Origin of the sequence: Epibacterium ulvae (genome assembly GCF_900102795.1) — a bacterium.
Lineage (GTDB): Bacteria > Pseudomonadota > Alphaproteobacteria > Rhodobacterales > Rhodobacteraceae > Epibacterium > Epibacterium ulvae.
Map to the genome: position 1 here is coordinate 1 of NZ_FMWG01000016.1, position 55,271 is coordinate 55,271.

At 53.8% G+C, this 55,271-nt stretch carries 49 protein-coding genes, 1 tRNA gene and 5 pseudogenes; 27 read left to right on the forward strand and 28 right to left on the reverse strand.

All coding sequences use genetic code 11. From position 1 onward, the window contains the following. The first annotated feature begins 64 nt into the window (after positions 1–64). A pseudogene (locus BLP79_RS17615) lies at positions 65–1,073 on the forward strand (IS3 family transposase). A 48-nt stretch (positions 1,074–1,121) separates the two neighbouring features. On the opposite strand, the pseudogene BLP79_RS17620 reads toward BLP79_RS17615, so the two are convergent. The 3 genes and pseudogenes from BLP79_RS17620 to BLP79_RS17630 form a co-directional block, all read right to left on the reverse strand. After that, positions 1,122–2,008 (reverse strand): annotated as a pseudogene (locus BLP79_RS17620) (IS3 family transposase); the annotation flags it as partial. Positions 2,009–2,313: 305 nt separating this feature from the next. After that, positions 2,314–3,729, reverse strand: a complete 1,416-nt coding sequence (locus BLP79_RS17625; RefSeq protein ID WP_090221012.1) for an RtcB family protein — start codon at positions 3,727–3,729, stop codon at positions 2,314–2,316. A gap of 3 nt (positions 3,730–3,732) precedes the next feature. After that, a complete protein-coding gene (locus BLP79_RS17630) occupies positions 3,733–4,716 on the reverse strand; it encodes a hypothetical protein (RefSeq protein ID WP_090221013.1) in 984 nt (327 codons plus the stop codon). Positions 4,717–5,000: 284 nt separating this feature from the next. Between BLP79_RS17630 and rtcR the strand changes: the two genes are divergently transcribed. After that, on the forward strand, positions 5,001–6,566 hold the full coding sequence (rtcR, locus tag BLP79_RS17635) for an RNA repair transcriptional activator RtcR (protein WP_090221014.1): 1,566 nt from the start codon (positions 5,001–5,003) through the stop codon (positions 6,564–6,566). A 302-nt stretch (positions 6,567–6,868) separates the two neighbouring features. Next, positions 6,869–7,299: pseudogene (locus BLP79_RS20070) on the forward strand (transposase); the annotation flags it as partial. 65 nt (positions 7,300–7,364) lie between these two features. Here BLP79_RS20070 and BLP79_RS17640 read toward each other — a convergent pair. The 6 genes from BLP79_RS17640 to BLP79_RS17665 form a co-directional block, all read right to left on the reverse strand. Then, entirely contained in the window at positions 7,365–7,706 is a 342-nt protein-coding gene (locus tag BLP79_RS17640) for a DOPA 4,5-dioxygenase family protein (protein ID WP_090221015.1), read from the reverse strand. 18 nt (positions 7,707–7,724) lie between these two features. Continuing rightward, positions 7,725–8,183 carry an SRPBCC family protein gene (locus tag BLP79_RS17645; RefSeq protein ID WP_090221016.1) on the reverse strand — a complete coding sequence of 153 codons (459 nt, stop codon included), beginning with the start codon at positions 8,181–8,183 and terminating at the stop codon, positions 7,725–7,727. 33 nt (positions 8,184–8,216) lie between these two features. Then, on the reverse strand, positions 8,217–8,840 hold the full coding sequence (locus tag BLP79_RS17650; protein ID WP_157844009.1) for a DJ-1/PfpI family protein: 624 nt from the start codon (positions 8,838–8,840) through the stop codon (positions 8,217–8,219). 220 nt (positions 8,841–9,060) lie between these two features. Beyond that, the gene (locus BLP79_RS17655) at positions 9,061–9,666 is read right to left on the reverse strand and encodes an FMN-dependent NADH-azoreductase (RefSeq protein ID WP_090221018.1); all 606 of its coding nucleotides are present in this window, start codon (positions 9,664–9,666) and stop codon (positions 9,061–9,063) included. Between the two features lie 48 nt (positions 9,667–9,714). Further along, on the reverse strand, positions 9,715–10,299 hold the full coding sequence (locus BLP79_RS17660; protein WP_090221019.1) for a YceI family protein: 585 nt from the start codon (positions 10,297–10,299) through the stop codon (positions 9,715–9,717). 29 nt (positions 10,300–10,328) lie between these two features. Beyond that, positions 10,329–11,153 (reverse strand): hypothetical protein, encoded by an 825-nt coding sequence (locus BLP79_RS17665; protein WP_090221020.1) that lies wholly within the window; start codon positions 11,151–11,153, stop codon positions 10,329–10,331. 80 nt (positions 11,154–11,233) lie between these two features. On the opposite strand from BLP79_RS17665, the gene BLP79_RS17670 reads away from it, so the two are divergent. Next, positions 11,234–12,151, forward strand: coding sequence for a LysR family transcriptional regulator (locus tag BLP79_RS17670; RefSeq protein WP_090221021.1), 918 nt, complete (start codon positions 11,234–11,236; stop codon positions 12,149–12,151). Between the two features lie 296 nt (positions 12,152–12,447). After that, positions 12,448–13,076, forward strand: a pseudogene (locus BLP79_RS17675) (IS5 family transposase); the annotation flags it as partial. A 206-nt stretch (positions 13,077–13,282) separates the two neighbouring features. Here the strand turns inward: BLP79_RS17675 and rpoH are convergent. Both rpoH and BLP79_RS17685 read right to left on the reverse strand, forming a co-directional pair. Then, complete coding sequence (rpoH, locus tag BLP79_RS17680) at positions 13,283–14,179, reverse strand: RNA polymerase sigma factor RpoH (protein WP_090221022.1); 897 nt, start codon at positions 14,177–14,179, stop codon at positions 13,283–13,285. A 213-nt stretch (positions 14,180–14,392) separates the two neighbouring features. Beyond that, positions 14,393–15,418 carry an RluA family pseudouridine synthase gene (locus BLP79_RS17685; RefSeq protein ID WP_090221023.1) on the reverse strand — a complete coding sequence of 342 codons (1,026 nt, stop codon included), beginning with the start codon at positions 15,416–15,418 and terminating at the stop codon, positions 14,393–14,395. Between BLP79_RS17685 and BLP79_RS17690 the strand changes: the two genes are divergently transcribed. After that, positions 15,417–15,728: a DUF6476 family protein gene (locus tag BLP79_RS17690; protein WP_090221024.1), complete on the forward strand. Its 312-nt coding sequence runs from the start codon at positions 15,417–15,419 to the stop codon at positions 15,726–15,728. The two genes, BLP79_RS17685 and BLP79_RS17690, sit on opposite strands and share 2 nt — an antisense overlap. A 145-nt stretch (positions 15,729–15,873) precedes the next feature. On the opposite strand, the gene BLP79_RS17695 is transcribed toward BLP79_RS17690, so the two are convergent. The 4 genes from BLP79_RS17695 to BLP79_RS17710 form a co-directional block, all read right to left on the reverse strand. Next, entirely contained in the window at positions 15,874–17,856 is a 1,983-nt protein-coding gene (locus tag BLP79_RS17695) for an ATP-binding protein (RefSeq protein ID WP_090221025.1), read from the reverse strand. Next, complete coding sequence (locus BLP79_RS17700) at positions 17,841–18,701, reverse strand: phosphate/phosphite/phosphonate ABC transporter substrate-binding protein (RefSeq protein ID WP_090221026.1); 861 nt, start codon at positions 18,699–18,701, stop codon at positions 17,841–17,843. Before BLP79_RS17700 ends, BLP79_RS17695 begins: the two co-directional genes overlap by 16 nt. Then, positions 18,698–19,219 carry a response regulator gene (locus BLP79_RS17705; protein WP_090221027.1) on the reverse strand — a complete coding sequence of 174 codons (522 nt, stop codon included), beginning with the start codon at positions 19,217–19,219 and terminating at the stop codon, positions 18,698–18,700. The genes BLP79_RS17700 and BLP79_RS17705 overlap by 4 nt, the downstream gene beginning before the upstream one ends. 163 nt (positions 19,220–19,382) lie before the next feature. Then, positions 19,383–19,736 carry a response regulator gene (locus BLP79_RS17710; RefSeq protein ID WP_090221028.1) on the reverse strand — a complete coding sequence of 118 codons (354 nt, stop codon included), beginning with the start codon at positions 19,734–19,736 and terminating at the stop codon, positions 19,383–19,385. Positions 19,737–19,982: 246 nt separating this feature from the next. On the opposite strand from BLP79_RS17710, the gene BLP79_RS17715 reads away from it, so the two are divergent. The 4 genes from BLP79_RS17715 (at position 19,983) to BLP79_RS17730 (ending at position 22,832) form a co-directional block, all read left to right on the forward strand. Further along, a complete protein-coding gene (locus tag BLP79_RS17715) occupies positions 19,983–20,867 on the forward strand; it encodes a LysR family transcriptional regulator (protein WP_090221029.1) in 885 nt (294 codons plus the stop codon). Positions 20,868–21,005: 138 nt separating this feature from the next. After that, the gene (locus BLP79_RS17720) at positions 21,006–22,085 is read left to right on the forward strand and encodes an L-dopachrome tautomerase-related protein (RefSeq protein ID WP_090221030.1); all 1,080 of its coding nucleotides are present in this window, start codon (positions 21,006–21,008) and stop codon (positions 22,083–22,085) included. A 5-nt stretch (positions 22,086–22,090) separates the two neighbouring features. Next, complete coding sequence (locus BLP79_RS17725) at positions 22,091–22,405, forward strand: muconolactone Delta-isomerase family protein (protein ID WP_090221031.1); 315 nt, start codon at positions 22,091–22,093, stop codon at positions 22,403–22,405. A gap of 13 nt (positions 22,406–22,418) precedes the next feature. Continuing rightward, positions 22,419–22,832: a VOC family protein gene (locus tag BLP79_RS17730; protein ID WP_090221032.1), complete on the forward strand. Its 414-nt coding sequence runs from the start codon at positions 22,419–22,421 to the stop codon at positions 22,830–22,832. 674 nt (positions 22,833–23,506) lie between these two features. Here the strand turns inward: BLP79_RS17730 and BLP79_RS17735 are convergent. Next, positions 23,507–23,596: transfer RNA gene (locus BLP79_RS17735), tRNA-Ser, on the reverse strand. 257 nt (positions 23,597–23,853) lie between these two features. Between BLP79_RS17735 and BLP79_RS17740 the strand changes: the two genes are divergently transcribed. From BLP79_RS17740 to BLP79_RS17770, 7 genes are all read left to right on the forward strand, one after another. Next, the gene (locus BLP79_RS17740; protein WP_090221033.1) at positions 23,854–24,753 is read left to right on the forward strand and encodes an SPOR domain-containing protein; all 900 of its coding nucleotides are present in this window, start codon (positions 23,854–23,856) and stop codon (positions 24,751–24,753) included. Between the two features lie 73 nt (positions 24,754–24,826). Next, complete coding sequence (locus BLP79_RS17745) at positions 24,827–25,954, forward strand: D-alanyl-D-alanine carboxypeptidase family protein (protein WP_170830516.1); 1,128 nt, start codon at positions 24,827–24,829, stop codon at positions 25,952–25,954. A 21-nt stretch (positions 25,955–25,975) separates the two neighbouring features. Further along, on the forward strand, positions 25,976–26,626 hold the full coding sequence (tmk, locus tag BLP79_RS17750) for a dTMP kinase (protein ID WP_090221035.1): 651 nt from the start codon (positions 25,976–25,978) through the stop codon (positions 26,624–26,626). Next, the gene (locus BLP79_RS17755) at positions 26,623–27,741 is read left to right on the forward strand and encodes a DNA polymerase III subunit delta' (RefSeq protein WP_090221036.1); all 1,119 of its coding nucleotides are present in this window, start codon (positions 26,623–26,625) and stop codon (positions 27,739–27,741) included. The genes tmk and BLP79_RS17755 overlap by 4 nt, the downstream gene beginning before the upstream one ends. Positions 27,742–27,771: 30 nt before the next feature. Next, a complete protein-coding gene (locus BLP79_RS17760; RefSeq protein WP_090221037.1) occupies positions 27,772–28,581 on the forward strand; it encodes a TatD family hydrolase in 810 nt (269 codons plus the stop codon). Beyond that, positions 28,581–29,378 (forward strand): MBL fold metallo-hydrolase, encoded by a 798-nt coding sequence (locus BLP79_RS17765; protein ID WP_090221038.1) that lies wholly within the window; start codon positions 28,581–28,583, stop codon positions 29,376–29,378. The genes BLP79_RS17760 and BLP79_RS17765 overlap by 1 nt, the downstream gene beginning before the upstream one ends. Positions 29,379–29,423: 45 nt before the next feature. Then, positions 29,424–30,359 (forward strand): AEC family transporter, encoded by a 936-nt coding sequence (locus BLP79_RS17770; protein ID WP_090221039.1) that lies wholly within the window; start codon positions 29,424–29,426, stop codon positions 30,357–30,359. A gap of 13 nt (positions 30,360–30,372) precedes the next feature. On the opposite strand, the gene BLP79_RS17775 is transcribed toward BLP79_RS17770, so the two are convergent. From BLP79_RS17775 to BLP79_RS17795, 5 genes are all read right to left on the reverse strand, one after another. Next, entirely contained in the window at positions 30,373–31,461 is a 1,089-nt protein-coding gene (locus tag BLP79_RS17775; RefSeq protein WP_090221040.1) for an ABC transporter ATP-binding protein, read from the reverse strand. A gap of 3 nt (positions 31,462–31,464) precedes the next feature. Then, positions 31,465–33,126 carry an alpha-glucosidase gene (locus tag BLP79_RS17780; protein WP_232716625.1) on the reverse strand — a complete coding sequence of 554 codons (1,662 nt, stop codon included), beginning with the start codon at positions 33,124–33,126 and terminating at the stop codon, positions 31,465–31,467. A 26-nt stretch (positions 33,127–33,152) separates the two neighbouring features. Next, positions 33,153–34,301, reverse strand: a complete 1,149-nt coding sequence (locus BLP79_RS17785) for a carbohydrate ABC transporter permease (RefSeq protein WP_090221041.1) — start codon at positions 34,299–34,301, stop codon at positions 33,153–33,155. Between the two features lie 10 nt (positions 34,302–34,311). Then, positions 34,312–35,319: a carbohydrate ABC transporter permease gene (locus BLP79_RS17790; RefSeq protein ID WP_090221059.1), complete on the reverse strand. Its 1,008-nt coding sequence runs from the start codon at positions 35,317–35,319 to the stop codon at positions 34,312–34,314. Positions 35,320–35,399: 80 nt separating this feature from the next. Further along, complete coding sequence (locus BLP79_RS17795; protein ID WP_090221042.1) at positions 35,400–36,752, reverse strand: ABC transporter substrate-binding protein; 1,353 nt, start codon at positions 36,750–36,752, stop codon at positions 35,400–35,402. A gap of 223 nt (positions 36,753–36,975) precedes the next feature. Between BLP79_RS17795 and BLP79_RS17800 the strand changes: the two genes are divergently transcribed. From BLP79_RS17800 to BLP79_RS17810, 3 genes are all read left to right on the forward strand, one after another. Further along, positions 36,976–38,007 (forward strand): LacI family DNA-binding transcriptional regulator, encoded by a 1,032-nt coding sequence (locus BLP79_RS17800; RefSeq protein WP_090221060.1) that lies wholly within the window; start codon positions 36,976–36,978, stop codon positions 38,005–38,007. Further along, entirely contained in the window at positions 38,007–39,332 is a 1,326-nt protein-coding gene (locus BLP79_RS17805; RefSeq protein ID WP_090221043.1) for a GH1 family beta-glucosidase, read from the forward strand. The genes BLP79_RS17800 and BLP79_RS17805 overlap by 1 nt, the downstream gene beginning before the upstream one ends. A gap of 183 nt (positions 39,333–39,515) precedes the next feature. Further along, positions 39,516–40,352, forward strand: a complete 837-nt coding sequence (locus BLP79_RS17810; RefSeq protein WP_139163234.1) for a hypothetical protein — start codon at positions 39,516–39,518, stop codon at positions 40,350–40,352. Positions 40,353–40,405: 53 nt separating this feature from the next. Here BLP79_RS17810 and BLP79_RS17815 read toward each other — a convergent pair whose 3' ends face one another. The 3 genes from BLP79_RS17815 to BLP79_RS17825 form a co-directional block, all read right to left on the reverse strand. Continuing rightward, positions 40,406–41,185, reverse strand: a complete 780-nt coding sequence (locus tag BLP79_RS17815) for an ATP-binding cassette domain-containing protein (RefSeq protein ID WP_090221045.1) — start codon at positions 41,183–41,185, stop codon at positions 40,406–40,408. Position 41,186: 1 nt separating this feature from the next. Then, positions 41,187–42,311 (reverse strand): ABC transporter permease, encoded by a 1,125-nt coding sequence (locus BLP79_RS17820; protein ID WP_090221046.1) that lies wholly within the window; start codon positions 42,309–42,311, stop codon positions 41,187–41,189. 89 nt (positions 42,312–42,400) lie between these two features. Further along, positions 42,401–43,351 carry a sugar ABC transporter substrate-binding protein gene (locus BLP79_RS17825; RefSeq protein ID WP_090221047.1) on the reverse strand — a complete coding sequence of 317 codons (951 nt, stop codon included), beginning with the start codon at positions 43,349–43,351 and terminating at the stop codon, positions 42,401–42,403. Between the two features lie 187 nt (positions 43,352–43,538). Here BLP79_RS17825 and BLP79_RS17830 point away from each other — a divergent pair, with 187 nt between their 5' ends. Next, positions 43,539–44,537, forward strand: a complete 999-nt coding sequence (locus BLP79_RS17830; RefSeq protein ID WP_090221048.1) for a LacI family DNA-binding transcriptional regulator — start codon at positions 43,539–43,541, stop codon at positions 44,535–44,537. A gap of 58 nt (positions 44,538–44,595) precedes the next feature. Here BLP79_RS17830 and BLP79_RS17835 read toward each other — a convergent pair whose 3' ends face one another. From BLP79_RS17835 to BLP79_RS17845, 3 genes are all read right to left on the reverse strand, one after another. Beyond that, positions 44,596–45,729: a Gfo/Idh/MocA family protein gene (locus BLP79_RS17835; RefSeq protein ID WP_090221049.1), complete on the reverse strand. Its 1,134-nt coding sequence runs from the start codon at positions 45,727–45,729 to the stop codon at positions 44,596–44,598. Positions 45,730–45,825: 96 nt separating this feature from the next. Next, a complete protein-coding gene (locus tag BLP79_RS17840) occupies positions 45,826–46,716 on the reverse strand; it encodes a TIM barrel protein (RefSeq protein WP_090221050.1) in 891 nt (296 codons plus the stop codon). A gap of 19 nt (positions 46,717–46,735) precedes the next feature. Then, complete coding sequence (locus tag BLP79_RS17845) at positions 46,736–47,851, reverse strand: Gfo/Idh/MocA family protein (protein ID WP_090221051.1); 1,116 nt, start codon at positions 47,849–47,851, stop codon at positions 46,736–46,738. Between the two features lie 157 nt (positions 47,852–48,008). Between BLP79_RS17845 and iolD the strand changes: the two genes are divergently transcribed. The 4 genes from iolD to BLP79_RS17865 are packed head-to-tail and all read left to right on the forward strand — an operon-like array spanning position 48,009 to position 52,541. Further along, a complete protein-coding gene (gene iolD / locus BLP79_RS17850) occupies positions 48,009–49,877 on the forward strand; it encodes a 3D-(3,5/4)-trihydroxycyclohexane-1,2-dione acylhydrolase (decyclizing) (protein WP_090221052.1) in 1,869 nt (622 codons plus the stop codon). Continuing rightward, a complete protein-coding gene (gene iolC / locus BLP79_RS17855) occupies positions 49,877–50,857 on the forward strand; it encodes a 5-dehydro-2-deoxygluconokinase (protein ID WP_090221053.1) in 981 nt (326 codons plus the stop codon). Before iolD ends, iolC begins: the two co-directional genes overlap by 1 nt. Before the next feature lie 14 nt (positions 50,858–50,871). Then, positions 50,872–51,714 (forward strand): 5-deoxy-glucuronate isomerase, encoded by an 843-nt coding sequence (locus BLP79_RS17860; RefSeq protein ID WP_090221054.1) that lies wholly within the window; start codon positions 50,872–50,874, stop codon positions 51,712–51,714. Continuing rightward, positions 51,711–52,541 carry a class II fructose-bisphosphate aldolase gene (locus tag BLP79_RS17865; RefSeq protein WP_090221055.1) on the forward strand — a complete coding sequence of 277 codons (831 nt, stop codon included), beginning with the start codon at positions 51,711–51,713 and terminating at the stop codon, positions 52,539–52,541. The genes BLP79_RS17860 and BLP79_RS17865 overlap by 4 nt, the downstream gene beginning before the upstream one ends. A gap of 60 nt (positions 52,542–52,601) precedes the next feature. Here the strand turns inward: BLP79_RS17865 and BLP79_RS17870 are convergent, their stop codons facing one another. Further along, positions 52,602–53,534 (reverse strand): MYG1 family protein, encoded by a 933-nt coding sequence (locus BLP79_RS17870; RefSeq protein WP_090221056.1) that lies wholly within the window; start codon positions 53,532–53,534, stop codon positions 52,602–52,604. A gap of 1,163 nt (positions 53,535–54,697) precedes the next feature. On the opposite strand from BLP79_RS17870, the pseudogene BLP79_RS19565 reads away from it, so the two are divergent. Both BLP79_RS19565 and BLP79_RS20305 read left to right on the forward strand, forming a co-directional pair. After that, positions 54,698–54,826, forward strand: a pseudogene (locus tag BLP79_RS19565) (IS3 family transposase); the annotation flags it as partial. Positions 54,827–55,128: 302 nt separating this feature from the next. After that, positions 55,129–55,271 (forward strand): hypothetical protein (locus tag BLP79_RS20305; protein ID WP_211477636.1); only part of this gene is annotated, 143 nt, incomplete at its 3' end.

Sequence of the window (55,271 nt, forward strand, 5' to 3'; positions counted from 1 at the left end):
CTGGACCTGTCGCGGTTTGATGCCGCTCCTTTGATAGCATTTATTGCAGCAAAGGAGACGAACTATGGGAACGAAACGGACGGACGAATTCCGCGCTGATGCGGTGCGGATTGCACTGACCAGCGGTCTGACACGCAAGCAAGTTGCATCGGATTTGGGTGTAGGCTTATCGACGCTGAACAAATGGGTTACGGCTCATCGCCATACGGATGTGGTTTCGGACAAGGACCTTGTCCTTGCCCGTGAGAATGAACGGCTTCGTCGTGAGAACCGTATTCGCAAGGAGGAGAGGGACATCCTAAAAAAGGCCACAGCCTTCTTCGCGCGCCAAAGACAGCGGGCCGACATGGTTGTTCTAGCCCACATCAAGGAGCAATCCCGGCTCAGCTTGGGCAGCTATGGCCGTCCCAGAATGACCGAAGAGCTGAAGGAGCTTGGCCTGAACGTCGGCCACCGTCGGGCGGGGCGTTTGATGCGGGAAAATGGAATACGGGTTGAGAGATCGAAGAAATACAAGGTAACGACCGACAGCAACCACGCCTTCAACATCGCGCCGAGCCTGTTGAACCAGGACTTCCGTTCGGATCAGCCGAACCAGAAGTGGGCCGGTGACATAAGCTATGTGTGGACCCGAGAAGGATGGCTCTACCTTGCCGTGATCCTTGACCTGCATTCCGCGGCGGGTGATCGGCTGGGCCGTGAGCAATCGCATGAAACGCGACCTGGCGATCCGTGCGTTGAAGATGGCGGTCGCGTTGCGACAGCCGCCCAAGGGCTGCATCCATCATACGGATCGTGGAAGCCAATACTGCTCCCATGATTATCTCAAACTCCTGCGCCAGCACGGCTTCAGGGTATCGATGCGCGGCAAGGGAAATTGTTATGACAACTCTGCCGTCGAGACGTTCTTCAAAACGATCAAGGCCGAACTGATCTGGAGGCAGTCCTGGCCAACGCGACGGGCAGCGGAGATGGCAATCTTCAACTACATAAACGGGTTCTAAAATCCACGCCGGCACCACTCAGCATTGGGATGGAGAAGCCCAGTCGCTTTCGAGAAGAAAGTCGCCTAAACGAGCACTTGGGGCGACACTAAAACGCAACAGGTCCAGCCTCGTTACCGGCTCAATGTAGGCGGTCTTAGCGCCGACCGCTGCAATCCAATCGCGGACGGCCTGAGCAATGAAGCCAGCTTGTGCGCCATTGGTCCGAGCGACAATAGCGAGCGGGCCGTTGTCCGACCGACTGAAAGCAGGAACGCCGCGCAAGATAAACAAGTCCGTCAGCGCATCGATAACCTCTGTCGAGTTCAGCTGCCGTTTCACCCGGATCGACCCGTTGCCCGGCAGGCGATTTGGCAAAGCCAAATCTGCCGAGAGAGGGGCATTCCCGGCTGTGTTCATCCAAGATATTGAGCGTTCGGAACGCTTTCCCGTCATCGGTTCGATGATGCATCGAGCCATTGATAGCGCCGTTGGCTCGAGCGACAATGGCGAGGGTCACACGACCATACATGGTTGCGGTACTCCGGTCGCAAACGAACACACGAGCCATCGTTGAGCCAGAGCCTCCCTTTCTTCGGCTGCTTCATTGGCACTTTGAGCCCTTCACGCCGCCACAGACGTTCGACACGCTTGTCGTTCACAAGCCATCCGGCGTCTCTGAGCAAAGCTGGCATACGGCGGTAGCCATACCGACCATACTGGCGAGCCAGTTCGATCATATCAGCCACTAGACGCCCCTCGTCAGCACGGCCAACCGGCACGACGTTATGTGGACCGGTGCTGTCCCAGAACACGACAGGCTCGCCGCTCCGATACCCTGAACTGGCTACAAACATGCTCGATACAGGCACGACGACGCGAAGGGCTCAGTCGTTTTCCCGTGCAGCTTCCGAAAGAATGAGCTTGTCCAGCGTCAGGTCCGACACGGCTCGACGCAGCCGATCATTCTCTTTCTGAAGCCCCTTTAGTTCCTTCAGTTGCTTGGTTCCCATAAAATGGGATTGCCCATCGTTCATCTTTCCATAGCAATAGAAGCGACCAAAAGCGACCTCGGAAGGATCAGCACAATGATGAAAAGCCCCGAGAGGGGGTCAGCGCCGTGTCAGATCCTGCGGAAGAGAAGTGGTGATGGATACAGTCATGTCTTACCCTCCTGTCTGTTGCGGATGAAAAGGTGGGGTCTGCTCAGCGGTCAGTGTCCTATTCGGAAAGCCGCTGCGTGAGCAAGCACTTGAAGTGATGCAATTGCGCGACAGCGTGGCCGCCATACAAAATGGCAGGAGAGGAAGTTTTCCTCTCCCACCTGATCTTATCTGCGCCCTTTTTTGCGATTCAGCCAGAAAGGTGGCACATCGCCTGCCATAACGCAGCCGTAAGGATCAATGTAGTCGTCGATCTCAGCGAGCCCGTAGTCCTTGATCTGCTGGACCACTGAGGCCGCGCTTTTGTAGCTTGAGGGCAATTCGGAGGCATCGATCCCGCCTGCGTGGAAACGCACGTCCAGCCCTTTGGTCTCGGTCTTCAGCTGTTCTTCGGGGGGTATATCCCCCATGCGGCGGCGATGCTCAGAACGCGAGAAGTTGCGCCCCGCGCCATGCGGGCTAAAGCCCAGAGCGTGACCGGCATCCGTTCCGCGTACGACCAAGACAGGCTCGGACATATTGAGCGGGATGAGCGTGCGTCCCGAGGCATCGGCTGCATAGTGATCCCAAGCTGGCGTCGCCCCCTTGCCATGGAAATAAAGATCTCCTCGTTTGAAGACGAAGTTATGCTCGTTCCAGATCCGCTCACCGACATCGCCCAGGCGTGCCATTTCGACGGTCGCCTGATGGATCGCGTTATGGTTGGCTTTGGTCCATTTGCGGATCAATTGCAGTGCCTCCCAATAGGCGATCCCTTCTTCGCTATCAGCGGGAATCCAAGCGTTTTGCTTTAGCGTTTGGGGCGAGTGCCGCTTGCGAAACTTTTGCGCCACGTCCATGCCAAGCTTGTAAAGTACCGCACCGGGACCACGCGATCCGTGGTGCGTCACCATCGCCACGCGGCCTGAGTTGCGCGAGCGTCCGACAAACAAGAAGTGGTTGCCGTCCCCTTGCGTCCCCATATGCTCCTGCGCCATCCGAATGATCTTTGGATTGTTCAGGAACCAGTTCTCGCGAAAGGCATCCAGCAGCTTGAGCGAGGTCGTGAAACGCGCCCCGTTGCGTCGCCCACCGGGGCCGAAATGCGTCACCGCCTGCGCGGCATCCAACACCGCTTTGGGATCAGCGTCGCCCAGATCGGTCATCATCACCGAACAACAGATGTCCGCAGAGTGCATCCCCGGGTGGATCGCATTCTTGGTCGCCACGACACCGCCCACAGGGATTGTTCCTGTAGGGCCCGCAGGGCAAGCATCGGGCATCACCGCACCGCTCACCACAGTCGGAGTGCGCATCACCGCCGTCATGGTCTCACGCACTTTGGCGATATTGTCTTCCTCATCGGGAGAAGCCGTGCGGATGTTCTCATGAAACGGAATCGCGCCTGCCGCATGGAGTGGGGTTTTCGGCACCTTTTGGGGTTTCTCAACCTCAAGCGCCGCGCGAATTTCCTGTACACTCGCCCCTTCGGCCAGCTTTAAAGCAGCGCGCTCCAAAAGCGCTGGGAATTGTGCACCGGGTATATGCCCCCATGCGATCAGGTCTTCGCCCGTGATCGTCGTCAATGTCACGTCATCAGTCATATTTTATCCAGTCATCAAAGTTTCTTTGTTGACCCATTTGCGGGTCATAAATTCCATCCGGCGGCGCACCGAGGGGATGCGGTCATCCTGTAATGTTGTGGCGAGCTCTGGCGCGATCTGTGGCCCGAGCCGGATGAAGGTGTCAGCCGCCAACTTTCGTAGTGACGTCGTGCCTCGCCCAGCAGTGAGCAACACCCTCAGAGCAACCTCAGGCGTGACCCCATAAGGCCGTGTTTCGACGACCGGCTCCCAGCGGTAAAAATTTTCACCTTTACTGATCCATCGCTTGCGCCACCCGACCAGCCATTTCACCTCCCCGTTTAACAGCACTGCGGTTGCCACTGCGCGAACCTGTGTCGAATGCGCCTGTGTGGCTAACTTGAACAGGTAAGGGTCGAGCGTCTCGAACTGCATTTCTGCACGCATCATTCGGGACAGAGGACCTCGATCCGCCTCTAGAAAAAACGTGTAAATGGTTTCGGCCCAATCCGGGTGCTGTCGCAGTGCTTTGATGGCGGATCCCGCGCCCCGTTGCCAGCTTTGCATTCGCAACAGGACGAATGGCAGCAGACGACGCAGCTGCACCACGTTGAGTTGTGGCAAGAGTACGACAAGCCGATCCATCGCTATCTGACGGACCTGCGGAACCCAGTCATTGCTGCGGACCAGCAAGAACACCACCGTCACAAGGTCGTCGGGCTTGGTCGTCATGGCGCGCAGAGCTTTTTCACGAAAATATCCATCACCAGAGCAGGACACCAGAAGCGGCGACCGTTTGACCGCCCTATCGGTCAGCCCCCAAAGGCACCGCTTCGATGCTTCACTGCGCATCGTAGTGGCGCAGTCACTCTCCGCTTGAACCAGCTCGTCAGGCGAGAGTTGCGCTAGCTTCGCTTCGAGCGCAGCGATCTCGCGTCCCCGTGAGACTCGGTATAGCTGCGTGACGGCACGCTTAGCCTGTTCCACAATAGTAAATGTTTTGGTCATCTCGGGCGCCTCTTCGGGTGGCAAAATCTATAATCTCTGTCTCAAATCGGTGCCGGGGGCTTTGGGAATGGGCCCAAGGCCCCCGGCGGTTCAACGGACACGGATTTGCCCGTTCTTCTCTACTCACTCTTTCGGTTCCCTTTTGTGGCAGGGAACTGGATCGGCTCTGAGTAGAAAGTGGAGACATGGCAAGTAGCTGAAAATAATGTGAAAATATCACATTTGCCAAATGGATTGAATTAAAATACGATATAAAAATATCGTGACTTATAAAAATTGATATCATGCGCAACGTCATCATCGGATTTCTTGGCACTAAACTCGACATGGGCAGGAAACGGCGCTGGAAACCCACGCCGTCGCTGGTCACGCATGACGGTTTTTCGGTGGATCGGCTTGAACTGCTCTATGACAATAATCACAACCGCCTCGCCCACTCCGTCAAACATGAAATTGAAGCAAACAGCCCAGAGACTGAAGTGGTGCTCAACCGTCTCGATCTGGATGATCCGTGGGATTTTGAAGAGGTCTACTCCAAGCTCTTTGACTTTGCGCGCAGCTATGGGTTTGACGAGGATCGCGAGCGGTATCACATCCACCTGACAACAGGAACGCACGTCGCTCAGATCTGCTGGTTCCTTCTCGCCGAGAGCCGCCACATCCCCGCACATCTGTTGCAAACTGGGCCACCTAGCGCGGATGCCGGTCACGCCAAGCTCGACATTATCGATTTGGATCTGCGCCGCTACAATGCTTTGCAACACCGGTTTGACCTGATCTCCCAAGAGTATAGCGATCTACTGAAAGGTGGGATCGAGACCTGCAATGAGGCCTACAACAGTCTGATTTCCCAGATCGAACACGTGGCTGGGGCAACCCGCGCACCGATCCTTCTGCTCGGAGAGACCGGGACTGGAAAGACCCGGCTGGCCGAACGCATTCACACCCTCAAGCTTGACCGCCGTATAATCAAAGGCCGCATGGTCCATGTGAACTGTGCCACGCTCAATGGATCGGATGGGATCGCGATGCTCTTTGGCCAGCGGCGCGGCTATACGGGGCAGGCAGGATCTGAGCGCAACGGGTTACTTCGCGAGGCTGATGGCGGTATGCTGTTCCTCGACGAGATTGACGAATTGGGCCTGCGCGAACAGGCCGTGATTTTGCATGCGATCGAGACGGGGCGCTATTACCCGCTCGGCGCCGACTACGAGGTCACCAGCCAGTTTCAGGTGATCGCTGGCGCCAACCGCGACCTGCGCAGATTAGCCGCCGAGGGGCAGTTTCGTCAGGACCTCCTGAGCCGCCTTACGGCTTGGACGTTTGAGATTCCGCCGCTACGGCAGCGGCGCGAGGATATCGAGCCGAACCTTATCCATGAACTCACGCGGGCGGAGAAAGAGCTCGGCGTTCAATACGGTTTCAACCTTGATGCCCGCACGCGTTACCTGAAATTCTGCCGCGATCCCGCAACGCTGTGGCCCGGCAACTTCCGCGACTTCGGTGCCTCAGTGCGGCGCATGTGCGTTCTGGCCGCGCGGGGTCGGATCACCCGTTCGATGGTAGAGGATGAAATTCGCCGCCTGCGCGATCTCTGGTCTACCTCCCACAGCGACGGAGACGCCAGACTGCTTTCGAAGGTGATGGGGCGGGAGTCGGCGGAGATTGACCTCTTCGACCGCGCCCAACTGGCCCAAGTTGTCCGTATTTGCCAAAGCAGCGCATCCCTGAGTGAAGCAGGCCGCACCCTCTTTGCCCATTCGCGCGAGCGCCGAAAATCTACCAACGACGCGGACCGCCTGCGCAAATACCTCGCTAAATACGGGCTGGATTGGGAACAGTTCAGATAAGAGCACTCTGGAAATTATCGCATCGCATCAGCAAATTCTACCATGAGTGGCCCCGGTCAACGAGACGTAAGCAATGTGCTGGTGGCCTGCCGTCACTGGTCCCTCTGTCATAATAAGGGGCTGTGGGTTTGAAAGGTCGAAGAAATACAAGGTGGCGACCGACAGCACCGCTGCTTTCAACATCGCGCCTAACCTCTTGAACCGGGACTTCCGCGCTGCCCCCAGAACCAGAAATAGGTGGGCGATATCAGCGTTCGCCAGTGTGCTCGAACCAATGGCGCATCAATTGCTCACTTTGGATTCACGAAGCCTGGCTCTACCTGGCCATCATTCGTGACCTGCATTCCCGGCGGCTGACTGGCTGGCTGGGCCGTCTTGAACCGCATGACACACAATCTTGCGATAAGGGCTCTAGAGATGGCCGTGGCACTCCGCCAGCCCTACAAGGGCTGCACCCATTATACCGATCGTGACAACCAAGACTGCTCGCACAACTACAGAAGACACTGTGCCAGCATGGGTTCAAAGTGTCGATGTCAGGCAAGGGCAATTGCTACGGCAGCTCCGCTGTCGAGACCTTCTTCAAGAAGATCAAGGCTGATCTGGGGTAGGTCGTGGCAGAGACGCGGAACTGGCGATCTTCTAATGCATAAACAGACCCTACAATCCGCGACGGCGGCACACAGCCTGGAGCTGGAAAAGCCCGGTCATATTCGAAAAGAAAGTCGCCTAAACGAGCACTCGGAGCGGCACAAAAACGTCACACGTACAATCTAAGATGCTCGCAATCCGTTCCACTTACCTGAACATTTCTAGGTTGAGCGATTGTACCTCTCCAAGCCAAAAGATGTTACGCGTGTGATCGGTGAGATGATCACCGCTTTGTGCATGGCAGAACACGATCAAATCACCACGGTTCTCCAGCAACCAGGGCAGCAGTTCCCCGAATTTCTGTGGGCTGCAATCCAGCTGACAGGATGGCATCGGGTGTGGTCCGACAGGTCGCGCATGAAGCTGCCCCATGGCGACGCCAAACCGCTCGGCCGCTTGCTCACACAGAGTACGTGCCGCCTCGGTGGACGATTGCTCAAAGTAAATGTGGGCATGAAACCCGGTGATAGTGGATTGCGTCGTCGACATTTCAATGCCCTTTTCTGTTCAAGCACCCGTTTGGGTGGCACCTCTTGTCAAGATCCGGAGACGGGGAGCGTGCCGCTTACGGTACATAAACTGAGCCCATGCAGCAAAAACCCATGTCATCACTCCGGCGTCTATCTCGATCTGCTCTTCGATACGGCAGCTACCTTCATCTTGTGGAAGTACAACCAAAGAATGGCGCCAGGATTTGACGCCCGCCCCACTTTCATTGGAGCGGAACGCCATCTTGTCCTTATCACATTCAAGGACGGTCATTTCGTATGGCTGATACGGCAGCTTTCCAAACAGTGAGACCTGCACTTTGAGGTGCTGCCCTTGATGAATTGCGCCTGATGGCAAGTCGCGAAAAGCTAGTAGACCTGCGGTGACAGTACTGAGATGATCCAGATCTGTAGCCACATCCCATACCTGTCTCGCCGTATATGGGTAGAAATGTGTCAGATTTACAATTTTCGTCATTGTCTGATCCTCCGCCGCGTAACCAGACGGGCGTCAGCTATTGGAAAGGCCGTGACGCTCTAGCAAGCGGGTAAAGTAGATTGTGTCTGCAGCTTCTTGAGATTGCTCGGGCCCTACGATGTTCTTCAGAAGCTCTATTGCAGCTGCATAGCTGACCAAAGATCCGTTGCTGGTCACAACGTTTTGATCCACCACAACGGTGGCGTCAATGTCGATCCGCACCCGAGGATGATTTAGCTTCAACCAGACTTCACCTCCGGGATAGGTGGTGACGTTGACACCGTTCAATAGGCCTGTCGCAGCTAGGACATAAGCGCCAGAACAATTGCTTGCGATCCAGTCGGCCTGTGCCGCCTGCTTCGTCACAAATGCCATGAAATCCTGATCGTCAAGTACCGGGTCCATATCATATCGGCTTCCGACGATAATAACATCCAGATCAGGGGCATCTTCGATTCCGAAATCCGCCTGTAAAGTTAACCCTTCATGCGTCGTGACCAAACCAGCCTCGGGGGCGATAGTGATAATCTCATAGCCTTCGATGATCTCATTTTCAATGGCCACGCCGAAGACCTCCAAGGGCGCCACAACATCGCTGGTGAGAACGCCGTCAAACAGCATCACACCGATACGCTGAGGCGTATCTTCATTGGCCAACGCGGGATGTCCCCCCACAACAATGGCGGTGAGAGTCGCGAAGCAAAGGGCGAGCACTCTAGCATGTTCAAAAAGAGAAGTGTGCAAACCAGAACGGAGAAGAAAGCGCGACGGGCTTGTGTGGCAGTATCGAGATATCATGATAAAACCTTAGTTATCAAAGTTAGCGTTGTGATTGAGATGCGCCGCGCAGAAGCTTCGGCGCATCTGGTTATCTGAGCTAAAGCTGCGCTCGCGCGGCTTCGAATTGTGCCGCTGGATCGGCGGTCAACATGGATGGTTGGTAGCGGATGAACTTAGCGTCTTTCACACCAATTTTGTGCAGCCACCACTCCAGATACCCGGAGTGGAAGTCCCGACCAAAGCGAGCATCGACGCCCGGTGCCCAGACCGCACTTGAAACGATCACCGTTGCTGTCTTGCCAGACAGAAGGCCATAATATCCGGTCTCGGGTGCGAACCCATATAAAAAGCCAGGTTGCGTAATAATGTCGATGTATTGTTTCAAACGATAAGGAACACCACTGTTCCACATCGGGACATTGAACACATAGTGATCCGCCGCGGTAAACCGATTGGTGATTTCGGTCAGGTGTGTCCAGTTCGCTTGCATTTCATCCGTCATCTCTCCCTCTCCAAAGAGAGCCATCTTGGCGGCTGCCCAATCACCATCGAACTGCGGTAAAACCTCATCCCAAAGATCGATCGTATCGACTTGCAGGGTTGGATCGTTGGCGATGCGGTTTTCTATATGAGCCAAAGCCAGCGCACGCGATTTTGACTTTTCACCACGCGGCGAAGCGGAAATATGGAGGAGTTTCGTCATTCTAAGTCTGCTCCTTTGATGGGGGGTATGATCAGAGGCACACCGGTGTCACTGACGTAGTGCTTCCAGATCAATCTCGACATCGATTTTCGGGCCAAGACCAAAAGCCACCAGTTGGTTCATCCCAAAATTCGTACCATCGATCGTCGCGGTGGCTGAAAAACCGGTTTTGATCGTGGACGCATCCCAAGGCAGAGGCATTTCATTGTTCCAAACAACATCAAGCGCAACCTCTCGACTCACTCCAATCATGGTCAGAGCGCCATAAACAATCGCGGTGCGCTCACCGGTCTGTTCAATACGAGTGCTTTCAAAAGTAATTTCAGGGAACTCCGAGATGTTCAGAAAGTCTGCGCCGCCCATGTCGCGGTCACGTTGTTCGGAATTCGTATCTAAACTGCTTGACGCGATCACAACTGAAACAGAGCTGTTGGTGACGTTCTCTTGGTCAAACATAATGTCACCGGAAACGTTACGAAAAATGCCACGCGCATTGGCCCATCCAGCGTGATTTATGCTGAAGGTGACCCAGGTGTGATCTTCATGGACAGTATAGTGCTCGGCCGCCTGAACGATTGGAGCCGTCAAGGCAAGCAGTGCAGCTGCGATGGCCGTGCGTGAAAAGAGAGACATATTTGGTCCTTTCATGGATAGGTTGGGGATCAGAAATTACGCAGAGCAAGCAGGATGGCAGGTATGCCTGCCACCAATGCGAGGCCCGCGAACGCAAAGGGTTGAACGAGGATGGGCAAGCGCGAGAGCTTTGAGTCCGCAAAAGGCAGCGCCACCATGGAAATTATGAGCAAATATGCTCCCGTGCTGAGATTGGTCGCAAAAGTTGCGAGCTGCACGAGCAGGACCAGTAAGCTGCTTTGAATGGTCCAGATCGTCATCGGAGAGACTTGGGGCTGCGGCCCGCCTTTCAAAGCGCTTAAAAAGACAACAAGTGTGTAACCGCCCACGAGCGCCGATAGGGACAGCAGTACTTGCCCCAGCCCAATGAAACCACCCAACAGGGCAATGATGCTTGCTGTGATACTCTTCGCCAAAGTGGTCACTGGCCATGTGAATGATGACCCGGTCACTTCTGGCACTTTGGCTACCGTTGCAGCCCAAACAAAAATTGTTCCCACGGGCAAAAGCCATTGCCAGTCAATCTGCCCAGCAGACAAAGGCCGCTGGATCAACCATGAAAATGTTACCACTCCGAGCAAAGTTTGTAAGGCAGTACGACAAACTGGTGTTTGTTTATCGATAAAGAGGCCAAGAAGCGGGATCGCTATGAGCACGTAGGCAACTTTATGTTTAGATGAAATCGCAGGAAATGGCGGGAAGCCTTCATGCAGCAAGTAGATCGCGGCAATTGCAGATCCCATCGCAAGAACTATTAACCACGATGCGACCGAAGCGCGTCGCTCTGCGCTCCCAAGCCCAATTCCAAATGCTAGCGGCATAAAAAAGAGCATAATCAAAGTATTGACACTCATATGGCCACTCATTTTCTGTCCAAAATCTCTCAGACAGGGATATAGGACTTCATTTTATTGATTAAGGTGGCTTTCATTGAATGATTATCGCCTATATGGCTAAAGTCATGGACCGCATTGATTTACTAAAGACATTCCTGAAAGTCGCTGACACCGGTTCCTTCACGGCCGCCGCTGAACGGCTGGGTATGACACCCCAGTTGGCAAGCAAGTATATACGTGCGCTTGAAAGCGAGTTGGGTGCTCAGCTGTTTCACCGTTCCACACGGCGCGTGAGCATGACCGAAACCGGCAGCGCATTCTATGGTAGATGTGCACGCCTCGTTGAAGATTTTGACGAACTGAAAGCAGATGTTCGTCAGGATCATTGCACGCCGCGCGGCCAGCTACGCCTCACAGCTCCCCACTGTTTTGGCGGAAAATATCTGGTCGAGGCTTTGGCCGATTTTTCAGCAGAACATCCGGAGATCACCGCGACACTCGACTTGACTGACCGCTATGTTGATCTTGTAGAGGAAGGTATTGATTTGGCGATACGGATTGGTAGCCTAGAAGACTCTTCGTTGCTGGCCCGCCAGATTGGTATGGTTCCCATTGCCCTCTGCGCAAGCCCTGATTACCTCGCAAATGCGCGCGACCTGAACAGCCCCAGCGATCTCGAACACCACACCTGCATTGTGGATACGAATTTCAAAGCCCGTAACAAATGGACATTTTTGGTAGATGGGCAACCGATGACCTATCAGGTTGAGGGACGTCTAAAGATCAACAGTGCGAGCGGTGCCAGAACCTTGGCTTTGAAGGGACAGGGCGTTTTATTGTCTCTGCAATATATGGTAGATGAGGATGTCAGGGCTGGACGTCTTGTTCAGCTATTGCCAGATTACATGGCGACGAAACTCGCAATCAATGCAGTTTACCCGCCTACCCGCCATCTTTCTGCGAGAGTCAGAAGTTTCATAGATTTCATGGCGAACCGATTTAAGAGCCTAAAGTAAAATGATATTTTATCGGCCAGACCTCCGATCTGATGAGAGGCCAGTTGTCTGTGGCGTAATACTTAGATGACCTGCTGAGTATTGAGCAAAAAGATACCTTATACTTCCATATAGGGTGAGACAGAAAATGCCCCATTTTACACGTAATATCCTGCATTGGGCGAGTTTTATTAGCTTTGCGGCACAACTCCGGTTCGAGGATTCGCAGTTTAGATCCAGTATGGTAGCTTGCGTACACGAGCCGTTGATCCCCTACGAAGTAGCAGACAGAGAACTGGCCTTCATATAATGCCGCGCTGAAGCGACGCGGATCGTTGTCGATTTGCTTTTATCCCGACATCGGCTGAGTTCCGCTCCCGAGCGGCAAGCACCGTCCTCAGCAGCAATTTAGTAATGTTGCGATCCAGACGTGTCTGACACTGAAAGTGCTGTTCGGGCTTCCGTCGCGGCAAACGACAGGCTTTGTTGAAAGCCTGTTGCAGCTGGTTGGGCTGGACGGGGCCGTACCGAATTTCAGCACATTGTGCCGTCGTGAAAAGACGCTGAGTGTGAGCCAGTCTTATCGCGGTGGAATCGGCTCCTTGAATTTTCTGATTGATAGCACTGGCATCAAATCTGAAGGTGAGGGCAAGTGGAACGCCCGCAATCATGGCGGTCCGAAACGCCGCATCTGGCGTAAGATACAGATAGGGATCGACGAGGAAACGTTGAAGGTACGAGCTGTGGAGGACACAACGAGCAATGTGGGTGATGCTTCTATGTTGCCAAAGCTACTCGATCAAATACCAGCCGATCAGGTCATCAGGTTAGCGCCCAAAATGGAGCCTAAGACACACGTAACTGTCATGATGCGATTGCAGCACGTTGGATACACACCGTCACCCCGCCCCGCAAGAACGCCAAGTCGCGGAAATCCCAATCCGTGTGGCCGTTCTCAACAGGCGTACCACTCCAGGCATACCCGTCACAAAGACCGTAAGCTAAATCCGTCTAGGCAAAGGGGAAGTGCGGCCACACCCCAATTTGTGCAACAGAACCCCCTCAACACAGAAGGCCTATGTAAAGCGGTTTTGGTTCAGGCAGAGGCTTTTGATACCACCATCGCCCGAACCAAAACTTGAAAAAGCGCGATTACGCAGAGGTCAGCATGCCTTTTTCACGTGCCAAATCGCGCATTTTCTTTTGCAGTTTTTCAAACGCTCGCACTTCAATCTGGCGAATACGTTCGCGACTGACGTCATATTGTGTACTCAGATCTTCCAGCGTCTTTACCTGATCTGACAAACGGCGCTGAGTCAGAATGTCTTTCTCCCGATCATTCAGCACATCCATTGCCATCGCCAACAGCTCACGCCGCGCCTCCAACTCGTCACGGGCTTCATAATCGCCTGCCTGATCCGCGTCTTCGTCTTCCAACCAGTCCTGCCATTGCATCGTGCCTTCGCCTTCAGATCCAATCTGAGCGTTAAGCGATGCATCCCCACCAGACATCCGGCGGTTCATGGAAATCACCTCATCTTCGGTAACACCAAGGTCAGTCGCGATCTTTTTGACATTATCGGGGTGCAGATCCCCGTCTTCCAGCGCGCCAATCTTGGCCTTAGCCTTGCGCAGATTAAAGAACAATTTCTTCTGTGCAGATGTCGTGCCTAGTTTCACCATAGACCAAGACCGCAAGACATACTCTTGGATCGAGGCCCGGATCCACCACATCGCATAGGTTGCAAGACGGAAGCCTTTTTCCGGATCAAAACGCTTTACAGCCTGCATCAGGCCAACATTGGCTTCGGAAACAACTTCGGCCTGTGGCAGGCCATATCCACGATATCCCATCGCAATCTTTGCAGCCAAACGAAGATGAGATGTCACCATTTTATGAGCTGAAGCAGCGTCTTGCTCTTCTGCCCAGCGCTTTGCCAGCATGTACTCTTCTTCAGGTTCCAACAATGGGAACTTGCGAATTTCCTGTAGATATCTATTCAAACCGCCTTCTGGGGTCGGTGCGGGTAGATTTGCGTAATTTGCCATTTTTCTGTCCCTCCCAATGTTTAGGGGCTTAACATAGAGGCATATGGGATTGGAACTTTTCCAATCAAGGGGTGTGCATCTAATATGACGATATTATCGCATTTAGGGTATAGGTCTGTGATACCCGTCACACTGTTGTGCACCCTGTTACAAGTGCAATCAAAAGATGTATTTCCCTCAAAATCGGATGGATTGAACCGCGAACCCCTTATTTTACTGCTGCAAAGCGGACAGTAATTCCTTCATATCCTGCGGCAAAGGTGCTTCAAATCGCAACATTTCTCCTGTGATCGGGTGCTCAAACCCCAGAACAGCCGCGTGCAAGGCCTGTCTTTGAAACATTTGGACGGCGTCAATGCCTTTCTGTGGCAACGCTTTTGCAGAAAGCTTTCTCTTGCCTCCATAGGTCGGATCTCCGACCAACCCATGTCCTGCGTGTGACATGTGCACCCGAATTTGATGGGTTCGCCCTGTCTCGAGCCAACATTCAATTAGCGAAACCGCTGCAGGCTCCCCGAAAGTTTCCACAATCCGGGCCCGTGTAACGGCATGTCGCCCGCCTTGAAACAACACAGCCTGACGCTGACGGTCAGTTTTATGTCGCGCCAGTTGTGTTGTAATCTTTAAAATATTGCCCGGTTCGAAATTGGCACCCTTCACCCCACGCACCCGTGGGTCAGTCGCGGCAGGCGCCCCATAGCAGAGCGCCCGGTAATAGCGTTCAACTGTATGTTTCTCAAACTGCGCTGCCAGCCCCTGATGCGCCGCATCTGATTTCGCGACCACCAACAGTCCTGATGTTTCTTTGTCAATCCGGTGCACAATCCCCGGACGTTTGATCCCTCCGACACCTGAAAGATTATCACCGCAATGATGCATCAAGGCATTCACCAATGTGCCTGACGGCGACCCCGGCGCGGGATGCACAACCATGCCGGCCGATTTATTGACCACAATCAAATCGTCATCTTCATAAATTACCGTCAAAGGAATGTCTTCGGGGCCAATATGGCTCTCACCAGCCTCCTCAACCTCGATCAATACCTCTGCGCCAGCCGCGACCTTGGCTTTTGGATCCGTCACCACAGTGCCATTGATCTGCAATCCACCCTCGCTGATCACCTTTGACAACCGGGTACGAGACAGCGCCGCTTCCTCTGGCACATCCCGTGAAACCGCTTTATCAAGTCGCTTAGGCGGATTGTCCGCAATAACAAATGTGATCTGGCGGCTGCCCATGACTGACCCTGTTCCATCTGAGTTTCAACAAGAAGAACCCGCGCAGCTGAAATTCCTGCGCAGATTGATCACCACTTTGACAGCGGTAATGATCTGCGGGCTTGTAGTCGTTGTTGCGCTGCTTGTCATCCGATTGTCTGATGATGGGCCCGATCTACCGGAAAATATAGCGCTACCTGATGGAATTGAAGCAAAAGCAGTTACTTTTGGCGAGGGTTGGATTGCCATTGTCACCGCCGATGATCGTATTTTAGTGTTGAACAACCTCACCGGCCAAATTCAACAAGAGATCCTCATCAAAAGCCCTTGATGGACGACGCCACAGCCTAGGTTCTTTTTGTTCCGCAGCGCTGTGGAATTTTAAGAAAGAGAGCCTTTTTCAAGGCAGGCAGTGAGCGAGAGAGAACCATACTCATCGCTCAAGGCTGCCGCTCTCTTGGCGAATGCGATGCGTTTTATGCGACCGACGCCTCATCAAACGCTTCACCGTCAAGACTGGCATCAGGCAGAACTATTCGAAAACAAGCTCCCGCACCTTCATTGGTCACTGAGATAACACCTGCCATATCGCGGATAGTACCAAAACTGATAGACAACCCAAGACCGGTGCCTTTACCTGGCTCTTTGGTGGTAAAAAACGGCTCAAACAACTTATCCAGCAGCCCTTCCGGCACACCACCACCTGTGTCACGCACTTCTATGACATGACCTTCGTGTGTCGCAAAATCAGCAGTAATTGAAATCTTACCCTGGCTTGCACCACTGCCTTCGATGGCATCTCTGGCATTGCTGACAAGATTAAGCAGGACCTGTTCGAAAATAACCTTTTCTCCAAGCACGATCGCAGGTTCATCTGGCAAGCTCAATCTCAGCGAAATATCCTGTGTATGTAGCTGCGTCCGAGCCAGTGCGCTCATTTCTTCAAGGCTCTGACGAAGGTCGAATGGCTCACTGATACCTTCCGCCTTACGACCAAAGACACGCATATGATTGATAATCTGTGCAGCTCGTTCCGTTTGTTCGCCAACACGTTCAAGTTTGCCACGCAGATATTCAAGATCCGCCTTGCCTTTGTCGATCCGTTTCACACAATTGGTCGACGCCATCCGGATCACCCCAAGCGGTTGGTTCAACTCATGGGCAATCCCAGTGGCCATCTCACCCAACGTGGCAAGTTTGGACGCCTGAATCAGTTGGTGTTCAGAATGGCGCAATTCGGTTACGTCTTTAGCAGACAAGACTGTTCCGATCCCATCCACCTGAGACTGGACCGTTAGCAAAATCCGATCTGGTGCACGGCGAATTTCACGCGGTGTGCCTTGCTCACGTGTGAGCTGCTCTTTCATCCAGCGCTGTTTGTTTTCGACTGCAGGGAATGCCCCCTGATCCAAGCCCTCTTCCAAGAACCCACGCAGCGTAAAGTCCTCTGGCAACGCCTCCAGTATGGACCGGTTAAAGGCGCGAAAGGCTGCATTCACGAATAAGATTGTGTCATCCGTTCCAAAGATCGCTACCTGCTCGTCGACTTGATCAAATGCAGAGATAAGACGCTGTTGTTCTATTCTTGCGTGTTCGATCGCTTCCATAGCGGCCCGGAAAACAACGGTCGCACGAGCCATTTCACCGATTTCATCCGCACGGTCGGTATCTGGCACTTGAACATTATCGCATTTGTCGGCCACATCGCGCAAACATCCCACAAGGACTTCCACCCGTGCTTTTTTCTCAAGCAGCTCGTCTTGTTGGGTCTGCAACACACGTCGGTCCCGCGCAAGAGTCCATGCCATATCATTGAAACAACGTGCTGTATCGGCCAGTTCATCCCGCCCGCGCACATGGATCTGACAGTCCAGATTCCCCTCAGCTATCGTCCGTGCGCCTTTACGAAGCCAATGTAGCTGTCGGGTCAACATTGTGCCCAGCCCATATCCAAAGATTGCAACCAAGGACATGCCAAGAATGGCGACGATCACATTCCAACGCAAAGCCTGAGCGATTTCTTCCTCCACCGAGAATGTGGACAGTCCCAGCTCAATATATCCGTAAACAGTGTCACCAAAGGCAATCGGCAAATCAATATCGATCAGGTGATCGCTGCGCGCCGCGTCAAAATCAGCATCACGGATAAATGGAGCAGCCAACGCGGCTGCATCACCGCCCTCCGAAAGCACAACGCCATTTACGTTTTTAATCCTTAGATAGGTAAGTTCTCCATTCGAAAGAGCTGTTGCAATAGTGGCGTCCAGCGTCGCTAAATCTGTCGAGATGACCGCATCAGATACGGCATTGGCGAAAACACGCACTGTTGTTTCTGCGCGCTGATAAAGCTGGGTTGTTGCAGAACCACCCAAAGAAAATTGATTGATCCCGATGAGCACTGCCATGACCGTAAGCTCGATCATCGCAATGCCAAGAATTGTTTTTAACCGGAAGGACACTCTGCATCTCCTTCTTTAGAAATCCCAGTCTCATCACGCGCCATACCCAGCGCGCGAACATCATCCCAATCACTGTCCTCGGCTTGCACCAACCCAGACATACCGATCCCTTTGACCAGCTCGGGGTGGCTGGTAGATAAGGACAGCATTTCTTGCTGTACCACTTGCGCCAAATCTTGGGTGACGCTCTGGTGCGCTGCGATAGCATGGGGGGTGAAACCATCCGTTTCATAAATAACTCGTAGCTGCGCACGCACCTCTGCATCCATCGCATTCCATGTCCGCGTGACACCGCCTCCTGCCGCCATCAGTCCAGCTGCCACAGCACGATACACGCTGTCATGAGATTTCACATAAGATGGTTCAAAGTCCACGCCACTCTGCTGAAGCGAAGCTCGGTTCAGGATGCTTGCACCAAAGGCGCCCGGTGAGGGAAAAGCGATATTTTGCCCCACCAAACTATGCAGATCAGAAAAATCTGAATCCGCGCGCGCAACCATCACCCCTTTCAGCCGTTTGCCTTCCTGATGCGCAATCGCGAAATAGGCCGCTTCCTGCGAGAAAATCGCGTAATGCATCGGATTCATGTAAGCAAAGTCAAAGACACCCTCGGCCAAACAGGCTTCAAATGTTGGGATATCCTTGGTGGTTCGAAACCGAAAGGATACCCCAGTGCGGCTGCTCAATTCTTCAAGCATAGGCCCCCACATCTTTGCAAGACGACTGGCAGATTGCTGCGGAACAATCCCGAATGTAAATTCCTGAGAAAGGTTACTCTCTTTGGATTGAACGCTGGAACCCTGTACAAGAGACAAGGCGACGGCTGCTGAGAGGATCCATTTCATGCGACACCTCCTGCCTCGCGAACATGCGTCTTGTGCAGTTCCTGCGTGACATATTGCACGCGTTTAAGCAGCTTCTGGTCACTTGGGTCACAATTTGGAACGCCAATACCAACTCCTGCTCCTGCCTTGATCGCCTCAACCAGAAGATCGGCATCAAGCGGCTTTGACAGAAAGGCGACAGCGCCAATTTGCTCAGAGGATTTTACTGCTGATGGATCGCCACTTAGTACAATAAAATTGAGGTCACGATCTGGGAAACGAGCCTCTGCTCTGGAAATCAACTGAATTCCCGTCGATGAATCTCCTGACGGATCTACAAAATGTACATCTGTCACGACGACACCGATAAACGGGTACCATTCCAAAACTTCTAATGCCATATCAACGCTATCTGCGATAATGGCATTCCAACCCTCTAAATCAACGATGTCCTGCAATTCTTCCAAAGCGCACTTGTCATCGTCAACAACAAGAACGGTCATCGCTTGGACGTCTTGGGGGATGTGTTTATTGGTCATCTCTTACTCCGTTGGCTGTTGAGGTTACAGACCAAGGATGAGATATGTATACCGTTGCACACAATAGTTTTCAGGCAGACCTATCCGTCAGAAAGTACCCCCCCTACCCTAAAGGCGCAGCACTCCTACCCTTCTTGAAAACTGTTTTATTAACAATCAGGCGTCAGAAATTCTGATTTAAAACGGAAATTAAATCTTCAATATCAAGAGGTTTAGAGAAACACGCCGCGGCCCCAAGCGCCATTGCATCCTCTCTCGAACTCTCCGCCCCATGACCACTGACCACAACGACAGTCCCTTGGTAGTTCACCTCATTCAAGTGGCGAATCAGCTCCAGCCCGCCAACCTTAGGCATTTTCAAATCTGTAACGACAGCGTCGAAAGATGATGTTTTAAATTCTTCAAGCGCTTCGGGTACCGACCCTGCGGTGGAGACCTCAAAATCCTCCAACTCCAATGAATCCTGCAGCTCTTCTAATAGCAAAGGTTCATCATCAACAATCAGTACATGAGTCATGAAACGCCTCCAGAATCTCTACATCTAATATGGAGGAGACCTGTTAACTTAGACATAATCTGTGTTCAGATCGGACCCTTCGCTGTTTGTTACCACCTCTTTGAATGCTGTCCGTCGCGAAGGCCCGTGGGGCAGCCGAGCGTATTGATTGAAGGACCTGGCTCATCGTCTGACTGAAAGTATGATAACTTCTAGTGGGCGTTTTCCAGGGTCAGTGTTCAAAATTTTCAAACGAAAGGCAGTCGCATGTATAGCATCGGTGATTTGGAGGCCTTCACGGCCGTGGCACGGTTTCACGGTGTGTCACAAGCGGCACGGGCTTTGAACATTGCACCGGCAACAGTTAGCCATCGGATCTCGAAACTCGAACATGCCCTACGCATCACCCTCTTCTATCGTACAAGCCGTGCGTTAACCCTAACAGATGAGGGTAGGATCTTTTATGAACGGGTCGAAGCAATTCTTGCGGATTTGCGACAGGCCGAGCAAGAGGCCGGCAGCGGGACAACTCAACTTCGCGGACATCTCCGGGTAACTATGTCCCCCTGGATTCTGTCCAGATTCATCATGCCAAAACTAGCAACACTTAGACAAGCACACCCTGATCTGACACTCGAGTTTCTAGCGGTCGATCGCATGGTAGCTCTGGCTGAGGAAGGACAGGACTGCGCAATCCGCGTGGGACAATTGGCCGACAGCGCCCTGCGCGCCCAAAAACTCTGCGACAATGATCGCTTGATCTGCGCAAGTCCAGACTTTCTCAATCGCCATGGCGTGCCTAAAACCTTCGAACACCTCGCCGATGCACCTTGGGTTTCTCTTCCTTGGCAACAACGGATTGACGTCACCGACGCCGGGGGGCGCAAACGAACAATCCGTTTGGCGCGCAATGTTGAGGTCTCAAGCTCAAGCGCCCTGACCGACGGGGCAGCCAATGGGCTTGGCCTTGCGATCAAGTCGCGTCTTGCGATCAAACGCGAACTCGACGAAGGAGTTCTGGTAGAAGTACTGCCGGGGCGCTTACACTCGCCCGAGGCCCCTGTCTGGTTTGTGTACCCAGCCGAAGTGCGAACAGGCAGGAAACTGGAGTTGTTTCGCAATGTGTCAGTCGAAGCTTTTTCGGCAGTGTGAGGATAATAGATTTTCATGTCGGTTATCCTCCTGACACGGCCAGTTATTCGAAATTTTCAAATTCTGTTTTTGAAAACGCACTACATACATCAACTTTCTCCAGTTTTATGACGACTCCATGTGAAACGGGAGGGCCGAATGAAACACATACTTTACGCAACCTGCGCTTTGACCTTTATGACTGGCACGACCTTTGCCCAAGGGCTGGAGACTTATCTGGAATTTCCCAAAGACACGCCGCCAGGCAATCTGGCGATCGCGCCGGATGGGCGGATGTTCATGTCTGTACATGAGTTTTATGGACCAGACCTACGCATCGTAGAAGTGATGCCTGACGGCACAACCGTACCCTACCCAACCGAGGCTTGGGCCCACGCGCCGAACGACGACGGTGATGGACTGCAAGGCGTGCTTGGCTTGCGCGCTGATCGTCAAGGCATTCTTTGGATGTTGGATGGCCAAGGTGAAGGCCAAACAGGTAGAGTCGTCGGTTGGAACACAAATACCGAAGAGCTGCATGCGATCTATTACATTGGCCAGCCCGCTGCACGACCGTTTTCATTTTTAAATGATCTCGCTGTCGACCGCGAGAACGAAGCAATCTACATCACCGATACCGCCAATCATGTTGACTCCGCTTTAATCGTGATCGATTTGAAAACGGGTCGTGCGCGCCGGGTATTGGAAGGCAGCGAATTCACCCGCGCTGAAGACACTCCCATGATCATCGATGGGAAAGAAATTTTGCTTGGCGGCAATCCAGCCAAAATCGGTGTCAACCCGATCACGGTCGATCCAAGCAACACCTGGGTTTATTTTGCTCCCATGACATCCACGTCGATGTATCGCGTGCGCACGACTGATTTGCTTGATGAAAGCCTGAATGACGAAGATCTCGCAGCACGGGTGGAGCGGTATGGTGACAAGGTCACCTCGGACGGCTCCACCGTTGATGCGGATGGCAACGTATATATCACGGCCATGACAGACAACGCCCTTGGCGTCACAAAACCAGACGGCACCTATGAAGTCCTCTATCAGTCCGATGATGATCTGCCTTGGCCGGATGGTTTCTCTATGGGTGTGGATGGCTACGTCTATGCGACCATCAACGAACTCCACCGTTCTCCGGTGCTCAACGGCGGCGAAGATGCCTCGCTTGGCACCTACCGGATTGTGCGTTTTCCAGCGCTTGGAACAGCTGTCAGCGGAAGGTAGTACAGATGCTCTATCGTCTTGATTTCGTAGTTGAATATGACTCAAGCATGCAACAGCAGGGTCTGTTGGGGGTCTGGGCCGAAGAGGCCGAGGCCGCCCTTGGGGCCAAACATGCAGGGGTAGTCAAAGATCTTTGGAAAGTGGTTGGTGAGCGCAAGGTACTGGCCATCGTCGATGTCGAAACACCCGATGATCTTGATCGGATCCTCTTTGATCTACCCATCATGCAAAAGATGGGCCAGTACGTTCAGGTCGATGTTAAATCACTTCGGCGCTACGAGGATTTTGCTATAGACGTGAAAGAGCGGCTCAAACGTTAAAAAAGGAACCACCATGGCCAAAATGATCCACTCGTGTATCCGTGTTCTCGACGACGTAAAGTCGATTGCCTGGTATGCGGACGCCTTCGGTCTGAAAGTAGCCGATCAGCTAGATTTCCCCAATTTTCGCCTGACCTATCTGTCAAATGCAGAAAGCGGGTTTGAATTGGAATTGACCGTCAACAAGGATCGCACCGAACCCTATAACTTGGGAGATGGGTACGGACATCTGGCCGTGGTGGTTGACAGCGCAGACCAACTGCATGCTGAAATGTCATCCAAAGGTCTAGAGGTGGGCAAGCTCATCGACTTCGCGCCCGCCGGGGACCTGATCGCCCGATTCTTCTTCGCAACAGACCCGGATGGCTACCAAATCGAGGTTATCCAAAAAGGCGGGAGATTTGATTCTGTTCAAACAGACTGTTAGGGTCAGGACTTATTGACTTCCACGTCGGGCGGCGCAGAGTTCAAAACCAAGCAGTGAACATGTCTACTGACCGTTTCTGGCTGATGGGCGCGCAGATAGCGCGCCTTAAGCCGTCCTTGCTTCAATACCACCGCAACGGACGGCAACTCTCTCGTCGATGGACCGAAAAACACAACACTCAGTCAAGAATCGTGTGCTGCTTCGTCACAAACAAGAAATGCTGAAAGCAGCCGCACTAAACGCAATCCCCGCTTGCGCCTGGTTTTCTCCGACTTGAATTGTCCTCTGCTACGTTTAGCAAAGCGTAGGAAGCATATGGCCAACAAGCGTCCCAAAGCGAGGCCTGAACGACGCATTGTTTGCCGGAGACGCAGAAGTAAGGAACTGTGTCATGAGAAACGCCACTCACGGCCTGCAGGTCCACCAGTAAGTCAGGCAAGAAGCACCCATATCTATGTGCTACTCCAACGGCGGCCCCAGCTATCGCAAGCCATCCGCCGTGATGATCTCGAAGGATCGTTCACCAAGCTCCTGAATGCTCTCACGTCAAGAAAAAGGTGCTCAGGTGGTATTTACAGAGAGAATTTCTTACTCGAAAGAGCGAGGATTTCGAACGCCAAAAACTACCTTAAAATTCAAGGTGTTAGAGGATATTTCTAACAAAAGTGAAATGATGGCGGGGAGACAGGGATTCGAACCCTGGGAACGCGTTAACGTTCAACGGTTTTCAAGACCGCCGCATTCGACCACTCTGCCACCTCCCCGGTGTCGGGCCATGACAGGCGGTTTATGATGCAGCGCGCTGTAATGCAAGCAGGAATCTGCGATATTTGTACAAAAAATAATTCCGGGCTTAGGTCTCGTTTACACCACTTCAACGGATTATTGCCGAGCGGCGGGCGACAGGCTTTTCATACACACTCCTGCGGGCTATGGTGCACAAAAAGATAATGCCGACGCAGGAGCGCTGAAGTTCGCTGCTGCAATCGATGCTTAGAACAAACAGGCAAGGACGCGCGAGATGACACAGGCAAAGACCAGCTCGTTTCGGGAAACCGTTTTAGGAAAGCCCCGCTTACTCATCGCCGTCTCGGTACTCACTGCGCTGAGCGCTTGTGAAGATGGAAGCGGCGTGCCGTTTATCGACAAAGCCTTTGGCGGTGGCAATAAATCTGAACAAAACTCCAGCACAAGCACAACAACAGAACTGGTTGAACGGGACGTGGAAGCACCGGATGTATTCCAAGTCACCGAAGCAGGCCTCTGGGACGGACGCCCCTCACTGGGCGGGGTCTGGGTGGCCCACCCGGATGCCCGTGATCCAGAACGCGTTTTGATCCGCAACAACGCCAACGGAAAATTTGTTGTGGGCGCATTGTTCCGTCGCGAGCGTGAAATCCCCGGTCCACGGGTCCAAATTTCTTCAGACGCCGCGGACGCTCTTGGAATGCTTGCCGGTGCTCCAGTTGAAGTCAATGTCACTGCATTGCGCCGCGAAGCGGTTGCAGAACCTGTGCCCTCCTCTTCTGATGCGCCAATAGAAGCGCTACAGCCAGCGCCGGTTGAAACAGCCTCACTTGATCCAATTGCAGGTGCTGCAGCCGCAATCGAGGCAAGCACACGACCAACCGCTGCGGTCCCCCCCTCCCCTTCCACCCCGACCGGGGTTCCATCGACCACGTCCTCTCTGGAAAAACCCTTTATCCAAATCGGAATTTTCAGTGTGGAAGACAATGCAAAACGAACCGCTGATATCATGCGCAATGCTGGCATCATCCCCACAGTTCTTTCCCAATCTTCAAATGGGAAACCCTTCTGGCGCGTTGTTGTTGGCCCGACCCAAACTCAATCAGAACGCAGCCAATTGCTGAACAAGGTGAAAAGCACAGGCTTTGCCGATGCCTATGCTGTGACCAACTAAGAAACGGAGCATCTCAAACGTGACAAAACCTTTGCGCACCGCTGCTCTTTCAACGCTCACAGCTGGTTTGCTGATGGGCTTTTCCGCCCTTTCAGCGTCAGCCTTTGATACGCGGGCCAAAGCGGCCTACGTGCTAGACACGAAAACCGATACAGTCCTGCTCGACAAAAACGCAAAAGAGCCCCTGCCCCCCGCTTCGATGTCAAAGCTGATGACGCTCTATATTGCCTTTGAAGCACTCAGAGATGGCCGCTTAACACTGGACGAACGCCTGCCCGTCAGCCAGCACGCCATGAGCTATAAGGGCTCCACCATGTTTCTCAACACGCAGGACCGTGTCCGGGTTGAGGATCTTTTGCGCGGCATTATCGTCCTGTCTGGAAATGACGCTTGTGTTGTCATCGCCGAAGCTTTGTCGCCAGATGGAACCGAAGCAGGCTTTGCACGCTACATGACACGGCGCGCCCGCGACATGGGTATGGAAAATTCAACATTTGCAAACTCGAACGGCTGGCCTGCGATAGGTCATCGCATGTCGGTGCAGGATCTGGCCATTCTGGCGGAGCGCCTGATCGAGGACTTTCCAGAATACTACCCTATGTTTGCGGAGACCGAATTTGCCTTTGATGGCCGCGCGCCCTCCAATACACGCAATCGCAACCCCTTGTTGCGGCTGGATATTGGTGCGGATGGATTGAAAACGGGCCACACCGAAGAAGCCGGCTTTGGGCTTGTCGGATCAGCACAGCAAAAAGATCGCCGGGTGATTTTTGTCTTGTCCGGCCTTGGCAGCACGCGAGCACGCGCTGAAGAAGCCGAATCTGTGGTGAACTGGTCCTTTCGCCAATTTGCCGAGAAAACCATAGCCACTGCAGGCACTCCTGTCGCCCAGGCCGAGGTCTGGATGGGGGCGCGTGCTTCGGTTGGTTTGGTTCCGGCAAAAGACATGAACATCCTGCTGCCTGCTCTCACTCGAAATGAGCTTCAGGCGGAAGTCGTTTATTCCGGCCCCATTCGCGCACCAATCGCAAAAGGGGATCAACTGGCAGAACTGGTGTTTCAACCCGAAGGCCTTCCCGAAATGAGATTGCCTTTGGTGGCTGAAGACGATGTTTCGGTCGGCGGCTTCCCCGTGCGCGTGATGACAGCGGCCAATGTGCTGATCAAACGCTTCCTGAACGGTCCCGGCACCGAAGAATAACCCCGATAGAGACCATTTGACGTGACACAGAACGCGAACCCTGGCCTGTTCTTGACCTTTGAAGGCATCGACGGTTCGGGAAAATCCACCCAATGCCGCCTCTTGCGCGATACTTTACAAACCGCAGGCCGGGAGTGCGTGCTGACACGTGAACCCGGTGGCTCACCCGGCGCGGAAGAGATCCGCCGTATGGTTCTGGAAGGGGATCCAGACAAATGGTCTGCCGAAACTGAAATCCTACTGTTCACCGCTGCGCGGCGCGACCACATGGAACGCACGATTCTGCCTGCGCTAGATCAGGGCAAAGTGATCATCTGCGATCGTTTTGCCGACAGCACGCGCATGTACCAAGGCCTGTCGCGCGGTGATCTGCGCGCAACGGTCGATCAGTTGCACAACCTGATGATCGGGCGCGAACCTGATCTGACCCTCTTGATCGATATGGACCCGACCAAAGGTCTGGCACGTGCCAAAGGCCGACAAGGCAGCGAAGAACGCTTTGAAGACTTTGGCCTCCCTCTGCAGCAACAAATGCGGGCAGGCTTTCTTGCACTGGCACAGGATTTTCCTGACCGGTTTCGCGTCATCGATGGCGACCGCCCCATAGATACGGTCGCAGCTGATGTGCAGGCACATGTGCAAAACGCGCTTGCCTCAAAGGCCGCATCGTGAGCGATGCAGACGCGCTGCCACGCGCAGATCAAGCTCCCGGAGCGCCGCACCCGCGCGAAACACAGCAGCTGTTTGGGCAGGCCCCCGCTGAACACGAATTTTTGTCGGCTTTCAATTCCGACCGTCTGCACCACGGCTGGCTGCTCACCGGACCGCAAGGCGTCGGCAAGGCCACACTGGCCTGGCGTATCGCACGGTTCCTTTTGGCCACGCCCTCAGCAGAGGATGGCCTTTTTGGGGGTGCCGCCCCCGCAGCCACACTGGATATCAGCCCTGACCATCCGGTTTCACATCGCATTCAGGCGCTGGCAGAACCCGGTCTTGCACCACTCACGCGCAGCTACAACGACCGCGGCAAGCTCCGTGACCAAATCGTCGTGGACGATGTGCGCAAACTCCATCGCTTTTTTGGCCTCTCCGCCACCGATGGCGGACGACGCGTTGTGATTGTGGATTCCGCAGACGATATGAACGTCAGCGCTGCAAATGCGCTGTTGAAGATGCTGGAAGAACCGCCTGCACGGACCACGCTGCTCCTGATTTCGCATCAACCCTCACGCCTTTTGCCAACAATCCGGTCTCGCTGCAGAACGCTCCGCCTTGGTGCCTTGTCACCTGACGACATGCAGGCCGCACTTCATCAGGCCGGAGCCGAACTTCCGGAACAAACCAACCACCTGAATGCGCTTGCAGCCGGCTCTGTCGGCAGCGCCATGCGGCTTTTATCCCTGGGAGGATTGGAGCTTTATCAAGAACTGGTACAGATCATCACTTCGATGCCGCGCCTGGACCGGGCACGCGCCCTGAAGCTTGCAGACACAGCGGCGGCACGGGGTGGTGCGGATCGGTTTGAACTGTTGCTAACGCTTGTGGAAACCTGCCTTGCTCGCATGGCGCGCTGCGGTGCCATTGGTGCGCCTGCCGCACCCGAAGCCGCCCAGGGAGAAGCCGAAATGATGCAACGCCTTGCGCCGCATCCGCACAAAGGGCGCGCATGGGCAGATCTGGCCACTGAAATTTCCGCGCGGGCCCGCCATGGTCAGGCTGTGAACCTTGACCCAGCAGCCCTTGTCCTAGATACGATCTTTAAGATGCAGGAAACGGCTGCGCGCTAACCCAGCGCCAGAGATGAGCAGAGACACCAGATGACCACTACACCGCCCCAGATCACCGACAGCCATTGCCATCTGGATTTCCCCGATTTTGAGGGAGAGCTTGACGAGGTGATTGCCCGCGCCCAGGCCGCAGGCGTGACCCGTATGGTCACCATCTGCACCAAATTGAAAAACGAACCCTCTGTTCGCGCCATCGCCGAAGCCCACGCGCCGGTCTTTTATGCCGCAGGCACCCACCCGATGAGCGTCGAAAATGAACCGATGGCCACAGCAGAAGAGCTGATCCAGCTGGCTGCGCACCCTAAATTTGTGGGCATCGGCGAAACCGGGCTGGATTATCACTATTCCTCAGAAAGCGCCGACATTCAGCAAACCTCACTGCGCATTCATATTGATGCTGCACGTGAAACAGGTCTGCCCTTGATCATCCATTCCCGCGCCGCAGATGAGGATATGGCGCGCATCCTGTCGGAAGAAATGGCCAAAGGCAGCTACACCTGTGTGATGCACTGTTTCTCTTCCTCAGCAGACCTGGCGCGCGCGGCCATTGATCTGGGGTTCTACCTGTCGATGTCCGGCATCGCGGCCTTCCCCAAAAGCAGCGATCTGCGCGATATTTTTGCAGCCGCCCCCCGCGACCGTATCCTGGTGGAAACGGATGCGCCTTATCTTGCGCCGCCGCCCCACCGTGGCAAACGCAATGAACCGGCCTATTCTGCCCTGACCGCCCGCATCGGAGCCGAAGCCTTTGGCATGGACTACGCAGATTTTGCGGCACAAACACAGGCCAATTTTGATCGCCTCTTCTGGAAAGCCGCAAAAACGCAGGCTGCCGCTTAATGGGAGAGCTGCGCTTTACCATTCTGGGCTGCGGCTCTTCCGGTGGTGTTCCGCGTCTTGGCGGGCAATGGGGGGATTGTGATCCCAATAACCCAAAAAACAACCGCCGCCGCTGTTCTATGCTGGTCGAGCGTGATGGGCCGGATGGCACCACATCTGTACTGATAGATACCTCCCCTGATATGCGCAGCCAATTGCTGGATGCGCAGGTCGGACGGCTGGACGCTGTGGTCTATACGCATTCCCATGCGGATCACGTGCATGGGCTGGATGACCTGCGCATGATTGTTTTCAATATGAAAACCCGCGTGCCGGTTTATGCCGACGCAGAGACCGAACAGGCGCTGATCTCGCGCTTTGGCTATGCTTTTATCCAGCCCGAAGGGTCATCGTATCCTCCTATTCTTGACCTCCACCGCATTGAGGGCCCGTTTACGATATCAGGCCCCGGCGGCGACATTTCTTTGCGCCCATTTCAGGTGAAACACGGTGCGATCGACTCTTTGGGCTTTCGCATTCACGACGTCGCATATCTGCCAGACGTCTCTGAAATCTACGATGACGCACTTCCCGAATTGGAAAACCTGGACTGTTGGATCCTAGACGCCTTGCGCCGCAGCCCGCATCCAACCCATTTCAATCTGGATACAGCGCTTGACTGGATCAAACGCATGGCCCCCAAACGCGCCGTGCTGACCAATCTGCACAATGACCTTGACTATGCCACGCTTGAGGCAGAGACAGCGGACCATATCACCCCAGCCTATGATGGCATGGTGGTGCAATTTAAAATCTAAGTCAGGCTAAACTCCACATAGCCTGCACACAAGTGAAGGCCCGCAGTGTTTCAGTCTCTTATTGATGTTATCTTGCCGATCTTTCTGGTCGTTGGCAGCGGTTACTTCACGACAAAATTCAACTATATCAGCCAATCCAATGTAGAAGGGTTGATGAAATTCGCCCAGAATTTTGCAATCCCGCTGCTTCTGTTTAATGCGATCTCCACCTTAGATCTGTCTGCCAGCTTTAACCCAGCCTTGCTCAGCAGTTTCTACTCCGCGGCTTTCCTGTGCTTTCTGATTGGCATATTTGGCGCACGCTTGTTCTTTCGCCGCCCATGGGAAGATGCGATCGCCATCGGGTTTTGCTGCCTCTTCTCAAACTCGCTTCTATTGGGCCTGCCCATCACTGAACGCGCATTTGGCTCTGACAATCTGACAGGCAACTACGCCATCATCGCCTTTCATTCCCCCTTCTGCTACGCGGTTGGGATCACCACGATGGAGATCGTCCGCAACCAAGGCGGCAGCCTGTTGCAAACTGGGAAATCAGTCTTCAAGGCAATGTTCCAAAACGTTCTCATCCTCGCAATCCTGCTTGGATTTGTCGTGAACGTATCAGGACTGCAGATACCAACCATCGGGACAGAAGCCATTAATCTGATCACACGCGCAGCGCTTCCCTGTGCGCTCTTTGCACTTGGTGGCGTTCTTGTTCAATATAAACCCGAAGGCGACATGCGCACGATCCTGTTTGTGTGTTTTACCTCGCTCATGATCCACCCCGCACTTGTCTGGCTTTTTGGCAGCCTGCAGGCTTTGCCGCAGGATTTGTTCCGCTCAGGCGTTGTAAATGCAGCGATGGCAACCGGATTCAACGGCTATATTTTTGCAAATCTTTACGGCAAAGCCAAACGTGTGGCTGCCTCGTCGGTTTTGTTTGCGACAGGGTTCAGCATCTTTACCGTCTGGTTCTGGCTGACCTTGCTTGGCAGCTAAGCCAAACCTGCCGCTATCGGTACAGCAGCGAGCGTCCGTTATGGAACAGATGCAGCTTTGATTTATCCGCAGTCAAGGCAACCTGCTGTCCGCGTAGCCCTTTGTGTACGCCGGGCAATTTCGCGATCAACGGATCACCACCAAATGGGTTTTCAAAATACAACACCGTGACCTCCCCCAAGGCTTCGACGATATTCACCTCTGCCTCCAAAAGCACAGGCCCTGAGCCTTGAACCAGATCCTCGGGACGAACGCCAAGATTGACGCTCATTCCTAAATCACTGGCGACCGTGGGAATCGCCGCCACAACCTCAGCCCCACTCTTTAGTTTCACACGGGTCTCTGCGCCGGTTGCTGTGATGTCTCCCGGCAAAAGGTTCATCGCAGGTGAACCAATAAACTGCGCCACAAATTCATTTTCAGGCCGCTCATAAAGATCAAGTGGCGTGCCCACCTGGGATATGCCCTTATCTGCCAAAACCACAATCCTGCTGGCCAAAGTCATGGCCTCCACTTGATCATGGGTCACATAGATCATGGTGCTGTCAGGCATGCTTTCCTTCAGCTGCGCAATCTCAATCCGTGTTGCTACACGCAAGGCCGCGTCCAGATTAGACAGTGGTTCATCAAACAAATAAACCTTTGGGTCACGCACAATAGATCGGCCAATTGCAACCCGCTGGCGTTGCCCGCCAGACAGCGCTTTGGGCAAACGGTCCAGATACTCTTCCAGCTGCAAAGTTTTGGCAGCCCGCGCAATCGCCGCATCAATTTCCTGCGCCGGCTTACCTGCAATCTTAAGCGCAAAAGCCATATTATCACGCACTGTCATATGCGGATACAAAGCATAAGACTGAAACACCATCGCAATGCCACGCTGTGCAGGTGGAATATCATTCACCACCTGCCCATCAATTTCCAACGTCCCACCCGTGATCTGCTCTAATCCCGCGATCATGCGCAACAACGTGGATTTCCCGCAGCCAGAGGGGCCGACAAACACAATCAGCTCACCCGCTTTGATCTCCAGGTTGATATCCTTCAGGACATTTACTGCGCCCCCATAGGTTTTTTCGACCTGGCTCAGCTTTAGATCAGCCATCGCTCACCCCTCCCCTTCAGTGTGCCGCAGCAAACAGGCCTGCCAAGGGCCCAAATCCACCTGTTGCCCAACCGGAACAGCCATATCCAAATCCGCCTCGACCGGTGCCCAGCCTGCCGGAACCGCACAACGGGTTGGCGTGTGACTGAGGTTAAAGGCACAAAAGATCTGCTCACCTGCGATCGCGCGGATAAATGTCAAAACCGTCCCCTCTGCGGATAGGCGATCCTGCGTTCCCTTCACCAAAGCGGGGTAGGTTTTCCGCAATGTGAGCGCACGCCGATAGTATTCCAAAAGCGAGCCCCCCTGCCCCTCTTGATGCGCCGCCGTCTGCATCAAATGGGCATCAGACACCGGCAACCAGGGCCGTTCACTGGAAAATCCCGCCGCCTGATTAGACTGATCCCATACCATTGGCGTACGGCACCCATCACGGCCCTTGAATTCAGGCCAAAATTCAATCCCATAAGGATCTTGCAAATCTTCAAAGGCCACATCAGCCTCTTCCAGCCCCAGCTCTTCGCCTTGATAAAGGCAGACCGATCCACGCAGGCACATCATCAAAACCGGCATCAATCGCTGGCCAGCCTCGGATAGGTTCCAGCGGCTGACATGGCGCATCACATCGTGATTGGACAAGGCCCAACACACCCAACCCTCAGCTGCCACGTGATCCACGCGGGCAAAGACATCCGCAATCAGCGCGGCCGTCAGCTCTGGTGCGCCCAGCAACTCAAACGCATAACACATATGGGCCAGATCACCGCCCGCAGTATACTCCCCCAAAATCTCCAATCCACGCTGGGCATCGCCCACTTCTCCCACCGTTGTAGAGCCCGGATATTCATCCAAAAGCACCCGGAAGCGGCGCAAAAACTCAAGGTTTTCTGGTTGGTTTTTGGAATAAAGATGACGCTGATGATTATAGGGGTTCACCGACGGTGCAATACTTGCGTTGCGCTCTTCTGGCGGCAAGGCTGGATTGTCGCGCAGCGCTTTATCATGCACATAGAAGTTGATGGTATCCAGCCGGAACCCATCCACGCCCCGTTCCAACCAGAACCGCGTTACATCCAGAACCGCGTTCTGCACGTCCGGACAGTGGAAATTCAGATCAGGTTGTGAGGTCAGGAAGTTGTGCAGATAATACTGCTCTCGCCGCGGATCCCATTGCCAGGCAGACCCACCAAAAATAGACAGCCAATTGTTGGGCGCCGTTCCATCGGGTTTAGGATCGGCCCAAACATACCAATCCGCCTTGGCATTGTCCCGGCTCTGACGGCTTTCCTGAAACCAGGCGTGCTGGTCGGAACTGTGCGACAACACCAAATCAATCACCACACGCACCCCCAGGCCATGTGCAACATCAATCAGTTCGTCAAAATCCGCCAGCGTGCCAAACATCGGATCAACATCGCGGTAGTCGCTGACGTCATAACCAAAATCTTTCATTGGCGATTTGAAAAACGGCGAAATCCAGATCGCATCCACGCCCAGCGCCGCAATATAGGGCAAGCGCTGGGTGATCCCAACCAGATCCCCAATGCCATCCCCGTTGCTGTCCTGAAAACTGCGCGGGTAAATCTGGTAAAGAACGGCACCACGCCACCAATCAGGATCCCCCCCCAGTAGCTTGCCCTTATGGCTACCCTGCATATAGGTCATGTCGCAGTTTCCACTTCTTCTTTTGGTTATTTCACAGAGCCAGCCAACAGGCCGCGCACCAGATATTTCTGCATCGCAAAGAATACCGCCAAAGGCACCGCAATCGAGACAAAGGCTGAGGTTGCAAGGATCTCCCAATTGCCCCCGCGTGTGCCCAGCATTTCAACGATCTGTTTGGTCATCACCGTTGTTTCACCGGTTGAATCGATCAAAAACACCATCGACACCAACAGATCGTTCCACGTCCACAGGAATTGAAAAATGGCAAAGCTGGCAATCGCCGGAAAGCTGAGCGGCAGGATAATTCGGGTAAAGATCTGAAAATCCGTCGCCCCGTCTACGCGGGCGTTTTCGATAATATCACGCGGCAAGCCAACCATGTAATTGCGCAAAAGATAGATCGCCATGGGCAGGCCAAATCCGGTATGCGCCAACCAGACACCAAGATAACCTTTGCCAATGCCAATCTCATTATGCACTTTCAGCAAAGGGATCAGCGCAAGCTGCAGCGGGACCACCAAAAGGCCCACCACCGCTGCCACCAGCAAAGCACGACCCGGAAACTCCATCCACGCCAGCGCATATGCCGCAAAGGCTGCAATCAGGATCGGAATGATCGTTGCTGGGATCGTCACGGTAAGCGTGTTGAAAAATGCCTTTGCCAAATTGTCCGTCGCGCCCCCCGAGATCAAAACCGTTCGATAATTGTCCAGCGAAAAAGAGGGCGGCGTCACAGCCGTTACAAAAATCCGCGTACCGCGGCGTCCTTCAAAAGGCGCATCATGCGTCATCCGATATGATCCGTCCGCCTCAACCGTCAGCTGCCCGCCCTTGCGCAACGTGGTTGTGGTCCCAGCCGCAAAAGCCGCAACATCCCGCGCCGACGTGCCCCAAGCGGTGATTTCTCCACTTTCGCCAGCGGCAAACAACTGCCCTTCGATGACAAACAGATCCCCAGCTGCAACCTGTGTCTCGGGTGCTGCTGTGCGCAGTGTCAGGTTCTGTTCACTGGGAAAAAGCGCTTTCCACCAGCCGCTTGTTGCAATCTGGTCCGCAGACCTGAAAGACGACACAAACAGCCCCACAGTGGGAAACAGCCATAACCCCACCAACAAGACAACAGACAGGCGCAAAGCCCAGATCAGAGCGGGTTTTTCTCCGGCAATTGTGCTCATGGTCCCCTCCTCAGCGCATTTCTTTGCGGGCGTTGTAAATGTTCCAAATCAGGATCGGCGTCACCAGCGCCATAATCACCATCGCACTGGCCGATCCGACCCCCCAATCATTGGCGCGAAACAGTTTGTCATACATGTAATTGGCCAAAACCTGCGTCTCCCATTGCCCGTTGGTCATGGCAAAAACGATGTCAAAGACTTTCAACACAACAATGGTAATGGTGGTCCAGACCACCACAATGGTTCCCATGATCTGCGGCACCTTGATCTTGAAAAAGATCTGAAATGGACCGGCTCCATCCACAATGGCTGCTTCAACCGTCTCTTCAGGAATGCCCCGCAAAGCTGCGGACAGGATCACCATGGCAAATCCCGTCTGAATCCACACCAAAACCGCCATCAGGAAAAAGTTGTTCCACACCGGCAAGGTCAACCACTGCTGCGGCGCATCGCCACCAAAGAAGATGTAGATAGCATTTAAAATGCCAATTTGATCTGTCCCTTCAGGGCGTGCATCATAGACCAGTTTCCAGATCACAGCCGCCCCCACAAAAGAGATCGCCATCGGCATAAAGATCAGCGATTTTGCAAGATTACCCCACTTCAACCGATCCGTAAGCTGCGCCGCCAGCAGACCAAATGCCGTTGACGCGGCAGGCACAACCAAAAGCCACACGAAATTGTTGCGCAAGGCTTCCCAGAATTTTTGTTCGGCCAGCATCTGCTGATAATTCGCAGCGCCCACAAACACACTGCCGCCTCCGACTGTCCGTTCAGTCACAGACAATCGCAGTGTTTCAAACACGGGATAGGCCAGATAAATCGCCAAAGCCGCAAGCGCCGGGAACAGAAACAACCACGGGCGCAACATATTGGCACGACGGATATTACGGGCGATATGCTTTCCCTTTGGCGGGAAAATCAGCCGATCAAGGATCAGATTGGAAAAGAAGAAATATCCAACACAACCGCCAACGCCCAATACAATCGTCAGCCCTGCTTGTAAGGCGGGATGCATAACCGAGGTCTCCTTGCTGTATTGAAAAAATTCAATGGACCGGCCCATGTTGTTTTGGGCCAGCCCAGAGGGAGGAAGATTTATTTCAAAGCATCCCAAGAGGTCTGAATATCAGTGGCAACATCCGCCGCGGGCTTGCCGCCAGCATAATCCACCATACCTGTCCAGAACGTGCCAGCACCAACACCGCCGGGCATCAGGTCAGAGGCATCAAACCGGAAGGTATCAGCGGACAACAGGATATCGCCCATCTTGCGCAGGGTATCCGTTGCATAAAGCTCTGTGTTCACACCCTTATGCGGCGTCAGGAACCCTTGCTGCGCCATCCAAACCTCATGGGCGATCGGGGATTTCAGGAATTCGACCAAGGCCCGTGCTCCCGGCGTATCATCCGTAATCGACCAAACCGTGCCTGCCCCCAAAACCGGATTACCCAGTTCTTTTTCTTCATATGCCGGGAAGTAAAAGAAATCCGCATCAAGCCCAATCTCAGTGCCTTCGGGGAAGAAAGCTGGGATAAACGATGCTTGGCGGTGCATCATACATTGTGCGGGGCTCGCAAAAAGCCCTTTGGGACTGTCGCGAAAATCCGTTGCTGCAACCGCACCGGCACCGCCTGCAACGTAATCATCGTTGCGCGCGAAATAGCCAAATTCTTCGATCGCACCGACAACGCGCGGATCATCAAAGGGGATCTCATTTGAAACCCATTGATCATAAACCGCCCCGGACTGTGTGCGCAGCATCAGATCCTCAACCCAATCGGTCGCAGGCCAGCCCGTCGCGCCGCCAGATCCCAGCCCGATGCACCAGGGCGTGTTGCCATCCGCAACCATCTGATCACCCAGCGCCTTCAGCTCTTCCATCGAACCGGGAACATCATAACCAAAGTCCTCAAAATTCTCGGGCACAAACCACACCAGAGATTTCAAATCGACCTTGTAGAACAAACCATAAAGATCCGTACCCCCATCAGGCCCCGCAAATGACGCCAGATCCACCCAGGAGCTGCCAGCGGCATAGGTGTCTTTCACCCAATTCGCCGTCTCATCACCCAAAGGCGCAACCAAACCGCGTTTTGCCAAATCCCCCAGCAAACCCGGCTGCGGGAAAACCGCGATGTTCGGTGCAGATCCTGCCTCGGTATCCACAAGGATCTGCTGCTCAAAACTATCAGACCCAGTGTAGCGCACATCGGCACCTGTCGCCGCCGCAAAATAAGCCAGTACGTTTTCAACAAGCTCCTGATCCGCGCCCAGCCATGGGCCAAACACAGTCACCTGTTCTCCGCTCAAATCGTTGGCCTTCAGTGCTTCAAAACTCTCCCAGTTAAAGCCCCCTTGCCCAACAGGAAACAGCAGATCTCCCTCCGCGTGCGACATGCCCGCTGCAAGTGCCAACGTCGCCGCAGCCATAAATAACCGTGTCTTCATCTGATCCTCCTCCCGACCTGCGCTTTGAGGGGCGAATCACACCATCAATCAAAGCGCTTTGATGAATATAAACCTGTGAGATTCACGCCAGCCTGTCAACAATTCAAAGTTCAATCCTTTATTTTCATATGAAATATCGATCATCCAAAGAGTGAATTCCACTTTGACCTCAGAAAATAAGGTCGCTACAGTACAAATAACCAAAGCGCTTTGGAGATTTTCAGTGAACCTGAAACAACTGTCAGAACATCTAGGCCTCTCACAAACCACGGTAAGCCGGGCACTCAACGGCTACCCAGAGGTGAGCGATGCGACGCGTAAAAAGGTTCTGACAGCGGCACGTCTGAACAATTACAGCCCCAACACCCGCGCCAAAGGTCTGGCCACCGGGCGCGCATGGGCCATCGGTCACATCATTCCCATTTCCACCAAACATGAGATGGTAAACCCGATCTTTGGCGACTTTATTGCGGGCGCCGGTGAAAGCTATGCGGCAGCGGGTTTTGATATGACACTTCGCTTGGCCGAAGACGATCACATCGAAACCCTCTACCGGGAAATGGCCGCAAAACGAAATGTCGATGGGATTCTTGTGCAAGGCCCCGCCATGGATGACGAGCGCGTTCACATCCTGCAGGATCTGGGCATGCCCTTTGCGGTTCATGGCCGCGCCTCTAGCGCCACAACAGCCTATAACTGGCTGGATGTGAACAACAGCCGCGCCTTTGAACGTGCCACCAATTTCCTGCTGGATCTGGGACACCAGCGCATCGCGCTCATCAACGGCCTTGAACATATGGATTTCGCCTATCGCCGCCGCGGCGGATACGAAACCGCCCTTTCCGCACGCGGCCTAGCAATTGATCCCCAAATCATGCGCGCCCATGAGATGACAGAGCGCTACGGCTACACCAGCACCCGAGACATGCTAAGCCAGCCCAATGCCCCAACAGCCTTTCTAGTGTCTTCAATCATTGTCGCAATCGGGGTGCGCCGCGCCATCGAAGAGGCAGGCCTTAAGATGGGGCAAGACATTTCCGTGATCACCCATGACGATGACATCTCATACTTTCGCAACGGTGAAGAAATTCCCTTGTTTACGGCCACCCATTCATCTGTGCGTGAGGCAGGCCGCATCTTGGCACAGATTCTGATTGATCAGATCACAAACCCAACAGCCCCGCCCGTTCATCGCCTCCTTGAGGCTCAATTGATGGTTGGTCAATCCACCGGCCCCGCACCAGGACGCACCTAATGTTTACATTCAAACGCAGCGACTTCCCGCGTGATTTCCAATTCGGAACCGCAACCTCCAGCTACCAAATCGAAGGCCATAAACACGGCGGTGCAGGCCCAACGCACTGGGACAGCTTCGCCGCCACGCCGGGCAATGTGGTGCGCGCAGAAAACGGCGCGCTGGCCTGTGATCATTATCACCGCTTTGAAGAAGATCTGGACCTCGTCGCACAGGCGGGTCTTGACTGCTACCGCTTCTCCACCAGCTGGGCCCGTGTTCTCCCCGAAGGGCGCGGTGCGATCAACCAAGAGGGGCTGGATTTCTATGACCGCCTCACTGATGCAATGCTCAAACGCGGCCTGAACCCCTGCGTGACCCTGTATCACTGGGAACTGCCACAAGCGCTGGCAGATCTGGGCGGATGGCGCAACCCTGACATCGCCAAATGGTTTGGTGATTTTACCGAAGTCATTATGGGGCGGATTGGCGATCGCATGCATTCGGCCGCGCCGATAAATGAACCGTGGTGCGTGGGATGGCTGTCGCATTTTCTGGGCCATCACGCGCCCGGACTGCGCGATATCCGCGCCACAGCCCGCGCGATGCATCATGTTCTTTTAGCCCATGGCACAGCCATTCAAACCATGCGCGCTCTGGGCATGAAAAATCTTGGGGCCGTGTTTAATTTTGAATGGGCCACTCCGGCAGATGACAGCGCGAAGGCCCAAACCGCAGCTGCGCGCTATGATGCGATTTACAACCGCTTTTTCTTACAAGGCGTCTTCAAAGGCAGCTATCCCGATCTGGTATTAGAAGGCTTAGAGCCGCACCTCCCCAAAGGCTGGCAAGACGATTTCCCAACAATCACTGCTCCCGTCGACTGGTGCGGGCTGAACTACTACACTCGCAAAGTCATCGCGCCCAATTCCGATCCCTGGCCCAGCCTTGACGAAATCGACGGCCCGCTGCCTAAAACCCAGATGGGATGGGAAATTTACCCCGAAGGCCTATATAAATTCCTGCACCGGACCGCGCAGGAATTCACCGGCGACCTTCCCCTTATCGTCACCGAAAATGGCATGGCCTCCCCAGATCAGGTTTCAAGCGGCAAAATCGAAGATCCCGCGCGCATTGCTTATGTTCAGGCTCATTTGGACAAAATTCTGAAAGCCCGCCAAGAGGGCGTGCCGGTCAAAGGGTATTTTCTCTGGTCCCTGCTCGACAATTACGAATGGGCGCTGGGCTATGAAAAACGTTTTGGCCTTGTCCACGTTGATTTTGAAACCCTAAAGCGCACGCCAAAAGCCTCATATCACGCGCTGCAAACCGCACTGCGCAATTAATCCTGCTGCTGCGGTCGAAAAGCCTCCATTCTTTCGGCCGCACATACTGGAGACCATCTACCCCCATAGGAACAAGGAAAACCGCCACCACACGCAATGCGAATGCGCATCATAATTTTATATGACACCAAATGGCACGAGCAGATAAACTCCCAGAAGCAAGCGAAAGCAGCGAGGGTGCAGATGGTAAAATCTCTGGGTGATTTTTTGACAGGGCAGACGCCCCAATCAGACTACGGCCGCTATCCTGATCGCACCCCAAAGGTAAAAACAAAGCTCATTGACAAGCCCGGCAGACACGCCGCCATTCGAACACAAGGCGATGCACGTGTCCGGCGAAATATCGAAAACCACATCGCACAACGCGGCGAAAGTAAATTCAATTCAAAACCAAAACTTCTGATGCCGTCGCGTAATTTTAGGGTCGACATCATGGACCCCTCGCGCACTCATCATACGATCAGCAACGGTCTTTGCCTTGGTGATGCAGTGCTTTTTTTAAAAAACTACCAAAGAACATTGTCCCTAAACCAGTCAATACCAACGGCCTTTGAAGCTGCGGGTCTACAAGCCCAAATATCAACCTTCAAAATCTTCGAGACCGGCGACGGGCAAGATCGGTTTGAAGAGAACAAAGAAGGTGGAAAGCCAAATCAATTCGTTAAACACAGCCAGACCGAACTGAAAACAACAACACTGCGTGCGGTCGGCTTAAACATCGATGACAAACAAAGCATAAGCAAAAATCAATCCGCTGATGAGCTCTTTGACTGGGACAATGAATTTGAAATCGCAACAACCAGCCTTTTATCCATAAGGTACAAGCATGTAACTGACCCCCGAAAGATAACTGGGCATGCAATTTCTGTCATAAACGACCCCAACAAGGGAGCTTTTATTTATGATACAAACTTTGGGATTGTTGGCTTTTCAGACAGTGACGACATTCAAACCTACGTCGAACAGGTTGTGCTCCACAATAGAGACTTAACCTCCCTGGAACGCTTTGACGTCTCATAAAAACCGCCGCGCACCCTGTGGCGCGCGGCAGCAGATCACACGGGTCTTCCCGCTTAAACAGTTCCGCCCAGACTGCCTTCAAGCTGGGCAAGCTCCTGACCACCGGCCATAAGATCCTGCAACTCTTCCGGGCTGATCTCCCCCTTCATGGCGGTACCCAAGGTCTGACCACGGTTCAACACCGTAAACCGGTCTCCAACCGCCATCGCATGGCGCACATTGTGGGTGATAAAGACCACCGCAATACCCTGCTTGCGCACCTTATCAATGGTCGCCAAAACATTGGCCGTCTGGCGCACCCCTAGGGCAGATGTCGGCTCGTCCAGGATCAAAACCTTTGCCCCGAAATGCACGGCACGGGCAATGGCAACTGTCTGACGCTCACCCCCCGACAGCGTGCCAACCGCTTGATCCGGCCCACGCAGATTGATGCCCATCTTGCGCATTTCCTCCATCGTCACGCGATTGGCATAATCGTGATCAAACAAGGTGAGCGGGCCAATCTTTTTCACAGGCTCATTGCCCATGAAAAAGTTCCGGCTGACTGACATCAAAGGGATCATCGCCAGATGCTGGTGCACCGTCGCAATCCCCGCCGAAATCGCATCCCGTGGATCGGCAAAATGCATGGGACGCCCTTCAAACAGGATATCCCCATGGGTGGGCTTGTGCACGCCCGACATGGTTTTGATAAAGGTCGATTTCCCCGCACCATTGTCACCCAGCAGGCAGTGGCATTCACCCGGGAAAATATCAACGGACACACCCGCCAGCGCAATCACAGAGCCAAAATGCTTTTCGATGTTTTGCATCTGAATAATAGGTTCAGTCATATCAACGCTCCCCTGTGATAACACGACGGATGTAAGTGTTCAGGATCACAGCCCCTAACAGGATAACCCCCAGGAACACCCGGAACAGCGAGCTTTCGACACCTGCGAAAAACAGACCCTGCTGCACCACACCAAAGATCAACGCGCCCAGCGCCGCGCCCAGAACCGATCCATAGCCACCGGTCAAAAGTGCACCGCCGATAACCACCGCAATGATCGCCTCAAACTCTTTCAGCAAGCCGCGATCCGCCCCAGCAGATCCGAATTCCATCACCTGACACACCGCAAAAACAGTGGCGCAAAAGGCGGTCATCATGAACATCAGGACCTTCACACGGTTCACAGGCACACCCGAATTGCGCGCAGCTTCTGCATCGCCACCCGCGGCAAAAATCCAGTTGCCAAATTTGGTTTTGGTCAACAGAACATGGCCAAAGATGATCAGCACAATTGCCCAGACAATCAGCATCGGGATACCATCAACCACGGGCTGTCCTGCGCGGGTACCACGCGTAAAAGTGGTGATCAGGCCCGCTTCTCCCATCCACTGGAAAAACCCTTGTAGGATTTTGCCACCAAAGACAGGTGCCAGCCAATCGCCTTCGGCTACATCCTTGATCCCACCGATGATCGTTTTGCGTTCAATGATTTGCGGCAGGTAAATCGTGAACCCTCGCAGGATGAACAGGAAGGCCAGCGTTACAATAAAACTGGGCAAGCCAGTTCGGATCACGATAAAACCATTTAAGGCACCAATGCCTGTGCACAGCACAAAGGTGACGATAATCGCAATCCAAATAGGCCAACCAAGGGTCACCCCAAAGATAGCAATCATCATGCCCGCAAAACCGATCATAGATCCGACAGACAGATCAAATTCACCGGCGATCATCAGCAAACATGCACCAACGGCAATAATCATGAACTGCGCCGAAACAATCGACCAGTTCATCACGCCCTGACTGTTGAACATGCCGCTGTCAAACGCAAAGAGCAAAAAGAATGTGAAAACCGCGACGGTCCCAACCATACCACCCAACTCCGGGCGGATCAGCGCTTTGCGCAGGGGAGAGATCTGTTTGATACGTTCGTCAGCGGCGGGTGTGGTTTGTGCGGCTTCAGCCATGAAAGCCCCCCTCCAAAGTAAATTCATGTGTCGTCCAGACGGACTGCGGGCGTCCGAATTGTGTCAGACGCCCGCAAAACAAGTAAGGATCAGCGGTATTCGCCCGCGAATTCTTCAACCTTTTCCAAACCCTCAGCGGTCACAAAACCAGGGCCAGAATTCATGTTATTGCCGGGCAACACACCATAACGGTGGTAGTTGGTCATGATCACAACCGGCATATAAGCCTGCAGGAAGGGCTGCTGGTCGATGCCCCATTCGATCACGCCAGATTTGATGCCTTTTACAATCTCACCACCCAGATCAAAGGTGCCAAAGTAAATATCGCCTGCCAGACCGTTTTCTTCCAGTGCCAGCAATGTTGGGTCCGCTGAGGTTGGGCCAAGCGTCAGAACCGCGTCAGTCTCAGGGTTGGATGACAGATAAGCCAGAACCCGGTTTTTGATCTCTGCCGGGTCTTGACCCGCATCAATCATCTGCGTGCCCAGTTCAATGCCCAGACCATCCGCAAAACCCTGACAGCGCTCTTGTGAAGAGGGCTGAACAATGTAGTGGTTCACACATAGGAACGATCCAACACCATCCCCTTTTGCGCGCAGACCCGCAGCATAACCCGCGTCATACTCAGGCTGGCCAACATACATCAGCGCGCCCACTTCGCGGGCTTTATCGGCCGTGCCGGTGTTCATGATTATCACATCTACACCGCTGTCCACTGCGGCTTTGATCGGACCTTCCAGAATGTCAGGATCCGCCAATGTGGTGATGATACCGTTTGGGCCAGATGCCGCAGCCTGCTCAATGATACGCGCCATATCCGCAAGGTCGCCAGTGGGCGGATTGCGGTATTCCACCTCAACACCCATCTGCTCGCCCGCAAGCGCGATACCGTTTTTGATGCTGTTCCACCAGCTGTCACTGTCTGGCGCGTGGCTCACCAGAATATATTTCTCACCTTCCGCCGAAGCTGCTGTCGCCACCATCAGTGGAGCTGCTGCTACAGTGGTTGCCAAGGCAAACGTCTTGATCAATGATTTCATTATTTCCTCCCAGAACATCACCGCCTTTGGGGTGAAAGAGTCGGCTCACGCCGCCTCCCGACTCAAGCTAACCATATCAAAAGCCATATTGCAACCGGTTGCAAAAAGATCTTTAATTTTTCATGCTGCACAAGAGACCGAAAGCCAGTAGAACCCTCGAAAGCTCAATTTTGGAGACACAGCGCCCATGCCGGTGACATTGAAAGAGGTTGCAGAACGCGCAGGCGTCTCACGCTCGGCCGTCTCACGCACCTTTACCGAAGGTGCCTCGGTCTCTCCAAAGATGCGCCGCAAAGTGGAAAAAGCGGCCCGCGATCTGGGCTATAGCCCCAATGCGCTGGCCTCCTCTCTCACCACCGGGCGCACCAAGCTGATTGGCCTGGTCTCCAACAACTTTCACAATCCGATCTTCCTAGAGGTCTTTGATCTCTTCACCAGCGGCCTCCAGGAACGCGGGCTCAGACCCCTGCTGGTCAACCTTACGGATGAAACAAATCCGGCACAATCCGTCCAAATGCTGCGGCAATATTCGGTCGACGGCGTTGTTGTCGCCTCCTCCACCCTGCTGCCAGAATTTGCCAAAGCGTTTCGCGATGCGGGCGTGCCTGTGGTGCATTCCTTTGGACGTTCCTCCTCCTCGCCCGAGGTCCATGTGGTGGGCATCGACAACGTCGCATGTGGCCGCATGGCAGCCCGCAGTCTGGTGTCGCGCGGATATAGCCATGTCGCCTTTATGGGGGGGCCTGAAAAAGCAACCTCAACCCAAGACCGCTATGCCGGCTTTATGTCCGAAATGAAACATCACCCCGGCGTTCAGGTCAGCTACTCTTTTGCTGAAGCCTACAGTTTCGACGCCGGGCGAAAAGAAATGCTGCGCCTACTGAATGTTGGCCCCGCACAGGCCTATTTCTGCGGCGATGATGTTTTATCAATCGGGGCGCTCTCCGCGGTGCAAACCAGCGGTCTGAAAACACCAGATGACATCGGCATCATTGGCCTCAATGATATGGAAATGTCGCGCTGGGAAAACATCAACTTGACCACAATCCACCAGCCGATCCGCCAGATTGTGACGTCATCGATTGAATTGATGGTGGCAATGTTGGATGACCCGCATCGCTATCCCGAAGCCCGCATTTTCCCCTGCTCCATTGTGGAGCGCGGCACGCTTAAAGCCCCACAATAACCCATCCTTCATAAAACGCCCCCGAGTTTTGGAGGCGTTTTTTATTTATTGCAATGCCTTAGCGAAAAATCGAAGGTCTTGCATCCATCCAAACGCCACCATCCTTGGCTGAGGCCACGGCCGTGTGCACCGCCGCCATCGACCGCACGCCATCCGCTGCATTGGGCAGACCCTCGCGCACTTCTCCGCGAATGGCATCCGCAAGATCACAGTAGATATTGGCCACCGCCAGCGGGAACCCTTCCGGGTGCGCAATCGCGACCCGGCTCAGACGTTGTGCATCAGCATGCAATCCGCCCTCCCCCTTTTCAATGATCTGCGTACGCCCGCCAACAGGGGTATAAATCAACTGGTTTGGCTGCTCAGACGCCCATTTCAGACCTGCCGTTTCCCCAAAGACCTGAATTTCAAACCCATGCTGACGACCAATTGCCACAGAAGAGGTCCACAGACGCCCAACCGTGCCACCTTCCATACGGAAATTGACCATTGCGTCATCTTCCAGCTCACGGCTCGCGATGGTTGAAGCAAAATCCGCAGATAGGGTTTTCACCTCATCATTGGCGATAAAGCTTGCCATATGCAGCGCATGAATGCCGCAATCCGCAAACTGACCTGACACACCTGCCATCGCCGGATCATAGCGCCAGCGCACCCGTGGATTATCGGCATCTGTTGCATCGCCGTGATGGCCGTGGCTAAAATTCGTGACCACAACGCGAACCTTACCCAATTCGCCATTTCGCACCATCGCGCGAGCCTGACGCACCATTGGATAGGCCGAATAGCAGTAATTCACCGCGCAGATCTTGCCGGTCGCCTCAGCGATTTTGACGATCTCTTCGCCTTCTTCAACGGTCATGGTCATCGGCTTTTCGCAAAGCACGTTGAACCCCGCCTCAAGAAAAGACTTAGTGATCTCAAAATGGGTCGAATTTGGCGTCGCAACCGTCACCAGATCAATGCGATCGTCGCGCCCCTTTTCGCTTGCCAGCATCTCCTGCCAGTCGCCATAGGCGCGATCCGCTGTAATGCCCAGACGCTGCGCATATTCACGCCCCACATCTGCCCGATGGTCCAATGCGCCAGCCGCCAGTTCAAACTGACCATCCGCCAAAGCACCCAATCGGTGCGCAGGTCCAATCTGGCTGCCTTCACCGCCGCCGATCATGCCCCATTTCAATTTTGCCATGGCCCTCATCCTTTTTGCCAAAGCTGTCATTCAACCCGCTCCCTGTGCACCCTGAGGTGCACAAGGGGTGTACGGGCGGTGTACAGGAAGTGCCCCCTAAAATCCGATGGACTGCAGGTATTCCCGGTTTTTGCGTGCATCTCCAACGGGATCAGGATCCAGCGTCGGATCACAGTCCTGTTCGACTGTGCACCAGCCTTCAAAATTAGCGTCCAGCAGAACCTGACGCACCGCGGGGAAATCCACATCGCCCTCGCCAAGGTTGCAGAAAATCCCCTGCCCGCAGGCATCATAGAATCCCGTGCGTTTCTCGATCACATCTGCCTTCACCGAAGGTGATATATCTTTGAAATGCATGTATGAAATTCGGCTGACATGCCGCTTCATAAAGGCAACTGGATCAAATCCTGCGTAGGAATGATGCCCCGTATCAAAACAGATTTTCAAAATGTTTTCATCGACTTCGCTCAGCAGGCGCTCAAGCTCTGGTTCGAAATCCATGAACCCTGCGGCATGGGCGTGAATGCCAACGGTCAACCCGTATTCCTCAGAGCCAATACGCGCGGTTTCGGCAATGCGATCCCGGTAGGCTTGCCATTCCGCCTTGTCCATTTGCTCCGCTTCCGCCGCACGCCCCGCCGTTGGCGCCCGACGCTCTGAAATAGAATCGATCAAGACCATATGCTCAGCCCCATGCGCCTTTAGCGCCTTTGCCGTGCGATGGGTTGCATCCAGAACGTCGTCAAACGCGGCTGGATCATGGTAAGGGCGAAACACCACCCCGCCAATCAATTGCAGGTCATTCTTGGCCAGTTCATCCGCCAAAATGCTAGGATCTTCAGGCATATAGCCAACCGGACCCAGTTCAATTCCTTTGCAACCCGCCTCTGCACAATCCTTCAAAACGGATTGCCAGTTGGGATTGCGAGGGTCGTTTGCAAATTCCACACCCCATGAACAGGGCGCGTTGCCAATTCTGATTGTCATCTTGAAACCTTTCCGATGCTCAGAATGCGTTGATATGTTTCCATGTTTGGTCTTTAGCCGAGGCAAGCACCGCCGCGACAATCCGGTTCACCTCATGGCCATCACGAAAGGTCGGCCAAAGGGATTTTCCCTGTTCGATAGCGGCAAGAAAATCGCGCGCTTCGATAATGATCTGATCCTGATACCCGGTGCCATGCCCCGGCCCCTGACAGAAGGGTTCATAATCAGGATGGGCCGGCCCCGTGAGGATTTTGGTAAACCCCTGCGTTGCGGCAGGTCCGTCACGCAGGTACAACCAAAGCGCGTTTTGATCTTCTTGATCGAAACGAATTGCGCCTTTTGTTCCCGTGATTTCATAGGCGTAGCCCATCTTACGACCCGTGGCGATACGACTGAAATACATCTGCCCCATCGCTCCATTCTCAAAGCGACACATCATCTGGGCGTGGTCATCATTGCTGACGTCGCCGCCCGGACGGGTTTTGTGAACGGTTTCAACCTCGCCCATGACGCGTGTGATCGGCCCCAACAGCGCAAGCGCCGCATTGATCATATGCGGCGCAAGATCGCCCATAGTGCCATTTGCCATCCCCGTGGTGCGCCATGTGGCGGGCTCATCAGGGTCGGCCATGAAATCTTCGGTGTGCTCGCCACGAAACCAGGTGATATCCCCGATCGCACCTTCGGCAATCAGCTTGCGTGCATATTGGCTTGCGGGCGTGCGGATGTAGTTAAAGCCCACCATATTGACAACGCCTGAAGCTTCAGCCGCGGCTGTCATCGCAGCGCTATCTTCTATCGAAGCGCCCAGAGGCTTTTCACAAAATACTGGTTTTCCAAGAGAAAAAGCTGCCTCTGCCACCGCGCGATGGGTGGATTGCGGCGTGGCAATCACAATTGCTTCGACCTTTGGATCTTCAACCAATGCACGCCAATCATCTGTCGCGCGGTTAAACCCATACGCACTACGATAGCGTTCTGCACTTTCGGCAGAGCTTGCGCAGACCATTTCCAGACGCGGGCGCAGCGCAGTATCAAACACCGCCCCTACAGCCGACATCGCAACGGCGTGCGCCTTGCCCATATAGCCTCCGCCCAGGATACCGATTCCAATTTCTGTTCGCTGTTTCGACATGCCACCCCTCCCAAGATAAAGACACGCTTTGCAATTACCGTTTGCAACCGGTTGCAAAACTTGTATCCTCAGATTCGAAATCTCGCAAGCTGCATTCGGCCTGAAACCGAATTTTCCGCTGACCATCTTACGACCATCCCACAAGGGTTCGCGCCATATGACGACATCCAGCTCAACAGTAACACTGACCACTGCGCAAGCGATTATTCGCTGGCTTTCCAATCAGTTCATCGAAATCAACGGCACTGAATACCGTGTCTGCGGCGGTGGTTTTGGCATCTTTGGTCATGGCAATGTGACCTGCCTTGGCGAAGCGCTTTATGGCGTTCAGGAGGAGTTGCCCCTGTATCGCGGACAGAATGAACAAAGCATGGGGTTTGCAGCGGCGGGCTATGCAAAACAGTGGCTGCGTCAGCGCTTTATGTTCTGCACAGCTTCGGCGGGTCCGGGCACGGCTAACCTGCTGACCGCGGCGGGGCTTGCCCATGCCAACCGCCTGCCGATGTTGATGCTATGCGGTGACGCCTTCCTGACCCGCCTGCCCGATCCGGTGCTGCAGCAGATGGAGAATTTCAACGACCCAACCTTTGGCGTGAATGATGCGTTTAAACCAGTCAGCCGCTATTGGGACCGCATCAGCCATCCCGCACAGGTGATCCAATCATTGCCAAATGCTTTGGCGACGATGCTTGATCCGGCAGATTGTGGCCCTGCATTTCTGGGACTGCCACAGGACGTGCAGGGCTGGACTTATGACTATCCGCTGTCCTTCTTTGAAAAGAAAGTGCACCGTATTCGCCGTCAATCACCTGACGAGGCGGAGCTTGCAGACGCGGTTGCCCTGCTGAAAACAGCCAAACGTCCTATGATCATCGCAGGCGGCGGCATCCAGTATTCACGCGCGGTGACCGAGCTGACAGATTTTGCCGAAACACACCAAATCCCCGTTGTGGAGACCATTGCCGGGCGCGCCAATTTGCTGGCAACGCATCCGCTGAACATCGGCCCCCTTGGCGTGACGGGGTCAAACAGCGCCAATGCCATTGCAGAAGAGGCGGATGTGATCCTTGCCGTTGGCACACGCCTGCAGGATTTCACCACGGGATCCTGGACCGCCTTTGCGCAGGATGCCAAATTTATCTCGATCAATGCAGGGCGTCATGACGCGGGCAAACATATGTCGCTGCCGGTGGTTGGGGATGCCAAACTGTCGCTGACCGCGCTGAGCGGCGAGCTGGATTATACAGGACCTGCTGATTGGGTTTCCAAGGCGCAGGGGCATCGTGCGGAATGGGATGCCTACGTGGCTGAAAACGTATCTTATGGCAACCGCCCCAATTCCTATGCGCAGGCCATCGGCGTTGTGAATGCGTTGTGTGACCCACGGGATCGCGTAGTTGCAGCGGCTGGCGGACTACCAGCCGAGGTCACCGCCAATTGGCGCACCTTGGACATCGGCACGGTGGATGTTGAATTTGGCTTTAGCTGTATGGGTTATGAAATCGCCGGTGCCTGGGGCGCCCGCATTGCCCAAGCGGAACGCGAACCAGATCAAGACACCATTACATTCTGCGGTGATGGATCTTATATGATGTTGAATTCAGACATCTATTCCAGCGTGTTAAGTCAGAAAAAGATGATCGTTCTTGTGTTAGACAACGGCGGTTTCGCTGTCATCAACAAACTACAGAACAACACCGGCAACGAGAGCTTTAACAATCTCTTGGCGGATTGCCCCACAATTCCAACGCCCTTTGGCGTGGATTTCACGGCCCATGCAGCGGCAATGGGGGCTGCGGCGGAAAAAGTCGCTAATCCGGCAGAGCTGGGGGAGGCATTCAAACGGGCCAAAGCCTCGGACAAGACATATGTGATTGTAATGGATGTGGACGCCTATGAAGGGTGGACGCAGGAAGGCCACACATGGTGGGAGGTTGGCACCCCCCATATCACCAATAGCGACCGTGTGCGTGACGCCCATGTCGATTGGGAATCCAGCCGCGCCAAGCAGCGAAAGGGCGTGTGATGGACAAGCTGATCAAAGGCATCACCCAGAAGAACTTTGCGGTTTTTGGTCGTGCGGGGATGGATATGTTTGCCGATCCCATTGGCACCAAAAGCGAATATGCTGAGAGCTTTCGCTCAGATCTTGGCGGGTCTTCCGCGAATATCTGTGCGGGCCTGTGCAAACTGGGGTCACGTTCAGCGCTGGTGACATCTGTATCCGATGATGCGGTGGGGCGGTTTTGCCTGAACCGGTTGGAACACTACGGCGTGGATACGCAATATGTGCGCAAGGTGGGCGGCGAATATCGCACCTCTCTGGCGATCTATGAAAGCAGCATGGATGACTTTCAAAATGTGATCTACCGCAACAATGCGGCGGATTTTCAAGTGACCGAAGCGGATATGGAAGCCGTAGACTATAGCGCCTTTGGTGCGGCGATCAGTGCGGGCACCGTTTTTGCAGCCGAGCCTTCGCGGAGTGCGACCTTTCGCGCCTTTGAAAAGGCCCGTGCGGCGGGATTGCCGGTGATTTTTGACATTGATTATAGGCCCTATTCCTGGCCCTCCCCCGAAGTTGCAGCAGATGTTCTAACCCGCGCTGGTGAGGCCAGCGACATGATCGTCGGCAATGATGAAGAGTTCGGCTTTATGGCAGGCGGCATTGAAAAAGGTCTGGAGAAGGCCCGCGCGCTGGCGGTTGAGGGGCGCGTGGTGATTTACAAAATGGGTCACGAAGGTGCGATCACCTTTGTAGACGGACAAGAAATCCGTACCGGGATCTACCCTGTGACTGCCGTGAAACCCAACGGCGCAGGAGACAGCTTTATGGCGGGGCTACTTGCCGGGATCGCCGAAGGGCGCAGCTGGAAAGAGGCCGTTTTGCGCGGCTCTGCCTGCGCATCCATCGTGGTGTCCCAACCCGGCTGCGCACCTGCCATGCCAACAACAGATCAGCTGGAGGCCTTTCTGGCCGAACATGCTGGCCCGACTGACGTCTAAGGAGGAGACAACGGATGCACATCGCGCCGCACGACAATCAGAACAAACCCATCGTGGACGTGGACCATGATCTGGTGCCTCTGAACTATTTTAACATTGTGAAGCTGAAAAAGGGCGAGGTCTTTGACTATGCCGTGCCTGGCTATGAGACTTGCGTGGTCCCTGCGACCGGCACCGTAGATGTGGACGTGGATGGCGCAGGTTTTGCTAAGGTCGGCAATCGCGGCGTTGATGTCTGGGATGGAGAGCCTGAAGGCGTTTATGTGCCGGTTGGTGCAAAAACGCGGCTGGCCTGTGTCTCTGATGAAGCCGAGGTTTTCATTGCCGGCGCCAAATACGACAAGGTTCTGGAACCTTTTGACGTGCGTAAAGCTGAATTGGACGTGGTCCAATACGGATCAGACGACACCAAAACCCATCGTAAAATCAAACACATCCTAGGCGCAGGCCATCATGATAAGGTTGGTCGCCTATTGGTGTCTGAACTTTACACCGTTGGCGCTGGTGGCTGGTCAGGGTTTCCAAGCCACAAGCATGATACGGACAATCTGCCCGATGAAACCCGTCATGATGAGACCTATAATTTCAGGTTCAAGCCGAACTACGGCTCTGGCCTGCAGATGCTGCAGCGGGTCGATAATGAACCGGGTGATGCCTATCACATCATGGATGGTTCAACGGTGATGATTGACAAAGGATACCACCCTTGTGCCGTGCTGCCCGGATATGAAATGTATTATTTCACCATTCTTGGCGGGCTCAGCCAGCGGTCTTTGAAACAGAATTTTCAAGAGACCCATGCTGAGCAGCTGCACACAATCCCTGGTATTATGGATATGGTGGCCAAGTTCAAATGACACTCGCGACACTTTCGGACGTATTGCAACCCGCATTGCGAGAGGGCTACGCTGTGGCTGGTCTTGTCACTTTGGGCTGGGAAGATATGCAGGCCTATGTGGCGGCCGCTGAGGCTGAAAACTGTCCGGTGATCCTGCAGGCTGGCCCCTCTTGCCGAGCCCATACGCCCTTGCCAATCCTTGGTAAAATGTTCCGCCATCTGGCGGAACAGGCCACTGTGCCCGTGGTCGCTCATCTGGATCATGGCTACACGGCAGAAGATTGCAAAATCGCGATTGAGTCTGGCTTTACCTCGGTCATGTTTGATGGCTCTCGCACGCCTTTACAGCAAAATATTGATGACACAGCCAAAATCGCTGAAATGGCCCATGCCGCTGGGATCTCTTGTGAGGGAGAGATTGGCTTTGTTGGTTATGCTGATGGTGAGAGCTCGGCTGGAACGGATCCTGAAGAAGCCGCAAAATTTGCGCGCGACAGCGGCGTCGATGCGATGGCGATTTCAGTTGGCAATGTGCATTTGCAACAAGACAAAGAAGGTGGTTTGGATGAACCACGCATCCGGGCGATTGAAGCCGTCACAGAGGTGCCATTGGTGATCCACGGCGGCTCTGGCGTGCCGGTAGCACAGCGCAAATCGCTGTCGCAAAGGTCAAAGATTTGCAAATTCAACATTGGAACAGAGCTGCGCATGGCCTTTGGCACAGCCCTGCGCGAAGCCGTGAACAGTGACCCTGAGCGTTTTGATCGTGTTTCGATCCTGAAAGAGACACATGTGCCTCTTGTGACAGCCACACGGCAGGTTCTGCAGGGGTTTAAGCGTCTCTAATTTTGGCACGCAAAGATCTGATCAGTTGAATCGGGTTTGCACAAGAGGGGCAAACCCGTTTTATACTTCTGCCGCAATCGCTTCTTTCACGGCAAGATTTGCAAGCGCCATGATCGCTTCGCGACTGTCTGCCACAGCAATGAAGCGACCGTTGTGACAGAACTTTGCACCTTTGACACCCGAGGCCTGCTCCAAGGCTTCATCTGTCAAACCGGCCCAGGCTTCTGGTAAGTCCGCGCGATTTTCAAAGGTATCATTGCCAACGCGGATACATCCAAGCGTCCAATCGTCGCCACGTGGATTTACCACAAAGAGCAGGTGATCGGCTCCAGCCTCTTCCACCGCAGAGCGAAATGGCATGCCCATATCTAGTTCAAGAATATGTCCGCTGCCTGCAGTCTCAATAGCCGCCATAACCTTTGCTTTGGCGCGACGCTTTGCTGTTTTTCTCTGGATTGAGGCCTCGACAAAGGCGCGTGCAATGGTCAGTGCATTCAAAAACGCACGATCTTCTGCCCCTGGATCGGTCTCGTCAAATACTGGTTTTAGGCTTTCAATCAATGCCGGCAGCGTCAGCGCAGACAACATAGGCCCTGCTTCGGATTGGTTTAGGACACCGTTGTCCATCAGATCAATCGGAAGCACGAAGCCTTTGTCAAAAGAGGCGTGAATCTCTTCCAAATCCCCTTCCGGCACTTCCAGTGCACGCAGATAATCATGGCCAAAATGATGCCAGACCAGTCCAAATGAACTAAAAGGCTGGCCATCCTCACGCAAAGGGTTGGGGCGTTGATGATGGTCAAAAATTGATGCTTTGGCATCGTAGTCACGACCTACGTCGTAGATGATCTTACCCGGTCCGGGAGCAATCCATTCAGCATCTCGTGTCCGCACAATCTCGGCAGTTGGAAACAGGCGCGTCAAGATGACCGACGACAAAAGCTCGTCCGCATGAAAACCACCAGAATGTGTGACGAGATGGGTTATGGTCATCAGAAAAAGTTCCGGAAATCTAAGAGAATTTATCGACCCCGATCAGGATCTTGCACCAATATTGAACAAGCTTAACCATGTGTAAAGGCCACTCATCCATGTGTTCAGTACAGCGTTCGGATGGGACACGCAAAAGGGGAATTTCATAAAGCCAAAACCCTCTATGATTTTTTTAAAATTCAAAACTGCGCCCTTTTTCACTGAAAACTTCGCTCAGCCTATTTCACTATGTAGTTGTTGCAATTAGGTCAACTCCGCAACTTTTCTACTCCACAGCTATGAATGACTGGCAAGCTCCACCTGAAAAATCGATCTTCACGTTAGCCCGAAATTTTTTGAGGTCGCTGATAGACTGAAAAGATTGCCCCCTTTGAGGCGTCGCCGTACCCTATCCCCACAAACATTCCACTGTGAAGTGCTCGGATGGCCAAAATGCCTTCACCCGCCGTCTACGGCCCACACAAGACGCTGTAAAATGCGTCGATCTACTGCGTGAGATCAGCTGGCAGGTCGTGATTTTACAGCACATTGCAGTTCTTCATGGTCTGTTTTCAGCGCTCGATCTTCCCTGAGTTTGTACGTGATGCGAAACACTGTTGATTGTCACTGAGAACTGCCCCGCTATTTTCACCGAGAATTGGCCCACCCTCAGTTATTCGCCTTGGTCTATGACGCGGTCAATTTTTGGGTCTCTTTTCCTGTTTTCTTTGCGGCCTCAGTACTTGCCTTGACCCGCTTTTATGTTCGGCGATGATGTGGATGGCAATGCTGTTCTTTTCGCGAGACTGCATGAGTCGGGAGCGCAGATCCTGGTAGGCAAAGCTGGTCCGGTCGGGCGCGGTCTGGGCTGATGTCAGAGTGGTGGAGATCGGATATCACATCCGGCTGGCTATGATGCTATATATCGATAGCGCGCAGCGCGGAGGTGATATTCTTGACTATCGCTGGTCTGAGATTGAGAGTAACGGAATACAAGTCACCCAGAACAAGGCTGGCACAACAGTATTTGTCCCATTTACCGACTGGATGCGAGACTCCTTAGTGGACCTGTCACGGTTTAATGCCGCTCTTTTGATAGCATTTATTGCAGCAAAGGAGACGGACTATGGGACTGAAACGGACGGACGAATTCCTCTAAGATGCAGTGCGGACCGCGCTGACCAGTGGTAAGAACACACCAACATAAGGTAACGGCAGATAGTGATCACAAGTTCGACATCGCACCGAACCTGCTCGACCGCGACTTCACGGCGGATCTACCGAACCAGAAGTGGGCCGGTGACATAAGCTATGGAGCGCCATCAGCCTGAGCCAAAATGGCGAATGCCGTGACAGAAACCTTCTTAAAAACATTGAAGGCAGCGCTCATCCGGCGGCAGACATGCTACACAAGACGTCGGACTGTGGCCGCATATATGAGCATCAGAACCGGAGCTTAAACACGGCAGGTCCATGTGCCCCGTGTCCAAAGCGAGAGTGAGTAGTTTCGACTGGATCGACAAAATTCCACAAAAAACACCTACCGCCTATGTGCGTTAACAGTTCATTAACCGCACGAGTATTCTGTCCGTTTTAGAAAGAGCTGGAGGATACGATGACAGCGAGTAACCCGACACAGTTCAATGCACCTTCGACCGGTGGGTATGCAGAAGGTGACGACGCAGCCAACATCATTTTAGGTTCAGTGTTCTCAGACACTCTTTATGGCGAAGATGGCGACGACACGCTGGAGGGCGG

Excerpts from the sequence above, each read along its gene's own strand:
- BLP79_RS17625 (WP_090221012.1), bottom strand. The coding sequence starts at position 3,729 with ATGACTGATGACGTGACATTGACGACGATCACGGGCGAAGACCTGATC.
- BLP79_RS17630 (WP_090221013.1), bottom strand. The coding sequence starts at position 4,716 with ATGACCAAAACATTTACTATTGTGGAACAGGCTAAGCGTGCCGTCACG.
- rtcR (WP_090221014.1), top strand. The coding sequence starts at position 5,001 with ATGCGCAACGTCATCATCGGATTTCTTGGCACTAAACTCGACATGGGC.
- BLP79_RS17640 (WP_090221015.1), bottom strand. The coding sequence starts at position 7,706 with ATGTCGACGACGCAATCCACTATCACCGGGTTTCATGCCCACATTTAC.
- BLP79_RS17645 (WP_090221016.1), bottom strand. The coding sequence starts at position 8,183 with ATGACGAAAATTGTAAATCTGACACATTTCTACCCATATACGGCGAGA.
- BLP79_RS17655 (WP_090221018.1), bottom strand. The coding sequence starts at position 9,666 with ATGACGAAACTCCTCCATATTTCCGCTTCGCCGCGTGGTGAAAAGTCA.
- BLP79_RS17660 (WP_090221019.1), bottom strand. The coding sequence starts at position 10,299 with ATGTCTCTCTTTTCACGCACGGCCATCGCAGCTGCACTGCTTGCCTTG.
- BLP79_RS17665 (WP_090221020.1), bottom strand. The coding sequence starts at position 11,153 with ATGAGTGTCAATACTTTGATTATGCTCTTTTTTATGCCGCTAGCATTT.
- BLP79_RS17670 (WP_090221021.1), top strand. The coding sequence starts at position 11,234 with ATGATTATCGCCTATATGGCTAAAGTCATGGACCGCATTGATTTACTA.
- rpoH (WP_090221022.1), bottom strand. The coding sequence starts at position 14,179 with ATGGCAAATTACGCAAATCTACCCGCACCGACCCCAGAAGGCGGTTTG.
- BLP79_RS17690 (WP_090221024.1), top strand. The coding sequence starts at position 15,417 with ATGACTGACCCTGTTCCATCTGAGTTTCAACAAGAAGAACCCGCGCAG.
- BLP79_RS17685 (WP_090221023.1), bottom strand. The coding sequence starts at position 15,418 with ATGGGCAGCCGCCAGATCACATTTGTTATTGCGGACAATCCGCCTAAG.
- BLP79_RS17700 (WP_090221026.1), bottom strand. The coding sequence starts at position 18,701 with ATGAAATGGATCCTCTCAGCAGCCGTCGCCTTGTCTCTTGTACAGGGT.
- BLP79_RS17705 (WP_090221027.1), bottom strand. The coding sequence starts at position 19,219 with ATGACCAATAAACACATCCCCCAAGACGTCCAAGCGATGACCGTTCTT.
- BLP79_RS17710 (WP_090221028.1), bottom strand. The coding sequence starts at position 19,736 with ATGACTCATGTACTGATTGTTGATGATGAACCTTTGCTATTAGAAGAG.
- BLP79_RS17715 (WP_090221029.1), top strand. The coding sequence starts at position 19,983 with ATGTATAGCATCGGTGATTTGGAGGCCTTCACGGCCGTGGCACGGTTT.
- BLP79_RS17720 (WP_090221030.1), top strand. The coding sequence starts at position 21,006 with ATGAAACACATACTTTACGCAACCTGCGCTTTGACCTTTATGACTGGC.
- BLP79_RS17725 (WP_090221031.1), top strand. The coding sequence starts at position 22,091 with ATGCTCTATCGTCTTGATTTCGTAGTTGAATATGACTCAAGCATGCAA.
- BLP79_RS17730 (WP_090221032.1), top strand. The coding sequence starts at position 22,419 with ATGGCCAAAATGATCCACTCGTGTATCCGTGTTCTCGACGACGTAAAG.
- BLP79_RS17740 (WP_090221033.1), top strand. The coding sequence starts at position 23,854 with ATGACACAGGCAAAGACCAGCTCGTTTCGGGAAACCGTTTTAGGAAAG.
- BLP79_RS17745 (WP_170830516.1), top strand. The coding sequence starts at position 24,827 with ATGGGCTTTTCCGCCCTTTCAGCGTCAGCCTTTGATACGCGGGCCAAA.
- BLP79_RS17760 (WP_090221037.1), top strand. The coding sequence starts at position 27,772 with ATGACCACTACACCGCCCCAGATCACCGACAGCCATTGCCATCTGGAT.
- BLP79_RS17765 (WP_090221038.1), top strand. The coding sequence starts at position 28,581 with ATGGGAGAGCTGCGCTTTACCATTCTGGGCTGCGGCTCTTCCGGTGGT.
- BLP79_RS17775 (WP_090221040.1), bottom strand. The coding sequence starts at position 31,461 with ATGGCTGATCTAAAGCTGAGCCAGGTCGAAAAAACCTATGGGGGCGCA.
- BLP79_RS17780 (WP_232716625.1), bottom strand. The coding sequence starts at position 33,126 with ATGACCTATATGCAGGGTAGCCATAAGGGCAAGCTACTGGGGGGGGAT.
- BLP79_RS17785 (WP_090221041.1), bottom strand. The coding sequence starts at position 34,301 with ATGAGCACAATTGCCGGAGAAAAACCCGCTCTGATCTGGGCTTTGCGC.
- BLP79_RS17790 (WP_090221059.1), bottom strand. The coding sequence starts at position 35,319 with ATGCATCCCGCCTTACAAGCAGGGCTGACGATTGTATTGGGCGTTGGC.
- BLP79_RS17795 (WP_090221042.1), bottom strand. The coding sequence starts at position 36,752 with ATGAAGACACGGTTATTTATGGCTGCGGCGACGTTGGCACTTGCAGCG.
- BLP79_RS17805 (WP_090221043.1), top strand. The coding sequence starts at position 38,007 with ATGTTTACATTCAAACGCAGCGACTTCCCGCGTGATTTCCAATTCGGA.
- BLP79_RS17810 (WP_139163234.1), top strand. The coding sequence starts at position 39,516 with ATGGTAAAATCTCTGGGTGATTTTTTGACAGGGCAGACGCCCCAATCA.
- BLP79_RS17815 (WP_090221045.1), bottom strand. The coding sequence starts at position 41,185 with ATGACTGAACCTATTATTCAGATGCAAAACATCGAAAAGCATTTTGGC.
- BLP79_RS17820 (WP_090221046.1), bottom strand. The coding sequence starts at position 42,311 with ATGGCTGAAGCCGCACAAACCACACCCGCCGCTGACGAACGTATCAAA.
- BLP79_RS17825 (WP_090221047.1), bottom strand. The coding sequence starts at position 43,351 with ATGAAATCATTGATCAAGACGTTTGCCTTGGCAACCACTGTAGCAGCA.
- BLP79_RS17830 (WP_090221048.1), top strand. The coding sequence starts at position 43,539 with ATGCCGGTGACATTGAAAGAGGTTGCAGAACGCGCAGGCGTCTCACGC.
- BLP79_RS17835 (WP_090221049.1), bottom strand. The coding sequence starts at position 45,729 with ATGGCAAAATTGAAATGGGGCATGATCGGCGGCGGTGAAGGCAGCCAG.
- BLP79_RS17840 (WP_090221050.1), bottom strand. The coding sequence starts at position 46,716 with ATGACAATCAGAATTGGCAACGCGCCCTGTTCATGGGGTGTGGAATTT.
- BLP79_RS17845 (WP_090221051.1), bottom strand. The coding sequence starts at position 47,851 with ATGTCGAAACAGCGAACAGAAATTGGAATCGGTATCCTGGGCGGAGGC.
- iolD (WP_090221052.1), top strand. The coding sequence starts at position 48,009 with ATGACGACATCCAGCTCAACAGTAACACTGACCACTGCGCAAGCGATT.
- iolC (WP_090221053.1), top strand. The coding sequence starts at position 49,877 with ATGGACAAGCTGATCAAAGGCATCACCCAGAAGAACTTTGCGGTTTTT.
- BLP79_RS17860 (WP_090221054.1), top strand. The coding sequence starts at position 50,872 with ATGCACATCGCGCCGCACGACAATCAGAACAAACCCATCGTGGACGTG.
- BLP79_RS17865 (WP_090221055.1), top strand. The coding sequence starts at position 51,711 with ATGACACTCGCGACACTTTCGGACGTATTGCAACCCGCATTGCGAGAG.
- BLP79_RS17870 (WP_090221056.1), bottom strand. The coding sequence starts at position 53,534 with ATGACCATAACCCATCTCGTCACACATTCTGGTGGTTTTCATGCGGAC.